Below are 48,739 nucleotides of genomic sequence, written 5' to 3' on the forward strand. Positions count from 1 at the left end.
TCCGAAGGCAAAGTGCTGGAGGACCCGTGGGAGGAAACGCCCGACTACGTCTATTCGCGCACCGTCAACCCGGAAGACGCGCCGGACCAGGCCGAGTACATCACCATCGATTTCGAGAAGGGTGACGGCGTGGCTCTCAACGGCGTCGCGATGTCGCCCGCGACCTTGCTGACCCAGCTCAACGAACTGGGCCGCAAGCACGGCATCGGCCGGCTCGATCTGGTCGAGAACCGCTTCGTCGGCATGAAGTCACGTGGGATGTACGAAACGCCGGGCGGCACGATCTACGCCGTCGCCCATCGGGGCATCGAGCAGATCACGCTCGATCGCGGCGCCGCGCACCTCAAGGACGAACTGATGCCCAAGTATGCCGAGCTGATCTACAACGGCTTCTGGTTCGCCCCCGAGCGCGAGATGCTGCAGGCGGCGATCGACCACAGCCAGAGCCGCGTCAACGGCACCGTGCGGCTCAAGATCTACAAGGGCCTGGCTTCGGTGGTCGGCCGCAAATCGCCCGATTCGCTCTACTCCGAACGCCACGTGACCTTCGAGGACGACGCCGGCGCTTATGACCAGAAGGACGCGGCGGGCTTCATCAAGCTCAACGCCCTGCGCCTGCGCCTGCTTGCCCAGCGGGATCGTTGAAGGCGGGATCGCTGACCGCACGGCATGAACTCTTTCCGGTGGCCCGTTGCCGAAGCGCGACGGGCCGCTTGCCGGCGGGGGCTCCGGGGGTGCCCAAGTTAACCCTCCGCCTGTAGGAGTCCCCGGCATCGACAACGGCGAAGTGGGGTCTTCTTGGCATTCCAGCCCATCGGCCAGCGCATCAACCAGCGCAGGGGCCAACAGCGCAGGGGCCAGCGCACCGGTTTCCTGGCCACCCTCGCCGCAGCCATGACCCTGCCGCTCGCCGGACCGGTCCATGCCGATTCCCGTGATGTCCATATCGCGATAAACGACGCCGCCACGCCCGCCGTTCCCGCCTCGATCATCCCGGCCCCCGACGCGCCGAGGGTCGAACCGCAGCTGGAGCCGATCGGTTCGGGCATGGCCAGCTTTTACGGCCGGAGCCTGGCCGGCAGCCGCACCGCCAGCGGCCAGCGGTTCGATCCCGGCGCGCTCACCGCGGCGCACCGCACGCTGCCCTTCGGCACCCAGGTCCAGGTTACCAACGCGTCGACCGGCGATTCGGTGATCGTCACCATCAACGATCGCGGCCCCTTCCACTCCAACCGCGTGATCGACCTGTCCGAGGCCGCCGCGCGCCAGATCGGCATTGCCCGGGCGGGCAGCGGCATGGTCCAACTCGCGGTGCTTTCGCCCGGCGGCTGAAGCGCGATGACGGCCTGACGCTGGTCGATCGGGGGTCGATCAGGCTGAAGCCGGCCGACGCGGCGGCGGAGGGGGTGGGGGAAGCGCCGCGTCGACCTCACTTGCGATAACGGCGAAGCCAGCGATCCGTTCCCACGCCGGCGCAATGCCCGCCGAACCGTGCCTTGCTTCCGACAAGTCCGACGATCCCCGCCGGCGGTGCCGCCTGCTCCCCCTTCCCCATCACGGCAGAATGCGCGGCCACTGACCCCAATTCGTCATATTCAACCGCCGATGCCCCTCGTTACGATCGAAGATTTGCCATGGGACAGATAGGCTCAATCGTGAAAATAGAAGCGGATCGGCTCGCTCAAGCCCGCGGAAAAGTGCGGAATCGCGGCCGAAAAGATCTGCTCGCTCGGAATTCGCAGGACGTGGGAACAATTCTAGTGAGGGGTCACGAGATGACGATTTGGAATTCCGCAGTTCATGCTTCCCTGTTGGCCGGAACGGCGCTGCTGGCATTTCCCGGCACGGCCCTGGCAGACGAGGCCGCGGACGAGGCCGCCACGGGTGATGCGATCACGGTCGTCGGCCAGCGCCAGCAATATCGCGGCGACGTTCCGCTCAGAGAGATCCCGCAGTCGGTCCAGGAAATCAATGGCGAGATGCTCAAGGATCTCAACATCACCCGCCTCGACACCGCGCTCGATCTTGCCAGCGGCATCGCCCGTCAGAACAACTTCGGCGGCCTGTGGGATGCCTTCGCGGTGCGCGGCTTCGCGGGCGACGAGAATTTCCCGAGCGGCTTCCTGGTCAACGGCTTCAACGGCGGGCGCGGCTACGGCGGTCCGCGCGATGCCTCGAACATCGAGCGGATCGAGATCCTCAAGGGACCGAACGGCGCCGTGTTCGGGCGCGGCGAGCCCGGCGGCACGGTGAACATCATCACCAGGAAGGCCACGCTCGACAACACTTTCGGCAGCTTCTCGGCCTCGGCCGGCAGCTTCGATACCTACCGCGTCGAAGGCGACTACAACCTCGCCCTGTCGGACAAGCTGGCGGTGCGCCTGAACGGCGCCGCGCAGGACGCCGGCAGCTTCCGCGACACGATCGAATCGAACAAGATCGTGGCTTCGCCCTCGGTGCTGTTCCAGCCCACGTCCTCGACCAGTCTCAGCTACGAGATGGAGTACGTCGACCAGGAAGTGCCGTTCGATCGCGGCGTCGTGGCCATCGACGGCGTACTGGGCCGGATCCCGCGCTCGACCTTCCTCGGCGAACCGGGCGACGGGCCGATCAAGGTCAAGGTGCTTGGCCACCAGGTCCAGTTGCAGCAGGAACTTGCGAAGGACTGGGTCTTCCTCGCCGGCTTCGGCTATCGCGACACCAGCTTCGGGGGCTATTCGACCGAGGCGGAGCTTTCCGGCGGCCGCCAGACGCTGGAAGAGACCGGCAACTATCTTTCCCGCCAGCGCCGCTTCCGCGACTACGACACCACCAACATGGTGTTCCGTGGCGAGGTTTCCGGCAAGCTTTACACAGGGCCTTTCACGCACCACGTACTGGTCGGCGCCGATTGGGACCGGTTCGAGATCAACCTGCTGCAGCAGCGCTTCCGGCCCGGCAGCTATACCGCCGGTTCGGCGATCACCGCCAGCAACAACGCGATCGACATCTTCGATCCGGTCTATGGCCAGATGCCGACGCCGAACGTGACGATCACGAATTCAAAGGAAGTCCAGAAATCCTGGGGCATCTACTTCCAGGACCAGATCGACATCACCGATCATTTCAAGATCCGCGTCGGCGGGCGCTATGACCACTTCCGCCAGAACGTCGACAACCATCTGGCCACTGTCAACCCGATCACCATCAACGTTCGCAAGCGCTTCAGCCCCACGGCGGGCGCCCTCTATGAACTGACCGACACGCTCAGCATCTACGCCGGCTATGGCACGGGCTTCCGGCCGAACAGCGGCCTCGATGCTGACGGCAACACGTTCTCGCCGGAAACCAGCAAGTCCTATGAAGCAGGGCTGCGCTTCGTCTCGCCCGACAATGCCATCTCGGCGACGCTTGCCGCGTTCACGATGAAGAAGAACAACATCCTCACCATGAACCCGAACAACGCGAACTTCTCGATCGCGGCGGGATCGGCGCGGAGCAAGGGCATAGAGGCGGACGTGAACGCAAGGCTGCCGGGCGGTTTCAACGTCATCGGCACTTATGCCTATACCGATGCCTATTGGACCACCGCCTCCCAGGACATGAGCTTCGGCCTCACCATTCTTCCGGGCGATTCGCTCATCAACATCCCCAAGCACGCGGCCAACCTGCTCGTGACCAAGGAATTCGACCTGGGCGATGCCGGCGTGGTGACGATCGGCAGCGGCGTCAACTACGTCGGCAAGCGGCTGGGCGAAACCGGGGTGGATTTCCACCTGCCGGACTACACCCTGGTCCGCGCTATGGCCAGCTACGCGCCAAGCGAGAGCGTCAAGCTCAGCCTCGATGCCACCAACTTGTTCAACGTGACGTACTACCCGGCTTCCTATCACCGTTACTGGGTGACGCCCGGTACGCCGCGCGCGGTCACTTTCCGGGTTGACTTCTCCTTCTGAGAACGGCCTCCCAGCGCATGTCCGCCGCTCCCCGTCCAGCGGGGAGCGGCGGCGGCAAACCATCTTTCGGGAGCGGAACGATGACCGCGATCCTCCATTGCGGCGATGAAGCGCGCGGCGCGCTGTGGCGTGAAATCTTCGCCCGGGAACTGCCGGAAGTGGAATTCCGCTGCTGGCCCGACCTGGAGGAGGCCGGGGATATCCGCTTCCTCGTCGCCTGGACGCTCACGCCCGAACTGATCGCGAGCCTGCCCAGGCTGGAGATCCTGTTCAGCATCGGCGCGGGCGTCGACCAGCTCGACCTCGGCATCGTTCCCCCGCATGTGCGGGTGGTGCGGATGATCGAGCCGGGCATCACCACCACCATGGCGCAGTACGTGGTCATGGCGGTGCTCGCGCTGCACCGCGACCTGCCGTTCTACCTGGCCGAGCAACGCGCCGGCCGCTGGACTCCGCGCGACGTGCTGCTGTGCTCCGAACGAAGCGTCGGCTTCCTGGGGCTTGGCGAGCTGGCGCGCGCCTCGTTGACCGCGCTGGCACCGCTGGGCTTTCGCCTGCTCGGCTGGAGCCGCGGCGGCGGCGAGATCGACGGAGTGGAATGCCATGCCGGCGCCGGCGGCCTCGATCCGTTCCTGGCCCAGTGCGACATCCTTGTCTGCCTGCTGCCGCTGACCGACGAAACGCGCGGCATCCTGTGCCGCGACTTGTTCGACCGCCTTCCGCGCGGGGCCGCCATCGTCAACGCCGCGCGCGGCGGCCACCTGGTCCAGGAAGACCTCCGCGCGGCGCTGGACGAAGGCCAGCTCTCGGCCGCCTTCCTCGACGTGGCCGACCCGGAGCCGCTGCCGGAGGGCCATCCATTCCATTCGCATCCCGCGATTTTCCTGACCCCGCACATCGCTGGCGTGACCCGCCGGGAAACCGCCGTGCATTCGCTGATCGCCAATCTCCGGCATGTCCTGGCCGGCCGGCAACCCGAAGGAGAAATCGATCGCCGGCGCGGCTACTGACCGGCGGCATGCTATGCCGAATGGGCGAATGCAAAACCGCAATGACCCCCACTTGGCCCACGCAATCGGAAACAAGTAGCGCGCGGGCGGTGGCCTTATGCACAGTGAGAAGCGCGGCGGCAGTGGCCCGCGCATGAGGATCCAGTGACGACATGACCAGCGCCAGTCCCGTCTTCGTTCCCCCGTTCCGGCCCGCGTACATCAGCTTCGACTGCTACGGCACGCTGATCCGCTTCCGCATGTCGGAAATGGCCCGGGAATTCTTCGCCGACCGTATCGCGCCCGAAGCCATGGACCGTATGTGCCAGGTCTTCTCGACCTACCGCTTCGACGAGACCATGGGCCCATGGCAGCCCTATCGCGAGCTGATCCGCAATGCCGTACGCCGCACCGCGCGGAAGTTCGGCGTCGAGTACCGCGAGGCGGACGCCGACGCGATCTACGAAGCGGTGCCGACCTGGGGCCCCCACGCGGACGTGCCGGGGGGCCTTGTCCGGATCGCCGACAAGATCCCGCTCGTCATCCTCTCCAATGCGATGAACGAGCAGATCCCGCACAATGTCGCGCTGCTGGGGGCGCCGTTCCACCGCGTCTATACCGCCGAGAGCGCGCAGGCCTACAAGCCGCGCATGCAGGCGTTCGAATACATGTTCGACCAGCTCGGCTGCGGGCCGGAAGTGATGATGCACGTCTCCTCCAGCTTCCGCTACGACCAGAACACCGCCACCGATCTCGGCTTCGGCTGCCGCGTCTTCGTCGGTCGCGGCCACGAGCCGTCGAACGCCAGCTATCGCGACGTCGAGATTCCGCACATCGGCTGCCTGCCGGCCGTGGTCGGCCTCTGAGTGCCGATCGGGCGCGACCTTTCCCGGCGCGGGCTGATCGGCACCGGCCTGGCGGGGGTGGGCCTGCTTGCCCTGGGTGGATGCGGCGGCGGCGAGAAACCCGCCCGTCCGCAGCGCGGCGGCAGCATCCGCGTCGCCACGCAGGCCGCCTCCACGGCGGATACCCTGGACCCGGCCAAGGGCGCGATGGCCACCGACTACACGCGCCATTTCATGCTCTACAACGGGCTGACCTGCATCGAGGACGAGAGCCTGGTTCCGCGCCCCTCGCTCGCCCGTGCGTTCGAGAGCGCCGATCGCATCACCTGGCACTTCGACCTCCAGCGCGGGGTGCGCTTCCATGACGGGGCCGAGCTGACCGCACGCGATGTCGTGTTCTCGCTCCTGCGGCACAAGGATCCGGCGGTCGGCTCGAAGATGGCGGCCATCGCCCGGCAGTTCGCCGAAGTGCGCGCCGATGGCCGCTATGGCGTGATCCTGCGGCTGACCGGCGCCAACGCGGACCTGCCGACGATCCTGGCCCAGTCCCATTTCCTGATCGTGCGCGCCGGCCAGCCCGCGCCCGACGGCACCGGCACCGGCGCCTTCACGCTCGCGGAGTTCCAACCCGGCGTGCGTACCGTGGCCCTGCGCAACCCGGACTACTGGATTCCCGGCCGTCCCCGCCTCGAACGCGTCGAGCTGATCGCGATCCCCGACGAGGTCGGCCGGGTCAATGCGCTGCTTTCGGGCGATGTCCAGCTCTGCAATGCGATCAACCCGCGATCGACCCGCCGCGTCGAGGCCGATCCGGGCTATGCGGTGATGGCCACGCCTTCCTCGCTCTTCACCGATCTCATCATGCGCCAGGACCAATTGCCCAGCGGCAATCCCGATTTCGTCCAGGCGATCAAGCTGATGATCGACCGGCCGCTGGTGAAGCGCGCCCTGTTCCGCAACTATGCGACGATCGCCAACGACCAGCCGATCGCGCCGTTCCAGCCCTATTTCAACCCGGACGTGCCGCAGACCGTGCTCGATCTCGACAAGGCCCGCTGGCACGTGCGGCGCGCCGGGCTGACCGGCGTGCGCATGCCGATCTTCGCCGCCACCGCCGCGGTGGGCGCGGTCGACCTGGCCTCGATCCTCCAGGAATACGGTTCGAAGGTCGGCCTCGATTTCGCGGTCAACCGCGTGCCCGCCGATGGATACTGGTCGACGCACTGGATGCGCCACCCCCTGACTTTCGGAAACTGCAACCCGCGCCCGACCGCCGATCTCATCTTCAGCCTGTTCTTCCAGTCGAGCGCGGAGTGGAACGAAAGCGGCTGGCGCAACGAGCGCTTCGACCGCCTGCTGGTGGAAGCACGCGGCGAAGCGGACGAGGCGCGGCGCGGCGAACTCTACGGCGAGATGCAGCGCATCGTCCACGACAAGTGCGGCGTCGCCATTCCCGTCTTCATCAGCCTCGTGGACGGCCACGATCGCCGCCTGAAGGGCCTGCGCCCGATCCCGCTGGGAGCCTTCATGGGCTATCGCTTCGCCGAATACGCATGGTGGGACGGCTGATGGCCGGCGCCGCGTCGCATCGCTCGACCTTGGGCAATATCGCGCCGCTGATCGCCAGGCGGGCGCTGTCCTCGCTGCTGACGCTGTTCCTCGTTTCAGTGGTGATCTTCACCGTCAGCGGCCTGCTGCCGGGAGACGCCGCGCAGGAAGCCCTCGGCCAAAGCGCGACGCGGGAACAAGTCATCGCCCTGCGGCACGAGATGGGCCTCGATCGCCCGGCTCCCGTGCGCTACATGGACTGGCTCGGCAGCATCGCGCGCGGCGATCCGGGCATGTCCTATGTCGCCAACATGCCGGTCAGCCGGATCATTTCGGACCGCCTGCCCAACACGCTGACGCTGGCCGGGATCACCGCCGTGGTCTCGGTGATACTGGCCCTGGCGATCGGCGTCGGCAGCGCCGTCAACCGGGGCGGCAAGCTCGACAGCATGCTCAACGTCGTCACGCTGTCGCTGGTGGCCATGCCCGAATTCCTGATCGCGACGCTTGGCGTCATGATCTTCTCCGTCAAGCTGCTGTGGCTGCCCTCGATCGCGCTGGTCACGCCCGATGCGAGCTGGAGCGAAACGCTGCGCTCCTATGCCCTGCCAGTGTTCTCGCTGACGTGCGTGGTCGTCGCCCAGATGGCGCGCATGACCCGCGCCGCCGTCGCCGACCAGCTCGACCGGCCTTACGTCGAGATGGCGCGGCTCAAGGGCGTGCCCTTCTCGCGCATCGTGCTGTTCCACGTCATGCCCAATGCGGTGGGGCCGGTGGTCAACGCCATGGCGCTTTCGCTGTCCTACCTCATGGGCGGGGCGATCATCGTCGAGACGATCTTCAATTTTCCAGGCCTCGCCAGCCTGATGGTCAATGCCGTGACCAGCCGCGACATGCCCCTGCTGCAATCCTGCGCGATGATCTTCTGCGCCACCTACCTTGCCCTGATGCTGGTGGCGGACGTGATCGCCATTCTCGCCAATCCGAGGCTGCGGGCATGAGCGGGAAGATCGCCCAGACCTTGCGAACGCTGCCGATATCCGGCCGCATCGGCCTGGGGCTGGTGCTGTTCTGGCTCGCGGTCGCGCTTGCCGGACCGTCGCTGGCGCCGTATCCGGTAGGCGCCTTCGTGGATCGGGACGTGTTCAGCGGCGCCTCGGCGCGGTTCTGGCTGGGCAGTGACTATCTCGGCCGCGACGTGCTCAGCCGCCTGCTCTGGGGCTCGCGCTATACGGTGCTCCTGGCGCTGGGCGCGGCCCTGCTGGCGGTGGCGACGGGCACATCGCTGGCCCTCGTCGCGGCGGTCCGTGGCGGTTGGACCGACGAGATCATCTCGCGCACGATGGATACGCTGATCTCGATTCCCTCGAAGATCTTCGCGCTGGTCCTTGTCGCCGCCTTCGGTTCCTCGCTGTCGCTGCTGCTGCTCATTGCCGCCTTCACTTACGTTCCCGGCAATTTCCGCATCGCCCGCGCGCTGGCGATGAACCTCGTCGCGCTAGACTTCGTGCAGGTGGCGCGCGCCCGCGGCGAAAGGGCCTTCCATATCGCCCTGCGCGAAGTGCTGCCCAACATGATCCACCCGCTGCTGGCCGACATGGGCCTGCGCTTCGTCTTCGTCGTCCTGCTGCTCTCGGGCCTCAGCTTTCTCGGGCTCGGCGTGCAACCCCCGCACGCGGACCTCGGCTCCCTGGTGCGCGAGAACATTTCCGGCATCACCGAGGGGGCACTCGCCATCATCGCCCCGGCGCTCGCCATCGCCACGCTGACGGTGGGGGCGAACCTGCTCATCGACGCGCTCAAGCCCGGAGCAAAGGGATGAGCGAAGGTGGCGAAGGCGCGAACGGCGCGGCGATCGAAGTCCGCAACCTGGTCATCGACGTCGCCGGCCCGAACGGCGCCCGCAAGGCCATAGTCGAGGATATCTCCTTCGCGATCCCCCCGGGCGAGGTCCTGGCCCTGATCGGCGAATCCGGCTCCGGCAAGACGACCATCGCGCTATCGATGATGGGCTATTCGCGCTTCGGCGCGCGCATCTCGGCCGACTGCATCCGCGTTGGCGATTTGCGCATCGATCGGTTCGGCGAAGACGCGCTGCGCACCGTGCGCGGACGCCGCATCGCCTATATCGCGCAGAGCGCGGCGGCGGCCTTCAATCCCTCGCGCCCGATCATGGCGCAAGTGATCGAGCCGCTGCTGGTCCACCGCCTGGCCGACCGGCGGACGGCCCAGGCCAGGGCCATCGAACTGTTCCGCGCCCTCGCCCTGCCCTCGCCGGAGATCATCGGCCAGCGATACCCGCACCAGGTGTCGGGCGGCCAGCTCCAGCGGCTCATGGCGGCCATGGCGCTCATCACCGATCCCGAGCTGGTCATTCTCGACGAGCCGACCACCGCGCTCGACGTGACGACCCAGGTCGAAGTTCTCCGTGCCTTCAAGGCGGCGATCGCGCGGAGCGGGGCCACCGCGATCTACGTCAGCCACGACCTCGCCGTCGTCGCCCAAGTCGCCGACCGCATCGCCGTGCTGAAGAATGGCCGGATGTGCGAGGAGGGACCGGCCGCGCAAGTGCTCGAATCCCCCGCCAGCGACTATACGCGCTCGCTGCTCGCCGCCGTCCGCCCGGCGGCCCGCCCGGCCTCGCAAACGGGCCGGGAAAAAGTCCTGGCCGTCTCCGGCCTTCACGCCGGATATGGCCGAGTGATCGACGGGATTCCCGCGATCCCGGTCCTGCGCGACGTGAGCTTCGTCCTGCGGCGCGGGGCGACGCTGGGGATCATCGGGGAATCGGGTTCGGGCAAATCGACGCTCGCGCGCGTCATCGCCGGCCTGCTGCCCGCCGCCGCAGGGGAAATCCTGCTGGAAGGGGAGCGCCTGCCCCCGGACATGGCGCGCCGCAGCCGGGAGCAGTTGCGGCGGGTCCAACTGGTGTTCCAGAACGCCGACACCGCCCTGAACCCCGCCCATACCGTCGGGCAGATACTTGCGCGCCCGCTGGCCTTCTTCCACCGCATGAAGGGTGCGGCCGCCGATACCCGGGTGGCCGAACTGCTGGACCTGATCCAGCTTCCGCGCGAGATCGGGGCGCGCCGCAGCACCGAGCTGTCGGGCGGCCAGAAGCAGCGGATCAACCTCGCCCGCGCCCTTGCCGCCGAACCCGACGTCCTGCTCTGCGACGAAGTGACGTCCGCGCTCGATACCGTGGTGGGGGCCGCCATCCTCGACCTCATCGACGGGCTGCGGCGCGAACTCGGGATCGCCACGGTCTTTATCAGCCACGACATATCGACCGTGAAGGCGTTCTGCGACGATATGCTCGTGCTCTATTCCGGCAATGCCGTGGAACAGGCGAGCCGGGCCGAATTCGCGGGCGATACCCGCCATCCCTATACGCGCCTGCTGATCGATTCGGTGCCGGAGATGGACCGGGGCTGGCTCGCCCATCGCGCCGCCGTGGAGCGTGCCGCCCTGCCTGGCGCCGCGCTCGAGAACCCCCGGGGCGAAGCGCTGTGCCGCTTCCTGCCGCGCTGCCCGGTTGCCGTGGCCGGGACTTGCGATACCGTGCCCGTTCCCCTGCGCCAAGCCGGCAGCCACGCCGTCCTGTGCCATCGCACGCTGGCCGATCTCGCTTCGGCGGGGATCATGGGAAACTGACCGGTCGGTCCGGAGATGCCATCGATAGCTGCGCAATATTGTTCCGAATGGTCTGGAAAACCAGCACCTCATGCCTCTACCTTGTCGATAGAGGGCATCTGAAACCAAGTCGCTTGAAGCAAGACTCAATCTTCTCCCTTCGTCGCCCGCGAGACGGCGAAGCCGCCGAAGCGATCCAGGGCGCCGTCGAACCGTTCTGGATTGCCGCGCCGCCTTCGGCGGCTCGCAATGACGAAGGGACGGGGAACACGAGTTCCGATCAACGAGATTTGGTATGAAACCAACAGGCCCGGCGTCGGGACATCGCCGGATCATAACGGAGAAAGTCAGATGGTGGTTGCGGTAAAAGCCCCCAACGTGTTGCGCGACATGACGATGGAGGACCTGCCCCGCGCGGTCGAACTTTCCGCCGAACAATCCTGGCCGCATCGGACCGAGGACTGGCAACTGTTCTTCGAGCTGGGCGAAGGCATCGTGGCGGAGTGCGACGGCAAGGTCGTCGGTTCGATCATGGCCTGGCGCTATGGCGACGATTTCGCCTCGATCGGCATGGTCATCGTCACCCCGGAAAAGCAGCGCGAGGGAATCGGCCGCCAGTTGATGGAGGCCATGCTCGCCCGCCTTGGAAACCGCAACGTCATGCTCAACGCGACGGCGGACGGCCTGCCGCTTTACGCCCGGCTGGGTTTCGAGCCTTACGTGACCGTGCGCCAGCATCACGGCCCGGCACCGACGATGCCGCTGGCGGCGCTGCAACCCGGCGAACGCGTCCGCCCGATGGGCGCCACCGACGACATGCTGCCCGCGCTCTACAGCCGGGCGGTCGGCATGGACCGGGACGAATTCTTCACGCGGCTGGCGCAGGACAGCCAGTCGATCGTGCTCTCGCGCGATCACGAGCCGGTCGGCTTCGCGCTGCTGCGCCGTTTCGGGCGTGGACGCGTGATCGCGCCGATCGTCGCGCCCGATCTGGGCGGGGCGCAAGCGCTCGTCACCCATTGGCTGGGCGCCACGGCAGGCAAGTTCTGCCGCATCGACGCGGTCGACGGCACCGGCCTGTCCGAATGGCTGGAGGACATCGGTCTGCCTTGCGTGGACAGCGTTACGACAATGGTGCGCGGAACTCCGCCGGCCGCGGCGGCCGGCAGCCGGATCTTCGCCATCGCGGCCCAGGCCTTCGGCTGATGCCGCAGCTTCGCGATCCCTCGCTGCTGCGCGAAGCGGCACTGGTCGCGGGTGCCTGGCTGGCGGCCGATCCGGGCACCGGCATTGCCGTCGACAATCCCGCCGACGGCAGCCTCGTCGGCCATGTCCCCGCGTGCGGACGGGCGGAAACCCAGGCCGCGATCGACGCCGCCATGGCCGCCTGGCCGGAGTGGCGCGCCCGCACCGCCGGCGAGCGCTGCGCCCTCGTCGAACGCTGGCACGCGCTGGTCCTGGAGAACCTGCCCGATCTTGCCCGCATCATGACCGCCGAGCAGGGCAAGCCGCTGCCCGAGGCTGAGGGCGAGATTCGCTACTCCGCCAGCTTCATCAAGTGGTTCGCCGAGGAAGGCCGCCGCGTCGGCGCCCGCAACGTCACCTCTCCCGAACGCGATCGGCGCATCATTGTCCTGGCCGAGCCGGTCGGACCCAGCGCCATCATCACCCCGTGGAACTTTCCGGCGGCGATGATTACGCGCAAGTGCGCGCCGGCCCTCGCCGCCGGCTGCCCGGTCATCATCAAGCCTTCCGAATTCACGCCCTTCACCGCGCTCGCGCTGGCCGACCTGGCCTTGCGCGCCGGCATCCCCCCGGGCCTGGTCCATGTCGTGACCGGCACGCCGCAGGAAATCGGCGCGACTTTCGCCGCCAGCCCGGATGTCCGCAAGCTGTCGTTCACCGGCTCGACCCGCGTCGGCGCGCTGCTGATGCGCCAGTGCGCCGACACCATCAAGCGCGTAAGCCTGGAACTGGGCGGCAATGCCCCGCTGATCGTGTTCGAGGACGCCGACCTCGACCTGGCGGTCAAGGCCACCATGGTCAGCAAGTTCCGCAATTCGGGCCAGACCTGCGTCTGCGCCAACCGCATCCTGGTGCATGCCGCGATCCACGACGAATTCGCGGCAAGGCTCGGCACGGCCGTCGCGGCACTGCATGCGGCGCCGGGCATGGAGGCCGGATCGACCATCGGCCCGCTCATCAACGCCGCGGCGGTGGCCAAGGTCTCGGCACACGTCGCCGACGCGCTGGACAAGGGCGGGCGCATCCTGGCGGCCGGCGGCGGGCGCAAGGACGGCAACTTCGCGCGCGCCGTCGTGATCGCCGATGCCCGCACGGACATGCGCCTGGCGAGCGAGGAAACCTTCGGCCCGGTCGCTCCGCTGTTCCGCTTCGAGGACGAGGCGCAGGCGCTTGCCATGGCCAACGATACGCCTTACGGGCTCGCCAGCTACTTCTACACCCGCGATCTTTCGCGCGCTTTCCGTGTGGCCGAGGCGCTGGAAGCGGGCATGGTCGCCCTCAATACAGGCTCCATCGCCATGGAAATGGCACCCTTCGGCGGAATCAAGCAATCGGGCCTCGGCCGCGAGGGCGGCACGGCGGGCATCGAGGAATACCTGGAGACGAAGGCCTTCCACATCGGCGGCCTCGAACGATAAGGGCAAGGGAGCACGGGCATGAGTACGAAACGCCGCTATTCGATCGCGGTCATTCCTGGCGACGGCATCGGCAAGGAAGTCATGCCCGAAGGCACCCGCGCCCTCGAAGCGGCGGCATCGGCGCACGGCTTCGAACTCGACCTGCAATGGCACGATTTCGCCAGCTGCGATTACTATGCGCAGCACGGCCAGATGATGCCCGACGACTGGAAGGACCGCATCGGCAAGGTCGACGCGATCTTCTTCGGCGCCGTCGGCTGGCCCGAAACGGTGCCCGACCATATCTCGCTATGGCAATCGCTCCTCCAGTTCCGGCGCGAGTTCGACCAATACGTCAACTTGCGCCCGGTCCGGCTGATGCCCGGCGTCCCCTGCCCGCTCGCCGGCCGCGAGCCGGGCGACATCGACTTCTGGGTGGTGCGCGAGAATACCGAGGGTGAATACAGTTCGGTCGGCGGGCACATGTTCCCCGGCACCGAGCGCGAGATCGTGATCCAGGAAACGGTAATGACCCGCCACGGCGTCGACCGCGTCCTGCGCTATGCCTTCGACCTTGCCCGCAAGCGCGAGCGCAAGCACCTGACCAGCGCCACCAAGTCCAACGGCATCGCCATCACCATGCCGTTCTGGGACGGGCGCGTGGAGGCTATCGCCGAGGAATATCCCGAAGTCAGCCACGACAAGTACCACATCGATATCCTGACCGCGCAGTTCGTGCTCAATCCGCAGCGCTTCGACGTGGTCGTCGCTTCCAATCTGTTCGGCGACATCCTATCCGACCTGGGACCCGCCTGCACCGGCACGATCGGCGTCGCCCCTTCGGCGAACATCAACCCGACCGGCAAGCATCCCTCGCTGTTCGAACCGGTCCATGGATCGGCGCCCGACATCGCGGGCAAGGGCATCGCCAATCCGATCGGCCAGGTGTGGTCCGCCGCGATGATGCTGGAGCATCTGGGCGAGGCCGAAGCCGCCGCCTCGATCATGCGCGCGGTCGAAACCACGCTGGCATCGCCGTCGGGCCGGACGGGCGACCTCAAGGGCACTGCCGACACGGTATCCTGCGGCAAGGCGATAGCCGCTGAGATCGGCTGATACCAAGGTTCTCCGATGGGAAAGGTGTAACCCAGGCGCACGGCAGAATCTGCCGCGCCGCCGCGCCCAAGTTTCGCCGAAGGGCGATGACCGCGGGGATTTCAGCGCAACCCGCCGGCCGGGCCCGAATAGCATCGGGGCATGGAAAATGTTCTCTCCGGCGCACCGGCGTTCCCGTCCAACCAGTCGCTCATCGATATCGACCGCCGACACCTGATCCACCCGGTCACCTCGTTCCGCGGCCATGAGGCGCACGGAGCGCGGGTGCTGGCATCGGGCGACGGAATGTGGCTGACCGATATCGACGGCAAGCGCGTGCTCGATGCCTTCGCCGGCCTGTGGTGCGTCAACGTCGGCTATGGGCAGGAATCGATCGTCGCGGTGGCGGCGGAACAGATGCGCCGGCTGCCCTATGCCACGGGCTATTTCCACTTCGGCAGCGAGCCGGCGATCCTGCTGGCCGACAAGCTTGCCGCGCTGGCGCCGGCCGGCCTCGACCATGTCTACTTCACGCTCGGCGGCTCGGACGCGGTGGACAGCGCGATCCGCTATATCACCCATTACTTCAACGCCATCGGCAAGCCCGAGAAGAAGCAGTTCATCGCGCTCGAATGGGGCTACCACGGTTCCAGTTCGAACGGCGCGGGGCTGACCGCGCTGGCGAACTTCCATCGCGGCTTCGACCTGCCGCGCCCCTGGCAGCATCACATCGCCTCGCCCTATCCCTATCGCCATCCCGACGGCCAGGACGATTGCGCCGTCGTCGCCTCGACCGTCGCCGCGCTGGAGGCCAAGGTCGCGGAACTGGGCGCGGACAACGTCGCGGCCTTCTGCTGCGAACCGATTCAGGGTTCGGGCGGCGTGATCGTTCCGCCGCGCGGTTGGCTCAAGGCGATCCGCGCGGCCTGCGACCGGCTCGGCATTCTCCTGCTGGTGGACGAAGTCATCACCGGCTTCGGTCGCACCGGCCCGATGTTCGCCTGCGACGACGAAGGCGTTTCGCCCGATTTCATGACGCTCGCCAAGGGCCTGACCTCCGGCTACGCGCCGATGGGCGCGCTGCTGATGGCCGATCATGTCTACCAAACGATCGCGGATTCCGCGCCGGCCGCGCTGGCGGTGGGGCATGGTTTCACTTATTCCGGGCATCCGGTCAGCGCCGCGGTCGGGCTTGAAGTGATCCGTCTCTACGAGAACGGCCTGCTGGACAACGGCCTGCGGGCCGGCGCGCGCTTCGCCCACCACCTCGCGCGAATCCGCGAGCATCCGCTGGTCGGCGATACGCGCGAACGCGGCCTGCTCGGCGCGATCGAGCTGGTCAGCGACAAGCGGACCAAGGCCGGCTTCGGGGCCGACCTGGACATCGCCGGCAGGCTGTCCGCCCTGACCTGGGAGAACGGCGTCATCGTGCGGTGTTTTGCCAATGCGGTCATAGGCTTCGCACCGGCACTATGCTGTTCCGAAAGCGAGATGGACCTGATATTCGAACGCGTGGAACGGTCGCTGGATCAGTTGCTGGATATGCCGGACATCCGACGGGCGCTGGGCTGAGGGGGAAAACGTCGTGCTGGGCCCGAAACTTGACCGCATCGATCTGAAGATCCTTGCCATGTTGCAGCAATGCGGCCGCATCACCAATGTCGAGTTGTCGGACGCCGTGGGCCTCTCGCCCAGCCCCTGCCTCACCCGCGTCAAGCGCCTGGAAAGCGCCGGCTACATCACCGGCTACGGCGCGCACATCAATCTCAACAAACTGGGCGAATTCCTCACCGTCTTCACCGAGGTGACGCTCAGCGAACATCGCCGGGGCGACTTCTCGCGTTTCGAGATGCGGATCGCCAAGCTTGACGAAGTGGTGGAATGCCATCTCGTCAGCGGCGGCTACGACTACCTGCTCAAGTTCGTCGCCCGCGGCGTCACCCACTACCAGTCGATCATCGAACAGATGCTGGAAAGCGACTACGGGATCGAGAAGTACTTCAGTTACATCGTCATCAAGAGCCCCTTCATCAAGCATCACTTTCCGATCCAGAACCTGTTCGGCGAGTAGGTGGGCGGGACGGCATCGATGAACGACATTTCCGACCTGCTGCAACCGCTGATCGCCTTCCGCCGCGATATCCACGCCCACCCCGAACTGGGCTTCCACGAACATCGCACCGCCGCGCGCATCGCCGGGCAGCTCCGCGCCATCGGTCTCGATGTCCACGAAGGCATCGGCGGGACCGGCATCGTCGCGGTGCTGCGCACCGGCACCGGCACGCGCACGCTGGGCCTGCGCGCCGACATGGACGCATTGCCGATCGAGGAACGGACCAACGCGGCCTGGACCAGCACGATACCCGGCTGCTTTCATGGCTGCGGCCACGACGGCCACCTGGCGATGCTGCTCGGCGCGGCGCAAGTGCTCGCGCGCGATCCGGGGTTCTCGGGCACGCTCAACTTCATCTTCCAGCCCGCCGAGGAAGGCCTGGGCGGCGCGCGCCACATGATCGAGGACGGCCTGTTCCGGCGCTTTCCCTGCGATCGCGTCTATGCCCTGCACAACTGGCCGGGCCTGCCGGCGGGGACGATCTCCACGCGCCCGGGCGCGATCATGGGCGCCGCCGACAAGTTCTCCATCATGCTCGAAGGCAAGGGCGGCCACGCCGCGCTGCCCCACGATACGCCCGACACGATCCTGGCCGCCGCCAGCCTTGTCCAGCAGCTCAATACCGTGATCGGCCGCGACATCCCGCCCAGCGCCAATGCCGTGCTTTCGGTGACGGAGATCGCCGGCGGCCATGCCCATAACGTGCTGCCCGCAAGCGTGCGCATCGGCGGCACCGTGCGCAGCTTCGACCCGCAAGTGCAGGACCGCATCGAGCAGCGCATGCGCCAGATCCTGAAAGGCATCGAGGCTTCCTTCGAAGTGCGTGGGTCGCTCGACTACGATCGCTATTATCCGGCAACGATCAACGATGCCGACGCCGCCGCCGACGCGCTGGCAATTGCCGCCAGCGTCGGCCGCGCCGAACTCGCCCCCGAACCGGCCGCGACTTCGGAGGATTTCTCGTTCATGCTCCAGCAGCGGCCAGGCGCCTATCTCTGGCTCGGCCAGGGGCGAGGCGACGATCCGCCACCGCTGCACAATCCCCACTACGATTTCAACGACGACGTGCTGGAAACCGGCATCCGCCTGCACGTGGCGCTAGCCCGGCACTGGCTGCGCGACTGATACCAACATCTCTTGGAGCGAAACTCATCCTTCCCCCTCGTCGCCCGCGAGGCGACGAGGGGGAAGGGAAACGGGAGCTCGGTCAATGAGACTGGGAGGGTGTTGGCCCGGTGCGGCGCGGCAGTCGAACCATGGTGAAAAGCCCGAAATCGGAATCAAGACCCGCTCGTCCTGAGCCAGTCGAAGTGCGCCGCGCAGCGATCAGAACCAGAAGCGCACCCCGGTGACGACCGATACGGCCGAGGCTTTCTCGCCCTCCAACCGCGCATGCTCCGCCGTTCCGCCGAGCCGGCGTTCCCAGAACAGGCCGAGATAAGGGGCGAACATGCGCGAAACCTCGTAGCGCAGGCGCGCTGACAGTTCGATCTTCTCGAAGCCGGCGCCAATGCCCAGTTCGGGCACGTCCTGGAATGCGAAGTCGGCCTCCAGTTCGGGTTCCAGGACAAGGCGCTGGGTGATCCGCTGGTCGTAGGCGGCGGTCGCGCGGGCATGAACGTCACCCTTGTTCGAGACGAACAGCTGGCCCTGGACTTCGAACCAGTAGGGGGCCAGCCCCTGAATCCCGACCATCGCGTATGTGCGATCGGGAACCGGACGGAAATCCTGGCGCATCCCGACTTGCAGGTTGAACCAGGGATCGATCGCGTGGCGCCAGTAGCCGTCGACCTCGATATTCTCGGCCTTCCGGCCAAAGCCGCCCTCGCCCTGGAACGCCACGACCGCGCGGTCGATATCGCCGCCATACCAAGCCTCGCCCTCGAAACCGTAGCCGTCCTTGCCGGACCGGGCGCGGTATTCCAGTTGATCGACCCGCAGCGTGAACGTGGTGAAGTCCATGCCCTTGAGGACATCCTTCAAGGACTGCGCGACTTTCTCCGGCGGGTAGAAGGCATCGGCGGCACGATCGGTCGGAACCGGAGGGGGAGGAGCATCACCCGGCGTGTCGTCGGCCGCCGCCTCGGGCTCCCCGGCGTGGCCCATGTGCGCCGAATGATCCACGGGCTGATCCTGCGGGGCAGCGGCGGCAGGCGGCGCATGATCGCCATGGACTTCCTGCGCGAATGCCGGGCCGGCGCCGCTGCAAGCGAGCGCGACGAAGGCAAGACGGCGCATCAGCCCCGCCCCTTTTCGCGGCGGACGGTGACGATGCGCATCATTCCTGCATGCATGTGGAGCAGCATGTGGCAGTGGAAAGCCCAGTCGCCCTCACCGTCCGCGGTAAGATCGAACGAGACCTTGCCGCCCGGCAGTACGTTGACGGTATGCTTGCGGGGCCGGTGGCCGGGTTCGCCGATGACAAGCTCGAAGAAGTGGCCGTGCAGGTGGATGGGGTGCGGCATCATCGTATCGTTGATGAGGTTCACTCGCACCCGCTCGCCCAGCCGGAACGGGATCGGCAAGGTCCCTTCGGAAAGCGACGCGCCGTCCATCGACCACATGTAGCGTTCCATGTTGGCGGTGAGGTGGACGTCGATCTGGCGGCCGGGCCGGCGCGGATCGGGGTTCTGCTCCCGGGCGCGCAAGTCGGCATAAGTGAGCACGCGGTGATCGACGTTCTCCAGCCCGGTCGGCTTGTCGGCCAGGCGATCGGCGGGCATCGGCGAAAGCGTCGCCACGCCGGGCCCCAGCGGAACCTGCGGTGCCGCGCCCGGATCGCGCATCGACATGGAGTGTCCCTCCATGCCCTGGTTCGCCGGCTTGCTGAGGTCGATTACGCCGCCCTCGCCCATGTCCATCGCCGCCATGTCCATGCCCATGTCGCGCATGGTCAGCAGCGGGCGCTCGCGCAGCTTCGGGATCGGCCCGGCCAGGCCGATCCGCCGCGCCAGCGTGGCGCGCACCAGGCCCGAACGATCGATCGCCTCGGCGATGATCCCGTAGGCCATGTCCTCGCCGGGAGTGACGATGAAGTCATAGGTTTCGGCAATGGCGATCTGGACCTCGTCGGTCTCGACCGGCCGCACCGGCAGCCCATCGGCCGCGACCACGGTCAGCGGCAGGCCGGGGATGCGGAAGTTGAAATTGGTCATGGCCGAAGCGTTGATGACGCGCAGCCGCACCCGTTCGCCCGGAGCGAACAGGCCGGTCCAGTTTTCCGCGGTGCCGTGACCGTTGACGAGGAAGCTGTAAGTCGTCCCCGTCACGTCGGAGATATCGGTCGGGTCCATGCGCATGGCCGCCCATTCCAGCCGTTCCTTGAACGACTGGTCCTTGCCCGCGAGCAGGCCGGCAAGCGTCTGCTTCTGCCGGTTGAAATATCCGCCCATCAGCTTGAGGCGGCGAAGCTGTTCGTGCGGGTGGAGCGGGCTCCAGTCGGAGAGGACGAGCACGTGCTCGCGGTCATAGGCCTCAAGCGGGCCATCGGCGGGATCGATCACCAGCGGCCCGTAAAGGCCCACCGCTTCCTGCATGCCCGAATGGCTGTGATACCAGTAAGTGCCCGACTGGACGATCGGGAACTCGTAAGTGAAGGTCTCGCCCGGATCGATGCCCAGGTAACTGACCCCCGGCACGCCGTCCATCTGGAACGGCACCAGCAGCCCGTGCCAATGGATGGAACTCTGCTCGGCAAGGCGGTTGGTCACCGCGATGCGCACGGTCTGCCCCTCGCGCAGGCGGATGAGCGGCGCCGGCAGCGTGCCGTTGACCGTCACCGCATGGGCGGAGCGCCCGCCGGTCCCGAAATGGCTTTCGCCGATGGTGAGGGCGATTTCCCCTCCGGACAGCACTTCCGGCGAAGGCAGGCCCGGCGAACCGCTGCGCGCCCAGGCGGGAAACAAGCCACCCGCGCCCAGCGAGGCGGCCAGCACGCCGGATGCACCCAGGAAGCGGCGGCGGTCGAAGGAAGTGTGCGCGATCATCGAAGGGAACTACGCATGCGGCACCGTCAACCCTCAAGCAGTTTCGACAATTTCTGCCTGGCGCGGTAGATGCGGGTCTCCACCGCCTTGCGGCTGATGCCCAGCACCACCGCCGCTTCGTCCTGGGTCATACCTTCCACCGCGCAGAGCAACAGCGGTTCCTTGAGATTGGCGGGCAGCGCCGCGATGGCGGCCTCGATCCGGGCGACTTCCGCGTCCGAGGCAAGCCGGGCTTCCGGATCCAGGCCGGGGTCCACGATGCCGGCCGCCTCCTCGATCGGGCGGGCCAGTGTAAAGAAGCGGCGGACGGCGCGCCTTCGCCGCCAGTCGTGGCATTTGTTCACGGCGATGCGCATGATCCAGGTGCGGAACGGACGCGCGGGATCGTAGCGGCGCAGCGCGGCGAAGGCGGCGATGAAGCAGTCCTGGGTAATGTCGAGCGCCTCGCTCTCGTCTCCCACATAGCCCCGCACGAAGCGGAACACGGCCTCGCGGTGGTCAGCCATCAGCGCGCGGTAGCCGGACTGCCGCCCGGCAAGCGCGGCGCGGGCCGCTTCCCCGTCCCCGTCCCCGGACATGCCAGGCTACTCTTTCGGACGGCTGGTCAGCGCGCCGGCAACGGCCTGGTCGAATTGCCTCGCCTGGTCGGGGCGAAGCACCGCGCGCATGGCGAAGACATGGCGCAGCGTCGCCTTCTGCAACTCGCCCATGGCATGATGCGAGCGATCGACCGCCTTTTCCGCCGCCGGGCCATATTGGTGCTCATGGGTGATCGCCACCGCGAGATCGGCGTTCGCGGCCTGCAATTCGGCATCGAGCGACTTGCGCCGGGCGGCAAAGTCGGCCTCGAGCCTGGCGATCTGCCGTTCCTGCCCGGGATCGAGGTCAAGCTTTTCATGCATCAGGGCATGGAGGCGTCCGGTGCTGGTATCCGCATGGAACAGGCCCTGCCCGGCCCGCGCCGCGACCAGCGCGACAAGGAAGGCCACGAGCGCGACAAGGGCATAGCGCGCAAGCCCGCGCATCAATCGACCAACAGGCTGGAAGGCGCCGCGGCGGGCAGGCCCAGCAGCGGGTCCGCCGACCGGGTGTCCCCCGGATGGGTCCCGACCCCGGTCCATAGCCCGACCAGGCCGGCCACCACACAGGCCAGCGACACGCTGCGCAGCGAGGCCTGCCGATCGCGCAAGGTCGCGAGCCCGGTCAGCACCGCTTCATCTATCCCCTCCAGCCCGCCCGGCACGGGCCGAGCGCGCATGGCCGCCAATACCGTGTCCAGTTCCGTCATTTCCATCTCCTGCCGCATCCCCCCACACGGAAGGACGCGCTTGCTCTCGGGGATACGCGCGCACGGCGCCGATCCCTCGACCGTAGGCAACCCCCATCGGCAACCCTAGCGGATTTTTCGCGGGCGGCGAGGGATGGTTCGCCCGGCGGCGTATAGTCCCTATCTGCCGGCACCAGCCGGCCGCGCCAAGGAGAACCCTGATGCCCCGCCTTCCCCTCGCCTCCGCCCTGGCCTCGTTCGCCGCCCTGGCGCTGGTCGCCCCCGCCGCCGCGATGGCCCACCCCAAGCTCGTTTCGTCATCGCCCGCCGCCGATGCCAGCGTCGCCAAGCCGGCCGAGATTTCGCTGACTTTCAACGAAGCCTTGGTCGGCCCGCTTTCCGGCATCGACCTGGTGATGACCGGAATGCCGGGCATGGCCAACCACAAGCCGATGCCGATCACCGGCTTTGTCGCCAAGGCCGAAGGCAAGACCTTGAAGGTCAAGCTGCCCCGCCCGCTCCCCGCCGGGAGCTACACGCTGAAATGGCACGCGGTGGCCGCCGACCAGCACCGCATCGAAGGCAGCTACAACTTCACCGTCCGTTGAACTGGTGGCGGACGGCATCCTGATCGCGGCGCGCCTGCTGGCCTATGTCCTGCTGCTGCTGGCGGCGGGACTGCCGATCCATCGGCTGACCCAGGGACAGCGGACGGCGGGCGCCGGGCAGCGCAAGGTCCAGGCGGTGCTGGCGCTGGCCGCGATGGCGGTCACTTTCCTCTGGGCCGTGGCTTCGGTCGCGGTCATGGCGGCAAGCCCGATCGCCGCGCTCGATCCGGCGACGGTCCAGGCCGTGCTTGGGGCGACGCCGCTGGGCGGCGTGCTGCTGGCACGCTTCGCCGCGCTGGCGATCTTGCTGCTGGCGACGCTGGCTTTTGCGCGCAATGCGGCCATGGCCATGGCCGCCGGCGTCGCGCTGGTCACTTGCGCCTGGACCGGACATGCCGGCGCCGGCGAGGGGTTCACCGGCATGGCGCACCAGTTCTCCGACGCGGTCCACCTTCTCGCCGCCGCCGCCTGGATCGGCGCGCTGATGTGTTTCCTCGAGGAAACTTTTCGGGGCGGCGACAGTACCGGCAGGGTCCTGGCGCTTTCCCGCTTCGCGCGTGTCGGCACCGTGATCGTCACGCTGCTCGCCGTGACCGGGATCGCCAACGGCTTTCTTGTTACCGTGTCCGCCGGGTGGTCGCCGCGCAGTGCCTGGTCGCTGCTGATTGGGGCGAAAATCATGCTGTTCGTCGCGATGCTGGCGCTCGCCGCCGCCAATCGCTGGTGGCTGGTCCCGGCCCTGGCCGCGGGGCGTCCCGGCGCCCCGAAGCGCCTGGCCCGATCGCTGCTGATGGAAACCGCCTGCGCGATAGGCATCGTCGTCCTCGTCGCCTTGGCGGGCGTGCTCGATCCTTCCGGCGGATAACGGGCCGGCGGATGAGCGGGACCCGCCGCACGACCGCAGCGGGGCGGAAGGAAATTTGGCAGCAAATTCGGTTGCGCTGACGAAAGCGGCATATTGCTGGGCCGCCCGCGCCTATGCTGCCCACCGGATGCGAAGACCCACCGGCGGCCGATCACCCGGCCGGAAAATCGGATAAGGGACACCGAATGAAGCTCATGTCCTATTGGCTGGATACGGTCCCGGCCTTTGCCGGCGGGACCACGGCGCCCGTCGGCGGCAAGGCCGATGTCGTGATCGTCGGCGCCGGGCTGACCGGCACTTCGGCCGCATTGACGCTCGCGAAAAAGGGCGCGAGCGTCGTCGTCTGCGAGGCCGACGTCGTCGGCGGGGAGGCCTCCGGCCGCAACGGCGGCATGTGCAACAACGGCTTCGCGCAGGATTACCGGATCATGGCCGCGCGGTTCGGAAACGAGCAGGCGAACCAGCTCTACCGCGCCTTCGATGCCGGGGTCGACATGGTCGAGCGGCTGGTGCGCGAGGAGGACATCGACTGCAGCTTCGCGCGCACCGGCAAGCTCAAGCTCGCCGCGCGGCCCGAGCACTACGACAAGCTCGCCCGCACCCAGGAGGAACTCGCGCGGCAGGTCGATCCCGATACCCGCATGGTAAGCCGCGCCGAACTGGCCGGCGAAGTCGGCACTGATCGCTTCCACGGCGGATTGATCTTCGAGAAAGGCGCCGGCCTGCATGTCGGGCGCTTCGTGCGCGGCCTTGCCGATGCGGCGGCGCGGCGCGGCGTGCAGTTCCACGAAGCCACGCCCGTCACCGGCATTCGCAAGACCGGCGCCGGCACATACGAAGTCGCCACGCGGCGCGGAAAGATCGAAGCCGGGCAAGTGCTGCTCGCCAGCGGCATTTCAAGCGTCGGGCCGCTGGGATGGTTCCGCCGCCGCATCATCCCGGTCGGCAGCTTCCTGATCGCCACCGAACCGCTGCCGCCGGAACAGCTCGACCGGATCATGCCGCGCCGGCGCATGGCGACGGATACCAAGAACATCGTCAATTACTTCCGCGTCCTTCCGGACAATCGCCTGCTGTTCGGCGGCCGGGCGCGCTTTGCCGTGTCCGACCCGAAGTCCGACATGAAGAGCGGCGCGATCTTGCGCGAATCGATGCTGGACGTGTTCCCGGAACTCGCCGGCGCCCGGATCGACTATTGCTGGGGTGGAATGGTCGACATGACCCGCGACCGCCTACCGCGCGCCGGACAGCGCAAGGACGGGCTCTACTATTCGATGGGCTACAGCGGCCACGGCACCCAGATGGCGACCTACATGGGCACGGTGATGGCCGAAGTGATGGATGGCAACGTCGATCTCAATCCCTGGCGGGACTTCGACTGGCCCGCCATTCCCGGCCACTTCGGCAAGCCCTGGTTCCTGCCGATCGTCGGCGCCTATTACCGCCTTCAGGATCGCCTGAAATGACCGTCCGTGAAGCGGCCGATCCGATCGCCCACCTCGAAGCCGCTGGCCGGTTCGATCGCATCCTGGTCGGCGGACACTGGATCCTGCCGCTATCGGACAAGCGCGCGCCGGTGATCGATCCTTCGACCGAGGAAACCGTTGCCGAGATCGCGCTGGCCACGGCGGACGACGTGGACTGCGCCGCCGCCGCCGCCCGGGCGGCCTTCCCGCGCTGGTCCGCGACGCCGGCGGCAGAGCGCGCGCGGCTGCTGTCACGCGTCCACCAGCTGATCCTGGAACGCGCCGAACTCCTCGCCCAGGCGATCTCGCGCGAGATGGGCGCGGCGATTGCCTATGCGCGCGCGGCGCAAGTGCCCTTCGCGGCCGAACACGTGCGCGTCGCGGCGGAAAACCTCGCAAGCTATGCCTTCACCCGGATGCGCGGCACGACGGCGATCGTGCGCGAGCCGATCGGCGTGTGCGGCCTCATCACCCCCTGGAACTGGCCGCTCTACCAGATCACCGCCAAAGTCGCGCCGGCGCTGGCGGCGGGCTGCACGGTGGTGCTCAAGCCCAGCGAACTGTCCCCGCTCAGCGCCCTGCTGTTCGCGGAGATCGTGGACGATGCCGGCCTGCCCGCCGGCGTGTTCAACCTCGCCAACGGAACCGGACCGGAAGTGGGCGAGGCGCTTTCCTGCCATCCCGGGATCGACATGATCTCGATCACCGGATCGACCCGCGCCGGCGTGCTGGTGTCGAAATCGGCGGCCGATACCGTCAAGCGCGTGGCGCTCGAACTCGGCGGCAAGTCGCCCAACGTGATCCTGCCCGACGCCGACCTCGAACGCGCCGTCGGGCCGGGGGTGGCCGCGTGCTTTCGCAATGTCGGCCAGTCCTGCAGCGCCCCCACGCGCATGATCGTCCCGCGCGAGAGGCTTGCCGAAGTCGAACGCATCGCCGCGGCTACGGCGGCGCGGTTCGTCGTCGGCGATCCGCGCGACGAGGCTACCACCCATGGCCCGGTCTCCAACCGCGCACAGTTCGAACGGGTCCAGCACATGATCGGCATGGGCATCGCCGAGGGCGCGAAGCTGATCTGCGGCGGCACCGGCCGGCCCGAAGGATTGGAGCGCGGATTATTCGCGCGGCCCACGATCTTTTCCGAAGTCGCCTCCGGCATGGCGATCGCGCAGGAGGAGATCTTCGGCCCGGTGCTAACGATCATTGCCTACGACACCATCGACGAAGCGGTGGAAATCGCCAACGATACGATCTACGGCCTGGGCGCCCATGTGCAGGGCGCCGACATGGAGCAAGTGCGCGCCGTCGCCGGCCGCATCCGCTGCGGCCAGGTGCATCTCAACTATCCCGCCTGGGACCCCCAGGCCCCGTTCGGAGGCTACAAGCGTTCGGGCAACGGCCGCGAATTCGGGATCGAAGGGATGGAGGAGTTCCTCGAAACCAAGTCCATCCTGGGATACGCGGCGGCCTGAAGCCGCCCTGTATCCACCAGGTATCAGAGCGCGCCGACTTCCACTTTCGATCCGTCGATCAGCCGCGAGAGCCGGAACGGCGCGGGATCGATGCCGGGCGCGTCGTTGACGATCAGCTGCGCCGCGAGATAGCCGATCCCCGGCCCGACGCCGAAGCCGTGGCCCGAACAGCCCGCCGCCAGGAACAGGCCGCCGGCCTGCTCCACCGGCGAGATCACCGGCACCGCATCCGGCGTGCAATCGACGAAGGCGCCCCAGGCGCCGGCGATCTCGATCTTCGCCAGTTCGGGGAAAGTACCGCGGACATTGGCCATGATCTGGCGCACCAGCCTGCCCATCGGTTCGGGATCCAGCACGCGGTGCCGCTCGAACACGCGATCGTCGTTGGTAAGCAGCGCCGAGAGCGATTCGGGGCCCGAGAAGAAGGACTTGCCCACGCCCATCTGCACCGCCTTCAGGCGCTGGATGAACTGCGGCATGAATTCGCGGGCATAGCGAATGCCCTGCGGCGTCAGTTCCAGCGTGGCCCGGCCGCTGATCGCCAGCGTATAGCTGCCGTCGAGGCGGCGCGTCATCGCGAAATCCGGCGAATACAGCACTTCGCCGACATTGGCCGTCGGCTGTGTTCGCAAGGCGGTCTGGCGCACGCTGGCCTGCGGGAAGCGCACGCCGTGGGGTCGCAGGAAACGCGAAGCCCAGGCGCCGGCGGCGCAGAGCACCGCATTCGCGCGGATATAGCCCCGCTCGGTATGGACGCCCACGACCTGCCGATTGGCGATTTCCAGCGCGCGCGCGGCGCAATCCTGGTGGACCGTCGCGCCAAGCGCCCGCGCGCCTTCGGCCAGGACCGGCGCGGCGAGCGCGGGTTCGGCCTTGCCGTCCTCGGCCGCGTGCAGGCCGCCGACCCAGGCGCGGCGGGTCTGCGGCATGCGCCCGGCGGCCTCGGCGGCGGTGAGCATGCGGGTCGCGACGCCGAACTCCTTCGCCACCGGTGCCCAGCTTTCCCAGCCGGCGAGCATCTTCTCGTCATCGGTCGCGTAGACGAGCCCGCAGCGCCGGAAGCCAAGGTCCTTGCCGATCTCGCCGGCGAGCTGGTCCCACAGCCGCATCGAAAGCACCGAAAGCGGCATCTCGCGCGCGTCGCGGTTCTGCTGGCGGCACCAGCCCCAGTTGCGGCTCGACTGTTCGCAGCCGACGTGCCCCTTCTCCAGCAAGGCCACCGAATGGCCTCGCTTCGCGAGGTAATAGGCCGCCGCGCTGCCCACGATGCCGCCGCCGACGATCACGACATCGGCGGCGGCAGGCAGCCGCTCGTCACTGGGAATGCGCTCGACCGTGGGGGACATCTATGCGGAACCTCGTGCAATTGGGACGGAGGCCGGGAACTCCGCTTGTCGCCCTCATGCCATCGCCCTCTCGAAAGATTGCACTGAAAAGATGCGCGCATTCGGCAGATGCGCGGGGCCCCGCCCGTGATGCCCGGCGCTTCCCGCCCCCTCGGTTCGAGCGAGGCGCCCACCCGCCCGGGCGCGGATCGGCAGCATCTGCCGCCCCCGGCATCCGCCGGCGCCCGCTTTCCGCCGCGCGGCAGGCAAGTTCCGAATGAAATACCGCCGCGAATCGGCCACGATGCCAAGGCCGGAATTCACCGGCGATCGGGGCGGGCCCGGCAAGTCGGCCCGGCGGAAAAGGACAGTACAGGAATGGCAAACGCCGCTGTCATGGGACACGTGAACCTGGGTTCGGCTCCCCTAACCCAACCCGCCGCGCGCGTGCGCCAACGGCTCCAGAGCATCGACGCGCTGCGCGGCCTGGTGATGGTCATCATGCTGCTCGACCATGTTCGCGAGACCTGGTTTCTGCACATGCAGGTCACCGACCCGATGGACGCGGCGAGCGTGCCGCCCTCCCTGTTCTTCACCCGCCTCGTCACCAACTTGTGTGCGCCGGTGTTCGTCGCCCTGACCGGCCTTGGCGCCTGGCTTTACTGCCAGGGCCACGGCAAGGCTGAAGCCTCCGCCTTTCTCGTCAAGCGGGGCCTGTTCCTCATCGTGCTCGAAGTCACGCTCATCACGATGGCCTGGACATCGAAGCTGCCGCCGACGTTCTGGCTCCAGGTGATCTGGGCCATCGGCATGGCCATGATCGCCCTGGCCGCCCTGCTGCACCTGCCGCGCACGGTGCTGCTGGTCCTGGGCCTGGCGATCGTGTGCGGGCACAACCTGCTGGACCCGATCCACCTTTCGTCCGACAATCCGTTTTACGTGCCCTGGGCGATGCTGCACCAGCGCGACATCATCGCCCTGCCGTTCGGCCTGTTCGCCAAGACCACTTATCCGGTGCTGCCGTGGATCGGCGTGATATCGCTCGGCTTCGCGATCGGTCCCTGGTTCGGCAAGGGTTTCGACCAGGCCGTCCGCCAGCGGCGCCTGCTGCTGCTGGGCGCCGGCATGATCGCCCTCTTCGCGATCCTGCGCGCGCTCGACATCTACGGCGACAAGCCCTGGACCGCCAAGGATACGCCGCTGCAGACGATCATGGCATTCCTGGCACTGACCAAGTATCCGCCCTCGCTGCTGTTCCTGCTGCCGACGCTCGGCATCGGGGCCCTGCTGCTCTCGCAGTTCGAAAAGGTGCAGGGCCAGGGCTGGATGAACGCCCTGGCGATTTTCGGGGCCGCGCCGATGTTCTTCTACGTCATTCACCTCTACCTGCTGCGCGTGTTGTACTTCAGCGCCATGTTCATCTGGGGACCCAATCACGGGGAAACCTTCGGGGTCGACAATATCGGCTGGATCTGGGCCTGGTACGCGCTGCTGCTGCCGGTGCTCTACTTCCCCACCGTGTGGTTCGCGAAGCTGAAAGCGCGCCGCCAGGACATCGCCTGGCTCAAGTACCTCTGAAACGAGCCGCGCCGACGAACGTTCGCCCGACCGTGTCATCATGAATATTACAGTCCCGTAATCACCCATATCTTCCCGTACCAAGTCTCTCAATTGACAAAACGTCGAAATAGAGGAAATTCCCCCCGCCGCATCGAGAGAAGCGGGCACGTCCAAAAGGATTCGGCGTGCCCGATATTCGTCCATTTACGCTGGGAAGATTTACGCAGGTACGAGACGGACCTGTTCTTCCACGGCGAAACGGGCGTTCGCGAAGCGGGATGGGAGACGGGAGGGAACAATGGCCAGCTATCGGATCTTCGGCGAAAGCCTCGTTTCGGAAGACGAATTCGCCCGCAAGGGGCGCGAAATCCTGCAATTGGCCAGCGCTCCGAGGGAATCGGGCCTGCCTTCGGTAACGCTCGACGACAAGGCCGTCCTCTCTCCGTTCAGCTTCGCGCCGGACATGGCCGCCGCGCCGATCGAATTCCCGCCGGTCGGGTTCGGCAAGCCGATGACGATCGACATCCGCAGCGTCTATACCGGCCACGTGGGCTCCAGGCCCTTCCTGAGCAGAACCGGTGACATCGCCGTCGTTTCAGGCGTCAAGAACTGGAGCGAGTACAACGCCACCGCGCGCGCGCTCAACTGGGTGAAGAAGAAGACCGGCAAGCGCGCGCTGCTGGCCGGGCCTTCCGCCGTGCAGGAAGGCACCCGGGTCGTCGCCTATCAGAAGGCGATCGCGACCAGCCAGCTCATCGCCACTTTCGAAATCGTCGCCGCGCCGCCCGAGGACGACGTTCTCGACGAGATCGGCGCCGCCTTCTCGGCGGCGGCGGGCGTGCCGCTGTTCCTGCCCTATGCCGGGGCGCTGATCGCGGCGGGACAGATCGTTCCGCTCGCCGGCAAGCTGATGGACGCATTGACCGGCGGCCCCTCGCCCTGGTCGCAGACGGAGGAACTCACGGTCGACCTGCCGGGCTACCCGCCGCTGGCCGCCGACTTCCGCGTGGTCGCCCCCGCCACCTCCAACCTGCATGGGCTGAAATACAAGCCCAATGTCGGCCTGATGAAGGCAGACGGCTCGCTCTACGACGGCGACGAGCCTTACGTGGTGATCGCCATCTACGGCGGCGAGCGCGTCGAGCTGGAGGGCTTCACCCCGGCGGTGATGGCGGCCGACATGGCCAGGCGCTTCTACCCTTCGAAGACCGGGGTCGGCGCGGCGATCGGCGACGTCATGGAAATCGCGCAAGTCGCCTCGGACTGGAAATACCGCGGCGAGGCCCTGAAACTGAAGCCCAAGATCGATGCCCTGGGACAGGACGATCCCGAGCGCGCCAAGCTGCAGACGCGGTATGACGCGCTCGTCGCCAATATCAGCAACACCGATCTCACGCCGCATTGAGGGAGCCGGGCCATGTCCTATCGTGAACTCGGGCCGGGTGCCGGCTATTACCTGATCGCCTTCGACAAGGATGGCAACGAGCGCCAGGACGATCCCGACGGCCTGATGTCCGCACGGCTGATCGATGCCCTGGGATCGGGAACCTATACCGATGTCTTCCTGGCGAGCCACGGCTGGAAAGGCGATGTGCCGGCGGCGATCGACCAGTACGATCGCTGGTTCGGCGCGCTGCTGGCATTGGGGGACGATCTTGCGGCCGCGAAGGCGCGGCGTGCCGGCTTCAAGCCGCTGCTGATCGGCCTGCACTGGCCGAGCTTGCCGTTCGGGGACGAGGAATTCGGCGACGGCGCCTTTGCCGCGGCCGATCTGCCGGCAATCGATCTGGTCGAAAGCTATGTCCAGAAGCTTGGCGATACGCCGGAGATCCGCGAATGCCTGACCATCATCGCCGACGCGGTGAAGAACCAGGCGGGCGCGCTGCAACTGTCGCCGGAAGTGGCCCAGGCCTACCTCCGCCTCAACGACGCGCTGGGCCTCGGCAGCGGCGATCTGGATTCGCCCCCCGATGCCGACCGCGCTTCGTTCGATCCTGACGAAGCGCTCGGCACCGCGCGCGCCGCATCGTTCGGCATCGGCAACGTGCTGGGCAACCTGCCCTTGCTGATCCTGCGCCAGCTGTCGTTCTGGGCAATGAAGAAGCGCGGCCGGATGATCGGCGAGACGGCGTTTCACCCCCTGCTGCGCAAGCTGATGGACGCCGGCGCGGCGCCTCCCGATCACACGCGCTTCCACCTGATGGGGCACAGTTTCGGCTGTGTCGCGATCTCGTCGATGATCTGCGGGCCGCAAGGCAAGGGCCGGCTGCCGCGCGGCGTCGACAGCGTGATGCTGGTGCAGGGCGCGCTCTCGCTGTGGTCCTACAGCCCGGCCATCGCCCTGGCCGGCGGCAAGCCCGGCTATTACGCCCTGCTGCTGGACGGCGGGCGAGTCGCCGGGCCATTGGCCGTCACGCGGTCCATCCACGATACCGCCGTGGGCAAGCTTTACCCGCTGGCCTCCAAGGTCAAGGGAAGCGTGGATTTCGCGCCGAAGACCTTGCCCAGGTTCGGCGGGCTCGGCGCCTTCGGCGCGCAGGGCCTGGCGCCGGATCAGGCCGGGGGCCAGACAGGCCCCGAAGGCGCGATCGGCACGATCGCCGCCTCCTACGTCTTCGAAAGGGGCAAGCTCCACAATCTTGACGGCAGCAGCGTCATCCGGAAGGGCGGCGGCCTTTCCGGCGCACACAACGATATCGACGGTCCCGAAGTCGCCCACTTGTGGTGGGAACTGGCCCGCAACGCAGGATAGGAGGCTAGCCATGCCGCCACAAACGCCGCCGCAAACGCCATTGGGCGCCCCCAAGGAAATGCCCAGCCCCCTGCCCTTCTGCGTCGGCAAGACGAGCGGCGAGGCCTATCCCGCCGCCACGCCCGAAGAACTCGACCGGCATCTTTCCGCCCCGGTCCCGGCACCGAAGCGGACGCCCGCTTCGTTCAGCGGCGGCAAGGATTTCGCGATCGCCTCCGGGCTCGATCCGAACGACTTGCGCAGCGCCGGCTGGGGCGTGCTGTTCGGCGCGACCGTTTCCGACGCGATCAGGGACGCGCTGAAGCCGCTGCTGGACTGGCGCGCGCAACAGGCGGAGGCGAACTATCGCTGCTTCGACGGCAGCCAGCGATGCCGCGAAGGGCAGTCCGCCCGCTTGTGGGTGGCCGAGCAGAACGGCGATTTCCAGGCCGCCGACCCGCGCGACGGCTTGCCGTTCTATCTGCTGCTGGTGGCCGATCCGGCGGAAATTCCGTTCGAGTTCCAGTACGATCTCGATCTCAACTATGCGGTCGGCCGGCTCTGGTTCGACGATGCCGGGCATTTCGCCCGCTACGCGCGGAGCGTCGTCGAGCAGGAGCAAGCCGCCGCGGCGCGCCGGCCGCGCAGGATCGGCCTTGTCGCCACGCGGCATGAGTACGACCAGGCCACGCAGATGCTCCACGATCTCGTCGCCCGGCCGCTGAACGAGGGCACCGCCGCGCATCCGCCGATCGGCGCCCCGGCCATCGTCGATCGCGACTGCCTGCTGGGCCCGCAGGCGACCAAGCAGGCACTGCTCGACATGCTGGAAACGGGCGACGGCGCGCCGGCCATCCTGTTCACCGGTTCGCACGGGCTGGGGCTCGATGCGAACGATCCCGCGCTGATCGCCGAACAGGGCGCGATGGTCTGCGCGGACTGGGCGGGCGGCGGTCATGGGCCGATCACCGCCAGCCAGATCCTGGCCGGACGCGACATCTCCGCCGCCGCCCAGGTCGCGGGAATGATCCATTTCATGTTCGCGTGCTACGGCGGCGGGTGCCCGCGGTACGACAATTTCGCGCGCACCAGCACCTCGCCCGCGCAGATCGCCGACAAGCCCTTCATCGCCTCGCTCCCGCAGGCGCTGCTGGCGCATGAGAACGGATCGGCGCTGGCGGTCATCGCCCATGTCGAGCGGGCCTGGGCCTACAGCTTCCTGAACGAATTCGGCCAGCCCAAGATCGCGATGTTCCGCAACATCCTTACCGAACTGGCGAACGGCGCGCGCGTGGGCCAGGCGGTGGACGGCGCCAATGCCTATTGGGCCAATCACAGCACCCGGCTCGCCGAGCTTCAGTTCCAGGCGCAGAACGATCCGGACATCGACGCCGAGACCCTGGGCGCCGTCTGGATCGCCCGCGACGATGCGCGCAACATGATCGTGCTGGGCGATCCTGCCGTCCGCGCGCGGGTCTAGGCCCGTCCCCGGGAGGGTACGGATCGCCTCTCCCGCCCCCTTCCCGCCGCGCGCAATTGCGCCTAAAGCGCGCGTCATGAGCGATACCGTTTCCTTCGGCTACGAAGAGATCAGCCCCGAGGAGAAGGAGCAGCGCGTGGGCGCCGTCTTCTCCAACGTCGCGCGCAAGTACGACGTGATGAACGATGCCATGTCCGCCGGCATGCACCGGCTGTGGAAGGACAAGTTCGTGCGCCGCGTCAAGCCGCGCCCGGGCGAGCAGATCCTCGACATGGCGGGCGGCACCGGCGACATCGCCTTCCGCATGGAAAAGCTCTGCGCCGCGATCACCGTCGCGGACATCAACCAGGACATGCTCGACGTCGGCATCGAGCGCGCCATGGACCGGGGCATCGATACGCTGGTCTGGTCGCGCCAGAATGCCGAGGAACTCTCCTTCCCCGACCGCTTCTTCGATGCCTATACGATCGCCTTCGGCATCCGCAACGTGACCCGCATCGACAAGGCGCTGGCCGAGGCGTTCCGGGTGCTCAAGTACGGCGGGCGCTTCTTCTGCCTGGAATTCTCGACCACCGAATGGCCGGGCTTCAAGGAAATGTACGACGGCTATTCGCACAAGCTGGTTCCCCGGATCGGCCAGATGATCGCGGGCGACGCGGAATCCTATCGCTACCTGATCGAATCGATCCGCCGCTTCCCGCCGATGCCCGAATTCGAAGGCATGATCCGCAAGGCCGGGTTCAAGCATACCAAGGTGGAACCGATCATGGGCGGCCTGGTGGCGATCCATTCGGGCTGGAAAGTGTGAGTTTGCTTTTCGCACGAAGTCGCGAAGTCCGTCATTCCCCCTCCCGCCTGCGGGAGGGGCTGGGGGCGGGCTGGTTCGCGCTCGCCCCGGCGATCCCGTTGTGGCTGGGGGCATGCCCTCCCCCAGCCCCTCCCGCAGGCGGGAGGGGAGATAGCGGGCGCGCGGCCTGGTTGCGCAGGGCCTGGTTGCGCAAGGGCTGTTCATGACCCGCCCCGCCACCCACATCGCCCGGCTGCTCAAATGGGGCCGCGTGCTGGCGCGGCACGGCGCGCTGCGCGGGATCGAGAACGACCGCAACGCACCCGCGCAAGTCAAGCGCCTGTGCCGGATCGCCCGCTTCGGCGCGCGCCAGCCCAGGGAGCCGGACTATGCCGGCGCCTTCCAGGAAATCGGCCCGGCGGCGATCAAGCTGGGCCAGGCGCTGGCGACGCGGCCCGACCTGGTCGGCGAAGGTCCCGCCCGCAACCTGCTGGCTTTGCAGGACAGCCTGCCGCCCGTGCCCTTCGCCGAGATCCGCGCCGTCATCGAAGGCACTTTCGGCACGCCGGTGGAGACCTTCTTCGCAAGCATAGAGGAACACCCGGTCGGCGCCGCCTCGATCGCGCAAGTCCACCGCGCGGTGACGACCGACGGGCGCCGGGTCGCGGTCAAAGTGCTGCGCCCGCATATCCGCGAGAAGTTCGCCCGCGACGTGGAGACTTACGAGTGGGCCGCCGCGCACCTGGAAGTGCTGGGCGGCGAGGCGGCGCGCCTCAGACCCCGCGCGGTGATCGCCAATCTCAAGCGCTGGACCTTGCGCGAGCTTGATCTCCGGCGCGAGGCGGCTTCGGCCTCCGAACTGGCCGAAGCGATGAAGGGCATCCAAGGCTACCGCGTTCCCGATATCGACTGGGATCGCACCAACGGTTCGGTGCTCACGGTCGAATGGATCGACGGCATCAAGATGAGCGATCTCGCCGCGCTCGACGCAGCGGGGCATGACCGGCCGGCCCTGGCCCGCAAGCTGGTGCTTACCTTCCTCACCCAGGCGATCGCCAGCGGCTTCTTCCATGCCGACATGCATCAGGGCAACCTGTTCGTGCGCGATGACGGCGCGATCGTCGCCATCGACTTCGGCATCATGGGCCGGATCGACCGCCAGGCCCGGCTCTGGCTGGCCGAGATCCTCTATGGCCTCACCACCGGCAATTACCGCCGCGTGGCGGAAATCCACTTCGAGGCGCAATACGTGCCGGCCTATCACAACGTGGAGGAATTCGCGACGGCGCTGCGGGCGGTGGGCGAGCCGATGCGCGGCAAGCCGGTGTCGGAGCTTTCGGTGGGGCAGATGCTCGACGGGCTGTTCGCCATCACCCGCGACTTCGACATGCAGGTCCAGCCGCACCTGCTGTTGCTGCAGAAGACCATGGTCATGGTGGAAGGGCTGGCGACCGCGCTCGATCCCGACATCAACATGTGGGACGTCTCCGCGCCGTTCGTGAAGAGCTGGATCCGCGACGAGCTGGGTCCGGAAGCGATGATCGCCGACCGCCTGCGCGAAAACCTGGGCACGCTGGCCCGCCTGCCGGCGCTGATGCGGCGGATCGAGGAGAAGTTCCCGCCCAAGGGCGGCGCGCCCGAGCAGGCGCCGCTGCCCGACGTGGACCTCATTCTCGGCCTGGGCGAACCGCGTAAACGCCAAAGTAACCACTGGGGGGGCTATATGCTGGCAGCAATCCTGGGGGGTGCCGGCGCATGGGCGCTCACGTACTGGAGTTTCCTGAGCTAGGACAAGGAACGGGAAGTCCGCTTCCGCCGCTGCCGAAGGGCGGTCGTTTCGCGCATTGGCCACCGCTTCTCGCCCGCCTGGCGCTGGCGGCGCTGGCGCTGCTGCTCGTGGCTTCGGCGCTGGTCACGGTCGCCAAGCCGGGCAGCCGCTCGCCCTGGGCGGGACCGGTCGATGGACCGGTCCTTGCCACCGGTTCGGCCGCCAAGCCCTATGACGAGGACATCGCCCTTTACGAAGCCGCGATCGCGCGCATTTCACGCGGCGAGAGCTACTACGACTTCATCGTGCCCGAGCAGCGCGCCCGCGACTATCCGGTCAATCCCGCTTTCGCCGTGCGCCTGCCCACGCTCGCCTATCTCGATGCCTGGCTGGGCACCGGCGGCCAGATCGCCGCGGCCATCGCGCTGATGCTGGGGATCGCGGCCGCCTGGTGGCGCCGCTTCGGCGAGGAAGGCGCGTCTCCCCGCGCGCGGCGGATGGCAACCACGCTGGTCTTCGTCGGCGCCTCGCTGGGGCTCAACCGGCACTATTTCCCACTGCACGAACTCTGGGCGGGCGGGCTGATCGCGCTGTCCTTCGGCCTGCACCGCATCGGCGCCGACGGACGCGGCGGCCGCTGGGCCGGGGCGTTCTGTGCGGCCGCGCTGGCGCTGGCGATCCGCGAGCATGCGCTGCCCTTCGTGCTGCTGATGGCGCTGGCCGCGGTCTACCACCGCAACTGGCGCGAGGCCGCCGCATGGTCAGCACTGGTCGCGGTGTTCTGCGCGGCGCTCGCCTGGCATCTCTCGCTGATATCGCGCGACGTGCTGCCCAGCGATCCGCATTCCGCGCCCTGGCTGGTGATGCGCGGGCTCTCCGGCTGGCTCGGCAACGTGGTGCAATCGAGCAACCTGCGCTGGCTGCCGCACGTCCTGGCGGGGCCCGCCGTGGTCCTGATGACCTTCGGCTGGCTCGGCTGGAGGGGGCGCGGCGGCCTGTTCGGCTTCCTGCTGAGCGCGGGCTACGGCCTTGCCTTCATGCTCGCCGGACGCTGGGACAACTTCTACTGGGGCGCGATGATCGCCCCAGCGATGTTCGCCGGCCTGGCGTTCGCTCCGCGCGCGCTGGCCGAACTGGTCGCCGCCGCCCGCCTCCCGATCCGCGCGCCGGTTCCGACCGTAAATTAATTGCGTGTCCAGGCACGGTGTTGCACAAGCCCCGAGCATGACTGGACCCCGGATCCTTCTGGTCGTGGGCGGCGGCATCGCCGCCTACAAGGCCTGCGAGCTTGTCCGCGCCATCCGCAAGGCGGGCGGCCGGGTTACTTGCGTGCTGACGGAAGGCGGATCGAAGTTCGTCACGCCGATGGCGCTTGCCGCGCTGTCCGAACGGCCGGTCTACACCACGTTGTGGGACCTCAGGAACGAGGCCGAGATGGGCCACATCCAGCTCAGCCGCGAGGCCGATCTGGTGGTGGTCTGCCCGGCGACGGCGAACCTGCTCGCCAAGATGGCGGCCGGCATCGCCGATGACCTGGCGACGACGATGCTGCTGGCGACCGACAAGCCGGTGATGGCCGTGCCCGCGATGAACGTGCGCATGTGGCAGCACGCCGCCACCATGCGCAACGTGCAGGTCCTGCGCGAATCGGGCGTCGACGTGATGGAGCCGGACGAGGGCACCATGGCCTGCGGCGAATACGGTCCCGGCCGCCTGCCGGACCCGATCGCGATCTGGCAGCGTATCGCCTGGGTGCTGGGGCTGGGGCCGGTCGAGGTGGCGCCGCTGCCCGGCGCCGCGCCCGAGGAGATCCCTTACCCCGGCCTGCCCCAGCCGCAACCGGACCCGCAGCGGGATCCGATCGCCTGGCAGCCCCGGTTCGACGAGCCGGAGCCCGAACCGGCCGCGCCGGAAGGCCTGGGGCTGGGCGGGCTCACCGGATCGATGATATCGCGCGGGCTGCAAAAGGCGAAGAAGGCGATCAGCTTCGGCTTCGACGATCACGCGCCCACGCTGAAGCCCGCGCCAGGCCCGCAGATATCCTCTCCCGCCGCCGCCTCGCTGGTGGCCAGGAAGGGCGCCGCGCGCGCCGCGCCGCCGACCGATCCGGACGCGATCAACCACCTCGTCTCCCCCGACGCCCTGCCGCCGGAACCCTTCGCGGAGGGCCCGCTCACCGGCCGCCACGTTCTCATCACCGCCGGGCCGACCTGGGAGCCGATCGACCCGGTGCGCTACATCGCCAACCGCTCCTCGGGCAAGCAGGGCTTCGCCATCGCCGCCGCCGCCGCCCGCGCGGGCGCGCGGGTGACGCTGGTGGCCGGGCCGGTCCATCTCGCAACGCCCCCGGGGGTGAACCGCGTCGACGTCGAAAGCGCGCTGCAGATGGCCGAGGCGGTCAAGCGCGCGCTGCCCGCCGACATCGCCGTGATGGTCGCCGCCGTCGCCGACTGGCGCACCGCCGATGTCGCCAGGGAAAAGCTCAAGAAGCGCGGTTCGGCCCCGCCCGCGCTGCTCCTCACCGAGAATCCCGATATCCTCGCCGCCGTCGCTGCGGGGCCCGACCGGCCGCCGCTGCTGATCGGCTTCGCCGCCGAGACCGAGCATGTGATCGAGCACGCCAAGGAGAAGCGCAAGCGCAAGGGCGCGGACTGGATCATCGCCAACGACGTGTCGGGCGATGTCATGGGCGGCGATGCCAACGCGGTCCACATCGTGCGCGGCGATGACGTGATCTCCCTTCCCGAAATGCCCAAGGAGGACGTCGCGCGCATCCTCGTCGAAAGGTTTGCCGATGCCCTCGTCCGATAGCGTTCCCGTGCCGATCAAGGTCCTGCCCCATGGCGAGGGACTGGCCCTGCCCGCCTATGCCACCGACGGCGCGGCGGGAATGGACGCGGTCTCCGCCGAGGACGTGACGATCGCCCCCGGCGCGCGCCACGCGGTGGCGACCGGCCTTGCGGTCGCCATCCCGCATGGCTTCGAAATCCAGGTCCGTCCGCGCTCGGGCCTGGCGCTCAAGCACGGGATCACCGTGCCCAACACGCCCGGCACCATCGATTCGGACTATCGCGGCGAGCTGAAGGTGATCCTCATCAACCACGGCCACGCCCCGTTCGAGGTCCGCCGGGGCGACCGCGTGGCCCAGCTCATACTCGCACCGGTAACCCGCGCGGCGTGGCTGCCGGTGGACGAACTGGACGAAACCCAGCGCGGCGAAGGCGGCTTCGGTTCGACCGGCGGCGTGGTCGCGCTGGGAAATTGAGGACCGTTGGAGCGCCAGTGGAAAGCGCGGGAATGGCGGAGCTCAATCATGCGCTGAAATCCTCCCCGGAACGGGGAGGTGGCGGTAGAAGGCTGACGGAGGGATCGGTGGCTTTCGGTTCGCGCTTTTCGCCCCCTCCACCACCCGCCTCGCGGGCGACGAAGGGAAAAAGTGAGCCTTGCGCCAAGAGGCTTGGTATCAATCCCCGCGCTTGCCGCGTCGGCGCCACCGCCTGAGCCCATACCACCCCGCGCCGCCCAGCCCGCACAGCAGCACCGCGCCCTTCGCAAGCAACGAGAATGTGGCGGAAAGGGCCCCTACGGTCACGCCCCAGAAGAGCTGCGACATGATCGCCATGAAGGTATTCACGCTTTCGGCGGGCCCCCGTCAGTCCAAACGAAAGGACGGGCCCGCGCTATTTCAGCGGACCCGCCCCTCGGTGTCTCCCACTCTTGCGCAGGAGGGGAGCAATCAGTTCATGTCACTTCTTTTCCGGCGCGACTGTAATGCGCACGGTATCGCCCGAGTTCCCGGGAAATCCGGTAAACATCGCCTCGACCAGGTTGGGGACGAGATATTGCAGCCGGTTGGAGGCCGAAACCGCTTCCGCCTTGCCTTCAAACAGGCGTTCGCCATCAGCGGCGCGATCGATCTTCAGCGAAACGCCGCTGGTATAGACGGTGTAAGCCTCTATCCCATTGTCGAAGAACGGATCGTACCAGCCATAGTGCCACGGGCCGCCCCAGTAGCCGAAGCGCCGGGCGCCGTAGAAGCCATAGGGACCATAAGGACCATAGCCGTACCACGGGCCCCAGAACGGCGTCGGGCCGGTCGAGCGCACGCGCTCGCGCCCGCTGTCGACGCCGTAGTCGAAGCGCACGATCATGCTGGCCTTGCCGGGATCCTCGACCGGCGCATAGCCAAGCCGCGCCAGGCGTTCCCGGACGAGACCGGCGTATTGCGCGAACTCCAGCCCGCCGGCGAGCTTGGGATCCTCGGCGACGACGGCGAAAGTCTGGCCCGAGGGCGCTGGAAGCTGCGACTGGAAGCGCGAAACGTCGGCCTTGAACGGCGTGGCGCAGGCGGCGAGCGCCATCAGCAGCAAGGCGGCGGCGGCAAGGCGAAGCCTGCCAAAATGCGAGTTCGTATGGTCTGTCATCATTGTTATGCTCCACGAACCCGAAGGACCCGGTGCACCCATCCCGGCGCGTACCTTCGATTCCTTGATATCCTGTCGTAAAATCAACGCCCTGAATAGCGGTTGAATGGACATCGGCGCGCGGCGGACGGTTGGCCCGTTCAGGCGCCGTCCACCAACCGCGAACGGCGTTGCCGGACGCCTCGAATACGCGTTGAATAACCCGGCCTTATGTAGGAATGAGGAATCCAGATGACGAGTCCGATCCCCGTTCTCTCGGTCCAGTGCGGCAAGGCCCGCGGCTTTCGCGGCGCCGAACGGAGCGCGATCGGCAAGCTGCCGGTATCGGGTCCGGTCCGGGTCCACCGCCTGGGCCTGGCGGGAGACGAGCAGGCCGACCTGACCGTGCATGGCGGGCCGGACAAGGCGATCCACCACTACCCGCACGACCACTACGCCTTCTGGCGCGAGGTGACGGGCGGGCATCCGCTGCTGGCCGATTTCGGCGCTTTCGGCGAGAATATCGCGACCGAAGGCCTTACCGAGGACGCGGTCTGCATCGGCGACCGCTGGCGACTGGGCACCGCGCTGGTCGAAGTCAGCCAGGGCCGCCAGCCGTGCTGGAAGCTCGACCACCGCTTCGACGGCGTGCCCATCAATGCGCTGACAGTGAAGAACCGGCGGCCGGGCTGGTACTACCGCGTGCTGGAGGAAGGCGAAGTCGCGGCGGGCGACACCATGGAACTGGTCGCGCGGCCCTATCCGGAATGGACCGTGCTGCGCACCTTCGGCCTGCTGATCGCCGGAGACCACAAGCACGACCGCGCCGGGCTGGAAGCCCTCGGCGAAGTCCCGGTGCTGGCCGAACCATGGCGGCGGCGACGCCAGAAGCTGCTATAAGGTTCTCTCAGCACGAGCAGACAAGGAGCGGATTTTCACCTCCTCGGCGCGGCGACGACGGCAGATAGAGCGACCACCAAGAGGAATCACCCCCTGACCAGCCCCAGCGCCGCGTAGGCCTTGTCGAGCGTCGGCATCGCCAGCGCCCGCGCCTTTTCCGCGCCCGCCTTCAGGATCGCGTCGAGCGCCGCCTGGTCCCGGCGCAGATCGACGAAGCGCTGGTTGATCGGCGAGAGCTTCTCCACCAGCAGTTCGCCCAGCGCCGGCTTGAACTTGCCGAAGCCTTCGCCGCCGAACTCACCGAGCACCGCATCGACGCTGGTGCCCGCCATGACCGCGTAGATGCCGACCAGGTTCGCCGCCTCCGCCCGCCCCGCGAGCCCGGCCTTCTCGCCCGGCAGCGGCTCGGGGTCGGTCTTGGCCTTCCTGATCTTCTGCATGATCGTATCGGCATCATCGGTCAGGTTGATGCGGCTCATGTCCGAGGGATCGGACTTGCTCATCTTCGCCGAACCGTCGCGCAGGCTCATGATCCGCGCCGCCTCGGGCGGGATGATCGGTTCGGGCTGGGTGAACACGGGTGCGTCCGGCGAAGCGAAGTCGTTGTTGAACTTCTGCGCGATGTCGCGCGCGAGTTCGAGGTGCTGCTTCTGGTCCTCTCCCACCGGCACGTGGGTGGCCTGGTAGAGCAGCACGTCGGCGGCCTGCAGCACGGGGTAAGTGAACAGCGCGACGCTGGCCCCTTCGCGGTTCTTGCCCGCCTTGTCCTTCCACTGCGTCATGCGGTTGAGCCAGCCCATCCGCGCGGTGCCGTTCAGCAGCCATTGCAGCTCGGCGTGCTGCGGGACTTGCGCCTGGTTGAACAGGATCGAGCGTTGCGGATCGACCCCGCAGGCGACCAGCGCCGCCACCATCTCGCGCGTGTTGGCGGAAAGCTCGGCCGGGACGTGCGGCATCGAGATCGCGTGCAGGTCGGCCAGGAAATAGAGGCATTCGCCGCCGCTCGCGCTCGCATTGTCCTGCATCGCCGCCCAGTTGCGGATCGCGCCCAGGTAGTTGCCGAGGTGCAGGTTGCCGGTGGGCTGGATGCCGGAGACGATACGCATGACTGCGTCCTTCATGAAACGGGTGGATTGCGGTGGGATTGGTCCGGATGAACCGGACAGGCGGCAACGATCAGCGCGCGATGCGCGTGAAGGTCCACCATCGCCAGGCCGCGCGAACGCGGTTTGAAATCTTCGAAGGCGAACGATCCTGCATGGCGCGCGCTCATATCATAAATCGCCGTGGATGGAAGCCTTACCGGCCATTCTTTGTGCCGCGCCGCCGCAGCAGGGCCAGGTCGTCACGCGTAAACGCGCCCGAAACCACGGTGCCGAGCCCATAGACCAGGCAGCCGGCCGAGACCAGCACCCCCAGCGCCAGGCCGCGCACCAGCCAGGTGCCATGGATATAGGGCGTCATCAGGCCCTGCCCGAACCACAGCGCCACGCCCATCGCCAGCGCCGCCAGCGCCAGGCGCGGCGCGCGGCGGCGCAGGCGCGCGTCGGCCCGGAAGTGCCCGCGCCGCACCAGCGTGACGTAAAGCATGAGCACGTTGACGGTCGAGGCGATGGCGGTCGCCAGCGGCGGCCCCATGTGCTGCAGCGGCACGATCAGGATCAGGTTGCCGACCAGGTTCACCACCATCGACATCGTCGCATAGCGCACCGGCGTCCGGGTATCCTGCCGGGCATAGAAGCCGGGCGTCAGGACCTTGACCAGGATGTAGCTGGGCAGCCCGATCGAGAAGGCGGCGAGCGCCTCGGCGGTGCGGGCAACGTCGTTCGCATCGAACTTGCCGTAGCCGAACAGCGCCGCCGCGATCGGCTCCCCGCCCACGACCAGCGCGACCGAGGCGGGCAAGGTCAGCAGCAGCGCCAGTTCCAGCCCCCGGTTCTGCGTTTCCATCGCGGCCGCTTCCTCTCCCCCGCCGAGCTGGCGTGAGATCGTCGGCAGCAGCACGGTGCCCAGCCCGATGCCGATGAGGCCAAGCGGAAGCTGGTTCAGCCGGTCGGCCATGTAGATATAGGTCACCGAGCCGTGCGCCAGCAGCGAGGCGGCGAGCGCGGTCGAGATCACGAGGTTGATCTGCACCGCGCCGGCCCCGGCGGCGGCGGGCCAGATCAGCGCCAGCAGCCGCTTGACATCGGCGTTCCATACCGGCCGGCGCAGCCGCAGGTTCACGCCGTTGGCGCGGCAGGCCCAGGCCAGCCAAGCGAGTTGCAGCAGGCCCGCCACCGAAACGCCGATCGCCTGGTTGCGCGCGGTCTCCAGCGGATCGCTGGAATGAAAGCCCAGCAGCGCCGCGATCAACACCAGGTTGAGCAGGATCGGCGCGGCGGCGTTGACCCAGAACTTGTGCAGCGAATTGAGGATGCCGCCCAGCAGCGAGACCAGGCTGATGAACATCAGGTAGGGCACGGTCATGCGGCTCAGTTCCACCGCGTAGGCGAACTGATCGCGGCTGACGTCGTTGAACGAGCCCGAGAGCACCCAGGTGACCGGCCAGGCGAAGACCTCCAGCAGCACGGTCATCGCCAGCAGCACCGGCAGCAGCACCGAAAGCGCCTGTTCGGCGAAGGTGATCCCCGCCGGCAGGCCGGGTCCGTCCGGATCGGCGACCTTCTTGTTGAACATCGGGATGAATGCCGAGGCGAAGGCCCCTTCCGCGAAGAGCGCGCGGAACATGTTGGGCAGGCGAAAGGCGATCAGGAACGCGTCCGAGGCGAAGCTGGCGCCGATGTAGCGCGCGAACAGGCTGTCGCGCAGCAGGCCCAGCACGCGGCTCGCCAGCGTCAGCCCGCCGACGCTGGCAAGGGCCTTGGCAAGGTTCATGGGCTCAGATCCTCCCCGGAACGCGGAAGGGGACCAGCCGCAAGATGGTGGAGGATACTCTTGCAAGAACGCGCCGGCGCAGGAAGCGGCGGCTCTCCTCCGTCAGCCCCTTCGGGGCCGCCACCTCCCCGCGCCGGGGAGGATTGGAGCCAGCGCGACGCGTCCACACCGCCCGACGGTTCAGGCGTTGCCGGCCGGTTCGCCCTGCACCGCGTCGGCCTGCTGCTGGGCCTGCGCCTGGAGCTGCTGGATATAGAGGCCGTTGAAGTCGATCGGCTCGAGCATCAGCGGCGCGAAACCGGCATCGCGCACCGCATCGGCGATCACCCGGCGGGCGAAGGGGAACAGGATGCGCGGCGCCTCGGCGAAGAGGAACGCGTGCGATTGCGATTCCTCCAGGTTGCGCATGCCCACCAGCCCGCAATAGCTGAGGTCGACGACGAAGGCGGTGCCGGATTCGGACATCGAGGCGCAAGTGATCTTCAGCTCCACTTCATGCACCTCGCCCTCGATCGCGCGAGCGCCGATGTTGAACTGCACATCGACCTGCGGCGCTTCCTGCCACGAGAAGCTCTGCGGCGCGTTCGGGTTCTCGACCGAAAGGTCCTTGACGTACTGCGAGATGATCCCGGCCGACGGCGCGGTATCCTCGCCGTTGCCGAGGTTGAGATTGGAGATGACGTTGCCTTCGTCGGCCATGGTATGCTTTCCCGCAAAGAATTCTTGTGCCAGCCGGCGCGCCTAGAGCATTTTACGCCCGCGTGGAACACCCGTCGCGTGATAAATTGTGCGCGGCGGGTACGGCGGGCGGGCCGGAACGGAGCCGACACGCGGCGGCGGATCGTCGAAAAAATGCCCCGAATGGCTCGCTCACGCGTTGTTCATTTGTAAAGGCTACCTATCTCGGGTTATGCTGGCGCGCTGCAATTTCCAGCAGCGGCGGCCGGAGCGGGGCTTCGCGCCCCCGCGAACCGGCGAATGCGCAGACAGAAGGGATGGATACAGGGACGTGACACCGGAAATTGTGATCCTGGCCATGATCGCGGCATTCCTGGGGCTGCGGCTGTACTCCGTGCTCGGCCGCCGCGCCGAGCATGAGGAAGAGCCGATCCAGGGCCGCTTCGAAGGCCGCCAGGGCCGTCCGGGTGCGCCGCGCCTGTCGGCGCAGCCCAAGCCCGACTCCAAGAACGACGCGGAGAACGACCGGCGTGCCCGCGCCGATCGGCAGGCCCCGCAGCGCGAGATGCCGCTGGCGCCGCCGCCCGCGGAGCGCGGCCTGGCCGAAATCGCCAGCGCGGATCGCCGCTTCGATACGTTCGCCTTCCTGGAAGGCGCACAGGGCGCCTATCGCATGATCCTCGAAGCCTTCTGGAAGGGCGACAAGGCGGAGCTGGAGCAGCTTTGCGACAAGGATGTCCATGCCAGCTTCGCGGCCGCCATCGACGCGCGCAACGCGGCGGGCGAAACGCTGGACAACAAGCTGGTCCGGATCGAGGAATGCACGGTGGTCGCCGCCGGCGTGGAAGGCGGCTTCGCCCGGATCACCCTGCGCTTCCGCGCCGACATCGCCGCCGTCACCCGCAACGCGGCGGGCGAGGTGATCGCCGGATCGCTTGACGATGCGATCGAGACGGTGGACGTCTGGACCTTCACCCGCGCGCTCAACTCGCCCGATCCGGACTGGCTGCTCGACGAGACCGACGAAGGCTGAACCCCTCGGGGTGGCGCCGTGGGGAGCACTATTGACGACTGATGCCGCATAGGGAGGCCGAGCTTGCGCGCAGGGGGAGTGCCGAGGCGACCCGGAAGGAAGCTGGCTAAAGCGAAGAACACGAAATCCGAATCAAGACCCGCTCACTTCGAGCGGGAGTGGCGCAGATTTCGGGCACGGTGCCCTGGCAGGCTGGCGGCGCTCTCGGCCCTGGTATCGCTCGCTTCGTGCGTTGACGTGATCCCCGGCACCGCGCCTTCCGTGCTGCCTCCCGCCGAGACCGCCGTCGCGCTGGGCGTCAGACCGGGCCCGGCGTTTTCCCATCTCTCGCTGACCGAACCGGACGCCACCAAGGCGCTCGCCGGGTTCCGCGAGAGCTGCCCGCGCGTGACCTCGCGCATCGACGGCAGCGGGCTGACCCGGCCCGAGGACTGGCGGCAGGCCTGCACCGCCGCCGCCAATTGGGGGACGGGATCGGCGGTGCTGTTCTTCGCCAGCTATTTCGAAACCGCGCGCGTCGGCGACGGCAAGGCCTATGCCACCGGCTACTACGAGCCCGAGATCGCCGGATCGCGCACCCGCCAGCCCGGCTTCGAGGTTCCCGTCTACCGCCTGCCGCCCGACCTCGTGCGCGCCCGCCCGGGCGACGCTCCGCCGCTGGCCGACGGCAAGATGCCGCTGGGCCGCTACGGTGCCGACGGCATCTTCACCGCGTACCACGACCGTGCCGCGATCGCGCGGGGCGTGCTGATGGGCCGGGGGCTGGAGATCGCCTGGGCGGCCGATCCGGTGGAATTCTTCTTCCTCCAGGTTCAGGGATCGGGCCGGCTGCGCCTGCCCGACGGGTCGGTGATGCGCATCGGCTATGCCGGGCAGAACGGCATGCCCTATACCGGCATCGGCACCGTGATGCGCGAGCGCGGGCTGCTCGGCTCCGGGTCCGGGCAGTACTCCGGCTCGATGCAGGGCATCATGCGCTACTTGCGCGAGCACCCGGCCGAGGGCAAGGCGCTGATGGACGCGAACCGGTCCTACGTGTTCTTCAGGGAACTGACCGGCGCCCCCACCGACGGCCCTACTGGCGCGCTGGGCGTGCCGGTGCGTTCGGGCAGCTCGGTCGCCGCCGATCCCCGCTACGTGCCGCTGGGCGCGCCGGTCTGGTTCGATCTCGACCGGCCCGAGGCCGACGGGCTGTGGATCGCGCAGGATACCGGCGGCGCGATCAAGGGTCCCAACCGCTTCGACACCTTCTGGGGCGCCGGCAGCCAGGCGCGCCTGACCGCCGGCGGCATGAGCGGGCGGGGCGAGGCGCTGGTGCTGGTTCCGAAGGGAACGCTGGCCCGGCTGCTGGGCAGAGGGCCCGGCACGCGATGAGGCAGCGCCGGCTGACGGCGCGCGAAGCGGAAGCCTGGGCCCAGGTCGCCCGCACCGTGAAGCCGCTCGCGCCATCCCCGGAGCCGGCCGAGCACCGCGCGGAGCCGCCCGCCGGCGCCGCGCCCGCAGCCGAACCGGCTCCGCCCCCCGCCAGGAAGCCCAAGGGCCGCGTGCCGCCCGCGCCTGCCTCACCCGGCCGGCCCCTCTCCCGCGCGGTGGCCCGCGCGCTGGACTGCCCCCCTCCCCCGCTTGACGGCACCTGGGAACGGCGCATCGCCAAAGGCGCACTGGTGCCCGATTTCAGCCTGGACCTGCATGGCGCCAGCCTGGACCAGGCCCATGGCCGGCTGATGCATGGGCTCACGCAGGCCCGGGCGATGGGCGCGCGGGTAGTGCTGGTGGTCACCGGCAAGCCCCGCCCCGTCGACGCCATGGACCGGGCCGAGAGCCGCGGCGCCATCCGCGCCAAACTCGCCGACTGGCTCGCCGCCAGCGAGCACGCCGGCCAGATCGCCGCCATCCGGGGCGCCCACCGCCGCCATGGGGGCGCCGGCGCCGTCTACCTCGTGCTCAGACGGCAGCGCTGACCCGCCGCCTCACCACTTCCCCCCGGCCTCCTCGATCGCCTTGAGCAGCGCGCGCTTGGACTCGGTACGGTTCTGGCCGGAATTGCGAGGCAATTCCGGCAAGCCAAGCTCCGCCTTGCGGCGGGCGATCTTGTCCGCCATCTCGCGGTGCGAAACCCGGCGCAAGCCCTTGTCGGGATCGGCAGCGCCGGGTTCAGGTGATGTCTTCGACGCCATAGTCGCCCATGCTTTCTTCGCGGATGCGGCGTTCAAGATAGTGCATGTCCGCATCCGGGTGAAGCGCCAGCAGGGCGCGAGCCTGCCCGAGCATCTCGGGCGCACTGCCGGAAGCATACTGCCCCATACGGTCGGCGATCAGGTCTTCGACCGCGATCACGGCGAAACCGCCCCCTTCGGCGAAGTCCTCGATCAGCAGGATATGGTCGCGATCGACCGAACCGTCCATCGGCACCGAGGCGACCACTTCGAAACCCAGCGCCAGTTCCGGATGAATCCACCCGCGCGTCGCCTTGCCGGGGCCGAAGGGTCGAACGAAGCCATTCTGCTGCATGATGGCCTCGAATTGCTGTTGACGCGGCGTACATAGGCTGTGTGGACGAATTTTGCCTGATAGAAAATTCCCTATTCCCAAGATGAATCGGCTCTGATTGTCGGTCCAGTGATTGCCGGCGCCATATGTGCGGCCTTGGCGAAGCAGGAAGCCGAGCACCTGCTGGCGGGCCCGGCGCAGTCCCTGCATCGCCATCTGACGCGCACGGCACAGATCACGCAT

Annotated in this window: 44 protein-coding genes (1 of these 44 running past the window's edge); 32 read left to right on the forward strand and 12 right to left on the reverse strand. The window is 67.8% G+C overall.

The annotated features are described in order from the left end of the window. The 15 genes from BM052_RS10605 to BM052_RS10675 all read left to right on the forward strand — a co-directional run. Nucleotides 1-645: the 3' portion of an argininosuccinate synthase gene (locus BM052_RS10605; RefSeq protein WP_091146429.1), read on the forward strand. It extends 570 nt beyond the left edge of the window; only the last 645 of its 1,215 coding nucleotides appear in the window; the start codon falls outside the window, past its left edge; it ends in the stop codon at nucleotides 643-645. A gap of 153 nt (nucleotides 646-798) precedes the next feature. Further along, nucleotides 799-1,332 carry a septal ring lytic transglycosylase RlpA family protein gene (locus tag BM052_RS10610; RefSeq protein ID WP_255406074.1) on the forward strand — a complete coding sequence of 178 codons (534 nt, stop codon included), beginning with the start codon at nucleotides 799-801 and terminating at the stop codon, nucleotides 1,330-1,332. Nucleotides 1,333-1,775: 443 nt separating this feature from the next. Continuing rightward, complete coding sequence (locus BM052_RS10615; RefSeq protein WP_091146431.1) at nucleotides 1,776-3,935, forward strand: TonB-dependent siderophore receptor; 2,160 nt, start codon at nucleotides 1,776-1,778, stop codon at nucleotides 3,933-3,935. A gap of 80 nt (nucleotides 3,936-4,015) precedes the next feature. Then, the gene (locus tag BM052_RS10620) at nucleotides 4,016-4,945 is read left to right on the forward strand and encodes a 2-hydroxyacid dehydrogenase (RefSeq protein WP_091146434.1); all 930 of its coding nucleotides are present in this window, start codon (nucleotides 4,016-4,018) and stop codon (nucleotides 4,943-4,945) included. Between the two features lie 152 nt (nucleotides 4,946-5,097). Next, nucleotides 5,098-5,790, forward strand: coding sequence for a haloacid dehalogenase type II (locus tag BM052_RS10625; RefSeq protein WP_091146436.1), 693 nt, complete (start codon nucleotides 5,098-5,100; stop codon nucleotides 5,788-5,790). Further along, on the forward strand, nucleotides 5,791-7,338 hold the full coding sequence (locus tag BM052_RS10630) for an ABC transporter substrate-binding protein (protein ID WP_091146438.1): 1,548 nt from the start codon (nucleotides 5,791-5,793) through the stop codon (nucleotides 7,336-7,338). Then, on the forward strand, nucleotides 7,323-8,318 hold the full coding sequence (locus tag BM052_RS10635; RefSeq protein WP_091146441.1) for an ABC transporter permease: 996 nt from the start codon (nucleotides 7,323-7,325) through the stop codon (nucleotides 8,316-8,318). The genes BM052_RS10630 and BM052_RS10635 overlap by 16 nt, the downstream gene beginning before the upstream one ends. Then, complete coding sequence (locus BM052_RS10640) at nucleotides 8,315-9,139, forward strand: ABC transporter permease (protein ID WP_091146442.1); 825 nt, start codon at nucleotides 8,315-8,317, stop codon at nucleotides 9,137-9,139. The genes BM052_RS10635 and BM052_RS10640 overlap by 4 nt, the downstream gene beginning before the upstream one ends. After that, nucleotides 9,136-10,971: an ABC transporter ATP-binding protein gene (locus tag BM052_RS10645; RefSeq protein WP_091146444.1), complete on the forward strand. Its 1,836-nt coding sequence runs from the start codon at nucleotides 9,136-9,138 to the stop codon at nucleotides 10,969-10,971. Before BM052_RS10640 ends, BM052_RS10645 begins: the two co-directional genes overlap by 4 nt. A gap of 330 nt (nucleotides 10,972-11,301) precedes the next feature. After that, nucleotides 11,302-12,156 carry a GNAT family N-acetyltransferase gene (locus BM052_RS10650; protein ID WP_177198425.1) on the forward strand — a complete coding sequence of 285 codons (855 nt, stop codon included), beginning with the start codon at nucleotides 11,302-11,304 and terminating at the stop codon, nucleotides 12,154-12,156. Further along, complete coding sequence (locus tag BM052_RS10655) at nucleotides 12,156-13,613, forward strand: NAD-dependent succinate-semialdehyde dehydrogenase (protein ID WP_091146447.1); 1,458 nt, start codon at nucleotides 12,156-12,158, stop codon at nucleotides 13,611-13,613. The genes BM052_RS10650 and BM052_RS10655 overlap by 1 nt, the downstream gene beginning before the upstream one ends. Before the next feature lie 18 nt (nucleotides 13,614-13,631). Further along, nucleotides 13,632-14,708 (forward strand): tartrate dehydrogenase, encoded by a 1,077-nt coding sequence (locus BM052_RS10660; protein ID WP_091146449.1) that lies wholly within the window; start codon nucleotides 13,632-13,634, stop codon nucleotides 14,706-14,708. A gap of 141 nt (nucleotides 14,709-14,849) precedes the next feature. Beyond that, entirely contained in the window at nucleotides 14,850-16,259 is a 1,410-nt protein-coding gene (locus BM052_RS10665) for an aminotransferase class III-fold pyridoxal phosphate-dependent enzyme (RefSeq protein WP_091146451.1), read from the forward strand. Between the two features lie 13 nt (nucleotides 16,260-16,272). Continuing rightward, nucleotides 16,273-16,758, forward strand: a complete 486-nt coding sequence (locus BM052_RS10670; protein ID WP_091146454.1) for an Lrp/AsnC family transcriptional regulator — start codon at nucleotides 16,273-16,275, stop codon at nucleotides 16,756-16,758. A gap of 18 nt (nucleotides 16,759-16,776) precedes the next feature. Next, nucleotides 16,777-17,925, forward strand: a complete 1,149-nt coding sequence (locus tag BM052_RS10675; RefSeq protein ID WP_091146561.1) for a M20 aminoacylase family protein — start codon at nucleotides 16,777-16,779, stop codon at nucleotides 17,923-17,925. Between the two features lie 201 nt (nucleotides 17,926-18,126). Here the strand turns inward: BM052_RS10675 and BM052_RS10680 are convergent, their stop codons facing one another. Genes BM052_RS10680 through BM052_RS10700 form a run of 5 tightly spaced genes read right to left on the reverse strand, consistent with a single transcriptional unit; the run spans nucleotide 18,127 to nucleotide 22,074 of the window. Further along, nucleotides 18,127-19,038, reverse strand: a complete 912-nt coding sequence (locus tag BM052_RS10680) for a copper resistance protein B (protein WP_091146457.1) — start codon at nucleotides 19,036-19,038, stop codon at nucleotides 18,127-18,129. Next, on the reverse strand, nucleotides 19,038-20,786 hold the full coding sequence (locus tag BM052_RS10685; RefSeq protein ID WP_091146459.1) for a copper resistance system multicopper oxidase: 1,749 nt from the start codon (nucleotides 20,784-20,786) through the stop codon (nucleotides 19,038-19,040). The genes BM052_RS10680 and BM052_RS10685 overlap by 1 nt, the downstream gene beginning before the upstream one ends. Nucleotides 20,787-20,812: 26 nt before the next feature. Beyond that, a complete protein-coding gene (locus tag BM052_RS10690; protein ID WP_091146462.1) occupies nucleotides 20,813-21,364 on the reverse strand; it encodes an RNA polymerase sigma factor in 552 nt (183 codons plus the stop codon). A 6-nt stretch (nucleotides 21,365-21,370) separates the two neighbouring features. Next, a complete protein-coding gene (locus tag BM052_RS10695) occupies nucleotides 21,371-21,811 on the reverse strand; it encodes a Spy/CpxP family protein refolding chaperone (protein WP_091146464.1) in 441 nt (146 codons plus the stop codon). Continuing rightward, nucleotides 21,811-22,074 (reverse strand): hypothetical protein, encoded by a 264-nt coding sequence (locus BM052_RS10700; protein ID WP_143084808.1) that lies wholly within the window; start codon nucleotides 22,072-22,074, stop codon nucleotides 21,811-21,813. The genes BM052_RS10695 and BM052_RS10700 overlap by 1 nt, the downstream gene beginning before the upstream one ends. Before the next feature lie 200 nt (nucleotides 22,075-22,274). Between BM052_RS10700 and copC the strand changes: the two genes are divergently transcribed. The 4 genes from copC to BM052_RS10720 all read left to right on the forward strand — a co-directional run bounded on the left by copC (nucleotide 22,275) and on the right by BM052_RS10720 (nucleotide 26,464). Next, the gene (copC, locus tag BM052_RS10705; RefSeq protein ID WP_091146468.1) at nucleotides 22,275-22,661 is read left to right on the forward strand and encodes a copper homeostasis periplasmic binding protein CopC; all 387 of its coding nucleotides are present in this window, start codon (nucleotides 22,275-22,277) and stop codon (nucleotides 22,659-22,661) included. Nucleotides 22,662-22,665: 4 nt separating this feature from the next. Continuing rightward, entirely contained in the window at nucleotides 22,666-23,526 is an 861-nt protein-coding gene (gene copD / locus BM052_RS10710; protein WP_091146471.1) for a copper homeostasis membrane protein CopD, read from the forward strand. 185 nt (nucleotides 23,527-23,711) lie between these two features. Beyond that, nucleotides 23,712-24,992, forward strand: coding sequence for an NAD(P)/FAD-dependent oxidoreductase (locus tag BM052_RS10715; protein ID WP_091146473.1), 1,281 nt, complete (start codon nucleotides 23,712-23,714; stop codon nucleotides 24,990-24,992). Then, complete coding sequence (locus BM052_RS10720; protein ID WP_091146476.1) at nucleotides 24,989-26,464, forward strand: aldehyde dehydrogenase family protein; 1,476 nt, start codon at nucleotides 24,989-24,991, stop codon at nucleotides 26,462-26,464. Before BM052_RS10715 ends, BM052_RS10720 begins: the two co-directional genes overlap by 4 nt. Nucleotides 26,465-26,487: 23 nt before the next feature. On the opposite strand, the gene BM052_RS10725 is transcribed toward BM052_RS10720, so the two are convergent. Beyond that, nucleotides 26,488-27,810 (reverse strand): NAD(P)/FAD-dependent oxidoreductase, encoded by a 1,323-nt coding sequence (locus BM052_RS10725; RefSeq protein ID WP_091146478.1) that lies wholly within the window; start codon nucleotides 27,808-27,810, stop codon nucleotides 26,488-26,490. A 357-nt stretch (nucleotides 27,811-28,167) separates the two neighbouring features. Between BM052_RS10725 and BM052_RS10730 the strand changes: the two genes are divergently transcribed. From BM052_RS10730 to dut, 9 genes are all read left to right on the forward strand, one after another. Then, the gene (locus tag BM052_RS10730) at nucleotides 28,168-29,367 is read left to right on the forward strand and encodes an acetyltransferase domain-containing protein (protein WP_091146562.1); all 1,200 of its coding nucleotides are present in this window, start codon (nucleotides 28,168-28,170) and stop codon (nucleotides 29,365-29,367) included. A gap of 280 nt (nucleotides 29,368-29,647) precedes the next feature. Then, nucleotides 29,648-30,754 carry a hypothetical protein gene (locus BM052_RS10735; RefSeq protein ID WP_091146480.1) on the forward strand — a complete coding sequence of 369 codons (1,107 nt, stop codon included), beginning with the start codon at nucleotides 29,648-29,650 and terminating at the stop codon, nucleotides 30,752-30,754. 12 nt (nucleotides 30,755-30,766) lie between these two features. Continuing rightward, nucleotides 30,767-32,101: a hypothetical protein gene (locus BM052_RS10740; protein WP_091146483.1), complete on the forward strand. Its 1,335-nt coding sequence runs from the start codon at nucleotides 30,767-30,769 to the stop codon at nucleotides 32,099-32,101. 10 nt (nucleotides 32,102-32,111) lie between these two features. Next, a complete protein-coding gene (locus BM052_RS10745) occupies nucleotides 32,112-33,560 on the forward strand; it encodes a C25 family cysteine peptidase (RefSeq protein ID WP_143084809.1) in 1,449 nt (482 codons plus the stop codon). A gap of 76 nt (nucleotides 33,561-33,636) precedes the next feature. Continuing rightward, complete coding sequence (locus tag BM052_RS10750) at nucleotides 33,637-34,368, forward strand: class I SAM-dependent methyltransferase (RefSeq protein ID WP_091146487.1); 732 nt, start codon at nucleotides 33,637-33,639, stop codon at nucleotides 34,366-34,368. Nucleotides 34,369-34,570: 202 nt separating this feature from the next. Beyond that, nucleotides 34,571-36,136: a 2-polyprenylphenol 6-hydroxylase gene (gene ubiB / locus BM052_RS10755; protein WP_091146489.1), complete on the forward strand. Its 1,566-nt coding sequence runs from the start codon at nucleotides 34,571-34,573 to the stop codon at nucleotides 36,134-36,136. Continuing rightward, the gene (locus BM052_RS10760; protein ID WP_255406076.1) at nucleotides 36,103-37,302 is read left to right on the forward strand and encodes a hypothetical protein; all 1,200 of its coding nucleotides are present in this window, start codon (nucleotides 36,103-36,105) and stop codon (nucleotides 37,300-37,302) included. Before ubiB ends, BM052_RS10760 begins: the two co-directional genes overlap by 34 nt. A 37-nt stretch (nucleotides 37,303-37,339) precedes the next feature. Continuing rightward, nucleotides 37,340-38,926 carry a bifunctional phosphopantothenoylcysteine decarboxylase/phosphopantothenate synthase gene (locus tag BM052_RS10765; protein ID WP_091146492.1) on the forward strand — a complete coding sequence of 529 codons (1,587 nt, stop codon included), beginning with the start codon at nucleotides 37,340-37,342 and terminating at the stop codon, nucleotides 38,924-38,926. Then, on the forward strand, nucleotides 38,910-39,380 hold the full coding sequence (gene dut, locus BM052_RS10770) for a dUTP diphosphatase (RefSeq protein ID WP_091146494.1): 471 nt from the start codon (nucleotides 38,910-38,912) through the stop codon (nucleotides 39,378-39,380). Before BM052_RS10765 ends, dut begins: the two co-directional genes overlap by 17 nt. Before the next feature lie 481 nt (nucleotides 39,381-39,861). On the opposite strand, the gene BM052_RS10775 is transcribed toward dut, so the two are convergent. Continuing rightward, nucleotides 39,862-40,539 carry a DUF4136 domain-containing protein gene (locus BM052_RS10775; protein WP_091146567.1) on the reverse strand — a complete coding sequence of 226 codons (678 nt, stop codon included), beginning with the start codon at nucleotides 40,537-40,539 and terminating at the stop codon, nucleotides 39,862-39,864. Nucleotides 40,540-40,770: 231 nt separating this feature from the next. On the opposite strand from BM052_RS10775, the gene BM052_RS10780 reads away from it, so the two are divergent. Then, the gene (locus tag BM052_RS10780; protein WP_091146497.1) at nucleotides 40,771-41,418 is read left to right on the forward strand and encodes an MOSC domain-containing protein; all 648 of its coding nucleotides are present in this window, start codon (nucleotides 40,771-40,773) and stop codon (nucleotides 41,416-41,418) included. An 86-nt stretch (nucleotides 41,419-41,504) separates the two neighbouring features. Here BM052_RS10780 and trpS read toward each other — a convergent pair whose 3' ends face one another. The 3 genes from trpS to secB form a co-directional block, all read right to left on the reverse strand. Continuing rightward, nucleotides 41,505-42,524 (reverse strand): tryptophan--tRNA ligase, encoded by a 1,020-nt coding sequence (gene trpS, locus BM052_RS10785; RefSeq protein WP_091146570.1) that lies wholly within the window; start codon nucleotides 42,522-42,524, stop codon nucleotides 41,505-41,507. 193 nt (nucleotides 42,525-42,717) lie between these two features. Beyond that, nucleotides 42,718-44,295: a murein biosynthesis integral membrane protein MurJ gene (gene murJ / locus BM052_RS10790; RefSeq protein ID WP_091146499.1), complete on the reverse strand. Its 1,578-nt coding sequence runs from the start codon at nucleotides 44,293-44,295 to the stop codon at nucleotides 42,718-42,720. Between the two features lie 180 nt (nucleotides 44,296-44,475). Further along, nucleotides 44,476-44,994, reverse strand: coding sequence for a protein-export chaperone SecB (gene secB / locus BM052_RS10795; protein WP_091146501.1), 519 nt, complete (start codon nucleotides 44,992-44,994; stop codon nucleotides 44,476-44,478). A 310-nt stretch (nucleotides 44,995-45,304) separates the two neighbouring features. Here secB and BM052_RS10800 point away from each other — a divergent pair, with 310 nt between their 5' ends. The 3 genes from BM052_RS10800 to BM052_RS10810 all read left to right on the forward strand — a co-directional run bounded on the left by BM052_RS10800 (nucleotide 45,305) and on the right by BM052_RS10810 (nucleotide 47,967). After that, complete coding sequence (locus BM052_RS10800) at nucleotides 45,305-46,006, forward strand: Tim44/TimA family putative adaptor protein (RefSeq protein WP_091146572.1); 702 nt, start codon at nucleotides 45,305-45,307, stop codon at nucleotides 46,004-46,006. 192 nt (nucleotides 46,007-46,198) lie between these two features. Next, nucleotides 46,199-47,380, forward strand: coding sequence for a murein transglycosylase A (locus BM052_RS10805; RefSeq protein WP_177198429.1), 1,182 nt, complete (start codon nucleotides 46,199-46,201; stop codon nucleotides 47,378-47,380). Beyond that, nucleotides 47,377-47,967, forward strand: coding sequence for a Smr/MutS family protein (locus tag BM052_RS10810; RefSeq protein ID WP_091146503.1), 591 nt, complete (start codon nucleotides 47,377-47,379; stop codon nucleotides 47,965-47,967). Before BM052_RS10805 ends, BM052_RS10810 begins: the two co-directional genes overlap by 4 nt. 9 nt (nucleotides 47,968-47,976) lie before the next feature. Here BM052_RS10810 and BM052_RS19470 read toward each other — a convergent pair whose 3' ends face one another. Both BM052_RS19470 and BM052_RS10815 read right to left on the reverse strand, forming a co-directional pair. After that, nucleotides 47,977-48,183 carry a hypothetical protein gene (locus tag BM052_RS19470; RefSeq protein ID WP_143084811.1) on the reverse strand — a complete coding sequence of 69 codons (207 nt, stop codon included), beginning with the start codon at nucleotides 48,181-48,183 and terminating at the stop codon, nucleotides 47,977-47,979. Further along, entirely contained in the window at nucleotides 48,161-48,676 is a 516-nt protein-coding gene (locus BM052_RS10815; protein WP_143084812.1) for a hypothetical protein, read from the reverse strand. The genes BM052_RS19470 and BM052_RS10815 overlap by 23 nt, the downstream gene beginning before the upstream one ends. Between the last annotated feature and the right edge of the window lie 63 nt (nucleotides 48,677-48,739).

This window comes from Novosphingobium sp. CF614, from assembly GCF_900113255.1.
Taxonomy (GTDB): domain Bacteria; phylum Pseudomonadota; class Alphaproteobacteria; order Sphingomonadales; family Sphingomonadaceae; genus Novosphingobium.

Excerpts from the sequence above, each read along its gene's own strand:
- BM052_RS10615 (WP_091146431.1), top strand. The coding sequence starts at position 1,776 with ATGACGATTTGGAATTCCGCAGTTCATGCTTCCCTGTTGGCCGGAACG.
- BM052_RS10620 (WP_091146434.1), top strand. The coding sequence starts at position 4,016 with ATGACCGCGATCCTCCATTGCGGCGATGAAGCGCGCGGCGCGCTGTGG.
- BM052_RS10625 (WP_091146436.1), top strand. The coding sequence starts at position 5,098 with ATGACCAGCGCCAGTCCCGTCTTCGTTCCCCCGTTCCGGCCCGCGTAC.
- BM052_RS10635 (WP_091146441.1), top strand. The coding sequence starts at position 7,323 with ATGGTGGGACGGCTGATGGCCGGCGCCGCGTCGCATCGCTCGACCTTG.
- BM052_RS10640 (WP_091146442.1), top strand. The coding sequence starts at position 8,315 with ATGAGCGGGAAGATCGCCCAGACCTTGCGAACGCTGCCGATATCCGGC.
- BM052_RS10645 (WP_091146444.1), top strand. The coding sequence starts at position 9,136 with ATGAGCGAAGGTGGCGAAGGCGCGAACGGCGCGGCGATCGAAGTCCGC.
- BM052_RS10650 (WP_177198425.1), top strand. The coding sequence starts at position 11,302 with ATGGTGGTTGCGGTAAAAGCCCCCAACGTGTTGCGCGACATGACGATG.
- BM052_RS10655 (WP_091146447.1), top strand. The coding sequence starts at position 12,156 with ATGCCGCAGCTTCGCGATCCCTCGCTGCTGCGCGAAGCGGCACTGGTC.
- BM052_RS10660 (WP_091146449.1), top strand. The coding sequence starts at position 13,632 with ATGAGTACGAAACGCCGCTATTCGATCGCGGTCATTCCTGGCGACGGC.
- BM052_RS10665 (WP_091146451.1), top strand. The coding sequence starts at position 14,850 with ATGGAAAATGTTCTCTCCGGCGCACCGGCGTTCCCGTCCAACCAGTCG.
- BM052_RS10675 (WP_091146561.1), top strand. The coding sequence starts at position 16,777 with ATGAACGACATTTCCGACCTGCTGCAACCGCTGATCGCCTTCCGCCGC.
- BM052_RS10680 (WP_091146457.1), bottom strand. The coding sequence starts at position 19,038 with ATGCGCCGTCTTGCCTTCGTCGCGCTCGCTTGCAGCGGCGCCGGCCCG.
- BM052_RS10685 (WP_091146459.1), bottom strand. The coding sequence starts at position 20,786 with ATGATCGCGCACACTTCCTTCGACCGCCGCCGCTTCCTGGGTGCATCC.
- BM052_RS10690 (WP_091146462.1), bottom strand. The coding sequence starts at position 21,364 with ATGTCCGGGGACGGGGACGGGGAAGCGGCCCGCGCCGCGCTTGCCGGG.
- BM052_RS10695 (WP_091146464.1), bottom strand. The coding sequence starts at position 21,811 with ATGCGCGGGCTTGCGCGCTATGCCCTTGTCGCGCTCGTGGCCTTCCTT.
- BM052_RS10700 (WP_143084808.1), bottom strand. The coding sequence starts at position 22,074 with ATGACGGAACTGGACACGGTATTGGCGGCCATGCGCGCTCGGCCCGTG.
- copC (WP_091146468.1), top strand. The coding sequence starts at position 22,275 with ATGCCCCGCCTTCCCCTCGCCTCCGCCCTGGCCTCGTTCGCCGCCCTG.
- BM052_RS10715 (WP_091146473.1), top strand. The coding sequence starts at position 23,712 with ATGAAGCTCATGTCCTATTGGCTGGATACGGTCCCGGCCTTTGCCGGC.
- BM052_RS10720 (WP_091146476.1), top strand. The coding sequence starts at position 24,989 with ATGACCGTCCGTGAAGCGGCCGATCCGATCGCCCACCTCGAAGCCGCT.
- BM052_RS10725 (WP_091146478.1), bottom strand. The coding sequence starts at position 27,810 with ATGTCCCCCACGGTCGAGCGCATTCCCAGTGACGAGCGGCTGCCTGCC.
- BM052_RS10730 (WP_091146562.1), top strand. The coding sequence starts at position 28,168 with ATGGCAAACGCCGCTGTCATGGGACACGTGAACCTGGGTTCGGCTCCC.
- BM052_RS10735 (WP_091146480.1), top strand. The coding sequence starts at position 29,648 with ATGGCCAGCTATCGGATCTTCGGCGAAAGCCTCGTTTCGGAAGACGAA.
- BM052_RS10740 (WP_091146483.1), top strand. The coding sequence starts at position 30,767 with ATGTCCTATCGTGAACTCGGGCCGGGTGCCGGCTATTACCTGATCGCC.
- BM052_RS10745 (WP_143084809.1), top strand. The coding sequence starts at position 32,112 with ATGCCGCCACAAACGCCGCCGCAAACGCCATTGGGCGCCCCCAAGGAA.
- BM052_RS10750 (WP_091146487.1), top strand. The coding sequence starts at position 33,637 with ATGAGCGATACCGTTTCCTTCGGCTACGAAGAGATCAGCCCCGAGGAG.
- ubiB (WP_091146489.1), top strand. The coding sequence starts at position 34,571 with ATGACCCGCCCCGCCACCCACATCGCCCGGCTGCTCAAATGGGGCCGC.
- BM052_RS10760 (WP_255406076.1), top strand. The coding sequence starts at position 36,103 with ATGGGCGCTCACGTACTGGAGTTTCCTGAGCTAGGACAAGGAACGGGA.
- BM052_RS10765 (WP_091146492.1), top strand. The coding sequence starts at position 37,340 with ATGACTGGACCCCGGATCCTTCTGGTCGTGGGCGGCGGCATCGCCGCC.
- dut (WP_091146494.1), top strand. The coding sequence starts at position 38,910 with ATGCCCTCGTCCGATAGCGTTCCCGTGCCGATCAAGGTCCTGCCCCAT.
- BM052_RS10775 (WP_091146567.1), bottom strand. The coding sequence starts at position 40,539 with ATGACAGACCATACGAACTCGCATTTTGGCAGGCTTCGCCTTGCCGCC.
- BM052_RS10780 (WP_091146497.1), top strand. The coding sequence starts at position 40,771 with ATGACGAGTCCGATCCCCGTTCTCTCGGTCCAGTGCGGCAAGGCCCGC.
- trpS (WP_091146570.1), bottom strand. The coding sequence starts at position 42,524 with ATGCGTATCGTCTCCGGCATCCAGCCCACCGGCAACCTGCACCTCGGC.
- murJ (WP_091146499.1), bottom strand. The coding sequence starts at position 44,295 with ATGAACCTTGCCAAGGCCCTTGCCAGCGTCGGCGGGCTGACGCTGGCG.
- secB (WP_091146501.1), bottom strand. The coding sequence starts at position 44,994 with ATGGCCGACGAAGGCAACGTCATCTCCAATCTCAACCTCGGCAACGGC.
- BM052_RS10810 (WP_091146503.1), top strand. The coding sequence starts at position 47,377 with ATGAGGCAGCGCCGGCTGACGGCGCGCGAAGCGGAAGCCTGGGCCCAG.
- BM052_RS19470 (WP_143084811.1), bottom strand. The coding sequence starts at position 48,183 with ATGGCGTCGAAGACATCACCTGAACCCGGCGCTGCCGATCCCGACAAG.